The following is a 55,180-nucleotide window of genomic DNA, read 5'->3' as shown; positions in this document are numbered from 1 at the left end:
GCCCGTCGAAGCGGTAGGTCTTCTCGGCGTCGGCGGTGGTGACGGTGAGGGAGCGGAAGCGAAGGTGGATTGCCATTTCAGATCTCCGTCCGCCAGGGCCTGTCGACCGCGTCCGGCAGACGGTCGTAGATAAGGGTCTTCAGCGTCGTACCTGACTTGTTGAAGTGCTTCTTGAGGAGAGTGATGCGTTTCGCCACCACGGACCACTCGTCCGTTTCTGCCAGCATTGCCGCGGCGACCGCGCCGGACGCTGTGATGCGGAACTCGGCCCGGTCAGTCCCGCTGTAGGAGATCAGGTCGCGGGCAGCTAGGGACCCCAGGACGGTGTAGTAGCGGTGGTCCCAGGGCCCGTACTTGTAGCGGGTCATGCGGCTCTCGACGGATAGGCGTTCAGCGGAGGTGGGTTGGGCTCCATCGGGCCACGGAATTCCGTCCTCGGCCAGGAGGCGCTCCAGCATGGCCGGGTAGCGCAGCAGGAAGTCGAGCTTGGCAAGTTTGGTCAGCCCTTCCAGACCCTTCTTCACTCCGGTGAAACGGTCGATCAGCAGCAGCACGCGGGCCTCGTGATAATGAGCCTCATACTGCTCCTGTCGACGGGCCCGGTCCCTGAGGCGCGTGGTCGCCACCAGACGGTCGCCAGCGCTTGTCACGACGCCTCCTCCTCAGAGGGGTCGAACACGTCGGAGAAGTAGAAGTCGCAGTCGTCACAGAGCTGGTAGGCCAAGCCCCGCAGATGACGCCCGTTGACGGGAAACGGAAGCCTGGCACCAAGTAGGTCTGGTGTCAGGAGCCGCGTCATCAGCTGGTTCATGCGGCGCCCGTAGGGTGCGCCGTCGGACGCTTCCTCTTCGGCTTGCTCGCGGCAGGCGAAGACGGTGTCCAAGACCTCGTAGCTCGCGTTGGCCAGCTCCGTGGTGTCTCCCGCCAATCCCGACCGGTGCTGGGACCAAGCGACATACCAGGCTGATCGAAGGCGCTCGGCGTGGGCAGCCTCATCCGCCGGAACACGCCCGCGGGCCATCTTCTTGCGCAGGTTGCCCCCACCCGGAGCGACGATCGGCAGCTGGCCGCGGGCGAAGGTGGGCACTATGGAACGGCTGGAGACGAACGTGTCGAGGACCGTGGCCTTGGTCAGCCGGCGCCTCGCGATGCGCTGCTGGATCTGCACGCTGTGCAGGACCCTCGTCGGGTCGGCGATGTAGACAGCGAGCTGTCCGCGATCGCTCTCGTCGCGGTTCGACTGCTCGATTCGCTCGATCAGTGCCCGATAGGTGGCCTCGGCATCCACGTGTTCCCGCTGCAGGGTCGCGATCGCAGGAATGAGGAGACTCTGGAGATTGACGTCAGTGATGTGCCGGCGGGACGGCAGTTCATCGTCGATATGCAGCGCGGCGAAGAAGAGCTTCACCAAGTCGGTGAAACCGTCCGGGATCGCGATGTCGGCGAGCCGCGAAACCTGGGGGACTTTGGGGATGGTGGCGTAGGGCTGCTTCCATCGAACTTTCAAGAGGTACTGGGCGACGGCGCTGGCCATGTCGTCCACCCCAAAAGTGATACGCGGGTCAGGCCCGCACATCGCTTTCAGGGTGGTAGCGCCCCCCTTGCCTGTTGTGAGGCCGCCACCGACTCGACAGAATCCTGTGTCAACAGCGCAACGCAGATCCGGGCGGCGACCTCTGCCTGATACCGGTAGTTGCCCAGGGTGTCCGACCCGCTGTCCTCCGCAGGTGCCACGCGGAAGATCGGGTGCACGAACCCTTCATCAGACTCTGCGTCCTCTGCCGCCTCAGCCTCAACTGCCACTGTGCACCCCCCACCCCGCCGTTGGAGCTACGCGCCCAGGGCCGACGGCGGAAGATCACCACATTTACCACAGCATTCATGCACTCCGTAACCGGTCGATCACATTCGAGGCCGCGGAAGACGTGGGGCCCGCTTCGCCTCGGTCGACGCCGACGCACGGGACTTCCGACTCCCCTCCCACAGGCTCGCGAACGCACGTCGATCCTGCGTGGCCGACATCCGGGCGGCCCGCCCACCTGGCCCGTCCGGTCCCGATAGCCCCCAATCACACCCACTGCATCCGAGACCTGGCCTGGGTGGGCGCCGCCGCACCAAGATCCGGACCAGGCCCCGCCAAAGAGCCACGTCGACAGTCGTTTTCCCTGGTCAGCTGGGGTGCAGCTGCTGTACCAGCAAGAGACGAAAAGCGCGGCCCGCGCCAGCGTCGCCGTCACCTCGTGGAGCAATCTGCGCCTCAACTCGCGGGTCACCCAGCCGAGCATGGAACCGGGTGCCACCATCCGGTTCGACGCCGTCCTGGCCGAGTTCGGGCGACCGGTCGAGGGCCGTGCCGACGTGGAGGCGGAGGTACGGCGCCCCGACGGTGTCGTGGTGACGGTGCCCCTCGACGAGGAGGTGCCGGGCGCCTTCAGGGGTGATCTCACGGCGACCATGGCGGGCGTCTGGCAGGCCCGGATCACGGCCTACGGACATACCTTCGGCCGGACGCGGTTCGCGAGGCAGCAACGGCTCGGCGTCGCCGTACTGGTGGGTGGGGACCATCCGCCCGCCCCTGTGGTGGGGACCGACGTCGACGGCAACGACTGAAGACCCGGAGACGGTCGCAGACGGGCTGAACCGCGGCACCCGTGCCGCGGTTCAGCCATGCCAGATCGGTGAGCTCTCGATCCAGGTTCCGCCGCGCCGCCGCCTCCGAGCGCTCCGTCCCGTACGACGTGCGGAACAGCCTCGGTAGGCCAAGCAGTTGCCGCGCCACCGCTGCCCGCCCCTCACGGAAGGCGTCGTCGGGGAGGAAGCTGTACTCCTCTCGGACCGCCGCGCGCGTACCACCTGCAGGTACCGTCCTCCGTCGTCGCCAGGTCCGCGTCGCACAGCAGCTCGCCATTGGCGTCCACGGTGGCCGCGGGCTCCTTCACCGGGTCTTGAGCATGGCGCGCATCTGGGCGATTTCGACGCTCTGGGTCCTGATGATGTCGGCAGCGAGGTCCTTGGCGGGGCCGTACGAGCCTTGCCGAAGTTCCCTCTTGGCCATGTCGATGGCGCCTTCGTGGTGGTCGATCATCATCGTCAGGAACATGGTGTCGAAGGCCCGGCCCGAAGCGTGGTCCAGCATCACCATCTGCTGGTCGTCCATCATGCCGGGCATGGACGTGGCGTCATCGTTCGGAGTCCTGCCCCATCCCAGGCATGTCCTGCATGCCGCCCATGCCCTGGGGCACCTTCTCGCCCCACGCCTTCAGCCAGCCCGTCATCGTATCGATCTCCGTTTCCTGGGCCTTCTCGATCCTCGTTGCGAGGGCCTTTATCTCGCTGGAGGAGGAGTGGCTGCGGACCATCTGCGCCATGACGACGGCCTGTCGGTGGTGGGGGATCATCTGCTGGGCGAAGGTGACGTCAGCCTGGTTGTGCTCGTTCGCGACGGCCCGCACCGTTGCGGCGGTCGTGGCAGGCGTCGCGGCGGTAGCGGCGGTGATGCTGCCGGTGGCGGCCAGGACGAATGAGGCGGCTGCGGCCGCGCCGGTCAGGGCGGCGCGGCGGGCGGTGGGTCGGATGGTGTTCATGGTGTGTCTCCTGTGGGGGCGGGTTCGTCGAAGCCCGGCGTGAAGGCGGTTCGGTCAGGACTCGGCTGGCGACCGTGGCCGGGCAGGGCCTGGGCCCGGCCGGGCGGGAGCGGGCGGAGCATGAGGCTCCCGGCTGGAAGGCGGCGGGGAGAGCGTTCATGGCGTTCACGGATGCCTCTGGGCTGGGTGCGCTCGCCTGCGGGCGCTGGCGTCCTGCTAGGACCATGGACCGCCGGAGGTGGCGCGGGAGGCGGGGCCGGGGTGCGGCCAGGCGTAGACGGTCAACGGCCACAAGCCGTATGCGGCGTCTGCCATCACGTGCTCCTGACTGGTGACCGGCGGGGTGCGGTGCGGTACCCGCGGGCCAGCAGGCTCATCCGCTGCCGGTACGTGTCGGCGTCGATGCCGTCGTGCAGGCGAAGGCCCACACACCAGCGCTCGGCAGCCTCCAGGGCTGCCCGCCGTCCGCGCAGCCGGGCGAGCGGGGGAATCCGGCACTCGCCGGGGGTGATCAGGCGGGCGGTGTCGTAGACGACGCCCGCCAGGATCAGCGCGGCGGCGAGGACGGCTATCAGTGCGGTCATCGCGCTCACCTGCTTGGCTCGGCCAGCCTCGCCTCAGGTGCGGCCGGGCCCGGTCGGGTGGTCGTGCCCGCCCAGCTGATCCTTGTCCGCGGAGTCAGGGCCGGCGTGGCCGCCGGAGTCGCTCATGCCGCGCATCATGAAGAGCATCATCAGCGGGCAGGCGGCGACGAGCGCGAGCCAGGCCAGCGTCCCGAGCGGGACGCCGAATGCCAGGGCGCCCACGAACGCGATCGCGGCGGCTAGGGCGTACAGCCAGCAATTGCGGTGGGTGTTCACGGTGACCTCCCCCAAGCGCGACGGCTCCACCCGGGTGTGGGCGGGCCGGTCACGGGGCGTTCGGCGGGCTGGTGCGGAGGGCGGCCAGGCTGCGTCGGTACTCGTCTTCGTCCACCTCGCCGCGGGCCGGGCGCTGGCCAAAGGATCTACTCGGGTGTGGGCGCGGTGGGGCGTGGGTGTGCTCGTGGGGGCGGTTCAAGGCCTTGAAGAGAAGTACCGCCGCCGTGATGATCAGCGCCCAGAACAGGATCATGCTGGCCGTCATCGCAAACCAGCCCCACCCGCTGACATCGTGGTCGTACCAGAACATCATCACCACTCACCTGCCTGACCGGCCCGGGCACGGGGCCCGGACCACGGGGCTTGTCTGCCTACTGGCATCATGCGGCCGCCCGGGGAGTGAGGGCTGGGGCCGAATGTCCCTTGCTGGTGCCGGGTGGTCCCTGCGCACCGCCGCATGGGGTGGGCGCATGCTGGAAGGGACGATGCCGAGCAGGGAGGCGAGGGCCCATGGGCGCCGTCGATGTCACCGTCGTCGTGGCCGCCGTTGTGTTGATCGGCGGTCTGGGCTGGTACTTCTTCGGCCCGCGCCGCGCCGGGACCGCCCGGCTGGAGGGCGGGCTCCAGCGGGTGGACGTGACCGTCCGGGGCGGGTACAGCCCGAATCTGATCAAGGTCCGCCAGGGTACGCCGCTGGAGATTGTCTTCGACCGGCAGGAATCCGGGGAGTGCACCTCCCGGGTCGTCTTCCCGGATCTGAAGGTCAGCGCCGGGCTGCCCGCCCACACGCGTACTACCGTGCGCCTGACACCGGACCGGCCCGGGACGTTCGGCTTCGCCTGCGGCATGAACATGATCCACGGCACGCTGCTCGTCGAGCCGGACGGGCAGCCCGAATCCGCGTCGCTACCTTCGTCCGGCCACAGCACCGCCACCGCGCGCGACGGCGGCCCGCCGACCGCAGTGGAGCGGTCGGCGGCCGAGGCGGAGGCGGCGGATGTCGCCGAGCGCCGGGCGGAGATCAAGGATCTGACCCGCCGAGTCGCCGTCGGGGCGGTGCTGACCGCGCCGGTGCTGTTCGCCGTGATGGCTCACGAGCTGTTCGGGGCCGACTGGGTGCCGGGGTGGATGCTGAACCACTGGGTGCAGCTGGCACTGATCACCCCGGTGATGTTCTACACCGGCTGGCCGATCCACGTGACCGGCTGGCTGACCCTGCGCCACCGTGCCGCCGATATGAATTCCCTGATCACCCTCGGTACGAGTGCCGCCTACGGCTTCAGCCTCCTGGTCACCGCCGCGCCCGCCCTCCTGCCTGAGGACGTGCGCGAGGTCTACTTCGAAGCGGTCGGCGTGATCCTGACGCTGATCCTGCTCGGTCGGCTCCTGGAGGCCCGTGCGAAGGCCGGCACCGGTGAGGCCATCCGCGCCCTGCTGGGCCTGCAGGCCCGCACCGCCCGCGTCGTACGGGACGGCGAAGAGACCGAGATCCCGGTCGAGGAGGTAGCGGTCGGCGACGTGGTCGTCATCCGGCCCGGCGAGAAGATTCCCGTCGACGCCGAGGTCCTGTCCGGCTCCTCGGCTGTGGACGAGTCGATGGTGACCGGGGAGCCGATGCCGGTGACCAAACGGTCCGGGGACACCGTCATCGGCGCCACCGTCAACGGCACTGGATCCTTGCGCGTACGGGCGGCCAAGGTCGGTGCGGACACGATGCTCGCCCAGATCATCCGCCTCGTCCAGGCCGCGCAGGCGTCCAAGGCCCCCATCCAGCGCCTCGCCGATGCGGTCTCCGCCTATTTCGTGCCTGCCGTCATCGCCATCGCGATCGCCACGTTCGCCATCTGGTACACCGTCGGCCCGGCCCCGGCCCTCACCCTGGCCCTGGTCTCCGCGGTTGCCGTACTGATCATCGCCTGCCCCTGCGCCCTCGGGCTCGCCACCCCGCTGTCGGTGATGGTGGGCACCGGCAAGGGCGCCCAGGCGGGCATCCTCATCCGCTCCGCCGAAGCCCTGGAAACCGCCCACAAGCTCGACACGGTCGTACTCGACAAGACCGGCACCGTCACCGAAGGCCGACCGGTCCTCACCGACATCCACACCGCAAACGGCTTCAACGAGAGCGAGCTGCTGCGACTGGTGGCCGCTGCCGAGGAAGTGAGCGAACACCCCCTGGCCCAGGCCGTCGTCACCGGAGCCCGCGAGCGCGGGCTGACCTGGCCGGCCGCGACCGGCTTCGACTCCGTCACCGGCAAAGGCGTTCGGGCCGAAGTCGACGGCCGCACCGTCCTCATCGGAACTGGGCTGCTCTTGGCGGACGCCGGCATCGACACCACCACGCTCGCCCCGCACCTCACTCGGTTCTCCGCCGAAGGCAAGACACCGGTCCTCGCCGGGATCGACGGCCGCCCCGCCGGGGTCCTCGCTATCGCCGACACCGTGAAGGACGACTCCGCAGCCGCCATCGCCGCCCTGCAACACCTCGGCATCGACGTAGTCATGCTCACCGGCGACAACGCCCGCACGGCCGCCGCGATCGCCGCCCAGGTCGGCATCACCCGCGTGCTCGCCGAGGTGCTGCCCGAGCACAAGTCGGACGAGATCCGCCGCCTGCAGGACGAGGGCCGCACCGTCGGCATGGTCGGGGACGGCATCAACGACGCGCCTGCGCTGGCCGCCGCCGACGTCGGCCTCGCGATCGGGACGGGCACCGACGTCGCCATCGAAGCCGCCGACATCACCCTCATCTCCGGCTCACTCACCGGAGTCGTCACCGCGATCCGCCTGTCCCGCGCCACCATGCGCAACATCCGGCAGAACCTGTTCTTCGCCCTGATCTACAACGCCGTCGGCATCCCCCTCGCCGCTGGCCTCCTCTACCCCCTGTGGGGTATACGCCTCAGCCCGATCATCGCCGCCGCGGCCATGGCGCTGTCCTCCCTGTCCGTCGTCACCAACTCCTCCCGCCTGCGCCGCTGGCACACCACCCCGCTCCCGCACACCGCTCCGGCCCGCACCCAGCCCCGCGTCGAAACCCCGGCCGACCACCAGGTGGCCGACGGCCCTTCGGAATCCGCGCCCCGTCAGGCACCCGGCGGCGGGCAGCACCGGCATCCGGACTCGGGCCTGTCGGCCCACGAGGTCGTGGACCCCGTGTGCGGCATGCACCTGGATCCGGCCAACGCTGTGGAACACAGGACGACCAGCACGGGCACCTACTACTTCTGCTCCGCCCACTGCGCTGCCGCGCTCGACGCCGACCAGGTCCCACCGGATGCTTCAACGGCCAGCGGCGCCTCGACCCCGAAGCCCGGAGGATGACCACCCTCGGCTACATGATGAAGGCGTTGTGCCCCAGCCGCCCGCGCCAACGGCGGCCGGTGCATCGCACCCAGGAGGTGCGCAGCACATGAGTTCCAGCAGTTCGAGAGGCGAACCCGGGTCGCGTCAAGCGCGAGTCGAGGAGATGCGGCGTGCCGACCGGGCCCGCGGACGCCGAAAGAAGATCACCATTGCCGTCGTCTCGGTAGCGGTCGTCGCCGCTGCCGGCGTAGGCATCGGCTATGTCATCTCGGGCTCCAGCTCCTCCGAGCAGGAACAAGTACAGGCCGTCACCGGCGAGAAGACCTGGCAGGGATTGGGCCGGGAGCACGTCACCACGGACGTCTCCTACCCCATGACCCCACCGGCTGGTGGGGACCACCAACCGGTCTGGCAGAACTGCGAAGGCGACGTCTACGGCAGTCCGGTGCCCGACGAGAACGCGGTCCACTCGCTCGAGCACGGCGCCGTGTGGGTCACGTACACGGACAAGGCACGTGCCGCCGACGTAAAGACCTTGACCGAACGTGTCTCGAAGACGCCGTACACGCTCATGAGTCCCCACCCCGGCCAGACGGCACCGATCACGCTCACGGCCTGGGGCCACCAGCTGAACGTGAACGATGTCTCCGACTCACGCGTAGCGCAGTTCTTCGAGCAGTACGTCCAGGGGCCGCAGACTCCCGAGCCGGGAGCCCCCTGCGGCGGCGGGAAGTCGTCATAACGCTCGCCAGCGCAGTATTCCGAGTCGTGCTGACCCCGTCCGCAGTACAGCAGGGGGAGGAGCAGGCGCTCCACCCCCGGAACGATCCCCAACGCACTCAGCCTGTGCTCGACTTGAGCTCATGACCACTCCCCTGCCTCGCGTGATGCCCTGCCCGGATGACAAGCCCATACCGCCGCCGAGCATGGCATCCGTCTTCCGCGCCTTTGCACGGGACCTCGCCGCCGGCCGGCGTCCCTGGACCGCTGAGACGGCCCAGTTCATCAGTGGGCAGTTCGATGAACTCGCTGCGGACTGGGACACCCCCCGCGCGACAGGGCGGGACGATCCGCTACGTGACGCGCTGACACGGGGAGGCCCCTTCCCCTCTGGGCCCTGCCTGGAACTCGGCTCCGGAACCGGCCTGTTCACCGCACTGCTCGCCGAGGCCTTCCCGAGCGTGGTCAGCATGGACCTGTCCGAACAGATGCTGCGACGCGCCGAAGGCCGCTCTCCGTGCCGGGTACGGGCCGACGCGAGTCGGCTCCCGCTCGCGCGAGGATCCGTAGCGGCGGTCGCGGCTATCGACATGCTCCTGTTCCCCTCCGAGACGCTACGAGTCCTGGCTCCCGGCGGGGTGTTGCTGTGGATCAATCAACTCGGCGAGGACGGACCGCTATACCTGTCGCCCGAGGAGGTCACGACGGCACTGCCAGGCCGCTGGCACGCCACCTACGCCGACGCGGGCTGGGGAAGTTGGGCTGTGCTCAGACGCGCCCTGTGATCCCCGGTGCGGCCCACGGTGGGTCCTGATTCGCGTGGCATGGTGGTGCCGTGAATGCGGGCGGGGTCGGCGTAGTTGCCCTTCCGGAAGCGCTCCACCTCCCGGAGGAAGCCAGCCAGCGGACACCGCTCCTGAGCTGCCGGCGGTCCTCCGGCAGCCACGTGCCTGATACGTGGGGGAAAGCAATGGAGTGGTGGACGTGCCTGGCCGGCGTCGCGGCGGGGCTGTTGATAGCGGTGGTGACGGCGCCGGTGGGTGTGTCGGGAGCGGTGTTCCTGCTGCCGGTGCAGCTGAGCGTGTTCGGAGTGCCCAGCCCGGCGGTGACTCCGACGAATCTGCTGTACAACGTCGTGGCCGGCCCGGGCGCTCTGCTGCGCTACCGGCGCAGTGGGGCCTTGCGTACCCCGCTGGTTCGGCTGCTGGTGGTGGGCACGCTGCCCGGGGTGGTGGTCGGGGCAGTGATCCGCGTCTTCGCCGTGCCGGGCCCGACCGTCTTCCGGGTCCTCGTCGCGCTCTTCCTGCTGCCCCTCGGCCTGTGGCTGTGCTGGCGAACCCTCCGGCCCGTTCGAAGAGTGACCGCCGAGGCCGAGGCTGCGCCGCAGGTGCTGGTCGCGCTGGCACTGGGTGTGGGGATCGTCGGCGGCGTGTACGGGATCGGCGGCGGGTCACTGATCGGGCCAATCCTGGTCGGCCGTGGGGTGCCGGTCGCTCTGGTCGCACCTGCGGCGTTGGCCTCGACGTTCGTCACGTCCGTCGCCGGAGCTTGCACTTACGCGCTCCTGTCGCTCACGGGCATGGGCGCCATCGCTCCGTACTGGCTGCTGGGTCTGGCCTGTGGCCTCGGCGGGCTGGTCGGCGGCTACGTGGGAGCGCACCTGCAGCCACGGCTTCCCGAAACCGCGCTACGACTGCTGCTGGGCGGTCTCGCCGCGGGCGTGGGCGGCCTTTACGCAGTGCAGGCCCTCGCCTGAGCCGGGGCTCGGGCAAGGGCCCGCATACGGCCGATCGTGTCAGTGGTAGGCGTGGACTACGGCATGGCCCTTGCCGCGGCCGATCATCCACTTGTTGACCGGGGTGGTGATCAGGAAGGCGATCACGAAGCCGCCGAGGAGCGCGTACCAGAACAGGCCTTCGCTCAGGTGGGCGTCCATCGCGTCCGGGATGAGGGCGATGATTCCGTTGTCGACGGCTTCCATGACGGCAATGGAGACAGTGTCGGCGGCCAGGGCGACCTTGATCGCCGCCTTCCAGCCGAGGCCGGCCTTGCGGACGGCGTAGAGGGTGAAGGAGTAGCCGAAGAAGAAGGCGAGCGCGATCGCCAGGACCATGGTCGGGGCGTTGCCCCAGGCGAGGGCGGTGCCGATGACCATACCGAGGATCTCGCCGATGGCGCAGCCGGTCAGGCAGTGCAGGGTCGCCTTCACGGCCATCGACCAAGTGGTTCCTCCGTCGGCGTGCACGTGCCCCGCGTGGTGCGCATGTCCGGCGTCGTGGACGTGGCCCGCGTGGGTTGCGTGCTCGTGCGCGGACGCTTCCGTGTGGTGAGCGGAGTGGTCCATTTCTCTCGCCTCTTCCTCGCCTCGTCCCGTGTGGGCCCCCGTGGCCCCACACCTCAGACCATATACCCCCTGGGGGTATATGGCGAGAGGTCTTCTTCAGTTGACCGGGGTGGCTCGGTAGCCGACCCGCTCCACGGCTGCGATCAGCTCGCCCGTGTGCGCGGCACCCGGGTCATCGAGCTGGACCACCGTGCGGGCGGCCCGCAGGGATGTGCGGGCGGAGCGCACGCCGGGAAGCTCCTCGAGCTCTTCATCGATGAGGAGTACGCAGCTGGAGCAGTGCATGCCCTCGATACGGAGGAGGATCGTGCCGGGGTCGGCGGCCTCATGGTCGACCTGGGTGGTTTTGCGGCGGCGCAGCCAGCTCACGCCTGGCCTCCCTGGAAATCGATGGTGCCGCCTTGCATGCCCATGGCGCAGGAGAAGAGGAGCTTGCCGGGCTTGCGGGCTCCGAGGTTGATGCGGGTGTCGCCGTTCTTCTTGACGATCTCCTCGATGCCGAGTTCGGGGATGGTGAAGGCGCGGGCGCAGCCTCCGGCGTCGGCACCTCGGAGGACGAGGGTGGTGGGCACGTGCGCCTTCGCGGTGAAGGCGGTGGGGACGTAGAAGTCGGTGACGGTCAGGACGATGGTCTGCTTGCCGGCGTCGTCGAGGGTGACCGGTCCCTGTGGTGCGTCCGTCTCGGGAGCGGCCTGGGGGGAGGCGGGTACAGCGACCGGGGCGCTGCCGGTGGCGGTGGGGAGCCAGCCGCCTGCCTGCAGTCCCGAAGAGATGGTCCAGACGGCGATGGCCGCCACGACGATTCCGGTGACGCCGGCCAGATAACCGGAAATGTCCCGGCTGGCACGGCGGAAGACGTATCCGATGAGCGTGAACAGTGGGGCGGTACCGATGACGAACCCGGCCATGACGGCCGCGCCCGCCACCGCTGAGCCGGTCGTGACCGCGATCAGCTCGACGGACAGCGTCACCCCGCACGGGATGAGCACGGTGGCGAACCCGAGGGCCGCAGGAGCGAGCCGCGAGGACGACTTGGTACGGCCTCGTACGAGCCGCCCGAAGGATGCCGGCGGACGGGGCACCAGACGCGACACCGCCTTGAAGCCCAGGAGATCCAGGGCGAAGAACACCATCAGCACCCCTGCCGCGATCAGCAGGATCGCCCGAGTGCGGGGGCTGGGCTGGAGCGCGGATCCGAAGATTCCCAGCAGGAGGCCGAGGGCGGTGTGGGAGAGCAGCTTGCCGACGAGGAAGGCGCCCACTGGGGCGAGCGGTTCGGCGGCTTGCCGGGGTGCGGCGGGGTTGGTCGGGGTGCGGCGGGACACGGCTCCGGCGAGCAGGCCGCCTTGAACGGCGGCGCAGGAGGCGCCGCCGGCCAGCAGGCCCGTGCCGGCGCCGCTGAGCAGCAGGCTGAGAGTGGAGGACATGCGTGAACAACTCCATGGGAGGAGAGGCACGCGCGCATGACGGCGTGCCGGACTGAACGGGCGTCAGTGCTCCAACGGGCTGGGCCCGGTGGAGCGTGGCACGATCAGGTCCGGCTCACGCACAGGTGGTCGAGGTCAGGTCCCCCACGAGCAGCCGGAAGGGGAGGCGCACGTACCGCGCCGGATACGCCCAACGGCAAGGAGTCACACGGCGCCGGCTCCAGCCCTCCCGTCAGCGAGACGCCCGAGGCCGGCGGGCGGTCCTGGAGGGACGGCGTGCACTCCATCGCATCCATGGGGCACACGGGTGCGGCAACGGCTTGGAGATGGCCTCGGGCAGGTGCCTCCGGAGCCTGAGCTGCGGCCATGCCGGCCATCGCAGGCATGGCGGGCATGGAGTCGCCCTCGGTCATTGCGGGACGGGACAGGCCCGTCGTGCACCAGATGAGCGCGAGCAGCATGAGCAGCCCGGCCCAGGACCGGGCCGTAGGGTGCACGCTCTGCCCGGCCATGGAACCGGATGCTATCCGCCGCTCTCAGTCGGGGTTGCGCAGGCCCGCCAGGGTGAGCTGGACGAGTCGGTGGACGGCCGCTTCGGAGGGCAGGCTGCCGGCTGCGGAGAGGGCGTGCAGGCAGTAGGTGGCGAGCTCCCCCGGGTCGGTGTCGGCGCGCAGGTCCCTGCCGGCCGCCGCCTCGGCGATCAGGTCGCGGATCAGGCCGTGAAGATGCTCGTGGGCATGTGCGACGTGCGGGCCGCGGTGGAGGTAGGCCGCGATGTCGGCGTCGTGACCGGCGCGGGAGGCGGTCATGAACGCGTATGCCGTCAGTACGGCCTCCAGCCGCGCAGCCGGGTCCGCCGCTTCATCCCGCACCGCAGTGAGCTCGTGGAGGTGGTGACCGACCTGGCGTTCGTGCCAGGCGTCCAGGATCGCCTCGAGGTCGGAGAAGTACTTGTAGAGCGTCGCCCTCCCGATGCCTGCCCGCTCGGCGATCTGGGACATGGTCACCGCCCTCAGTCCATGTTCGGCGACGAGGGCGGCAGTGGCGTCGAGGATCGCTTCGCGCACCTCGCGACGATGCGTCTCGATCGTCTCGTTCCACAGCTTAGGCATCTGCCCAGTATACGAAGCGGCGCCCTCGATACACTCCGCTCATCACAGAGACACGATGTCTCGTAAAATAGGAATGCAGCCGTCCGCATCTGGGGCGGTGGAGCCAAGGAGGAAACGTCATGGGCGGGACAGCCGACAGCAGGGGAAGCGGCCCGGGCATGCCGCGCTGGGTGAAGATCTGCGGGATCGCCGGGATAGGAGTGGTGCTGCTGATCGTGGTGATGTTGCTGATCGGCGGCGAGCACAGCCCCAGTCGGCACATGCACGGCGCTGGTCCGGGCATGGTCGGTGTCACCGTCGTCGACGCCGGGTCCGGGCTTGCGGAGGTCGGGCGCTGATGGCCGGCTCGGCTCGGGTGCGGAAGGTGGCCCTGGTCGCGCACGTCGGGGCGAGCGTCGGCTGGCTGGGCGCGGTCCTCTGCTTCCTCGCCCTGGCCCTGGTGGGCGTCACGAGTTCCGATCCCGGTACGGTCCGCGGGGTGTATCTGGTGATGGAGCCGGTCGCCTGGTTCACGCTGGTTCCACTGGCGTTCGCATCGCTGGTCACGGGCTTGGCACAGTCGTGGGTGACGCCCTGGGGCCTGTTCCGGCACTACTGGGTGATGTTCAAACTCGGTATCACGGTGGTCTGTACCGGGGTGCTGCTGCTGTACATGCGCACATTCGAGGCGATGGCGCAGGTTGCGGCGTCCGACGCCCCGACCGAGGCGGTGCGCAATCCGTCACCTTTCATCCACGCCGCCCTGGCTCTGCTGGCCCTGGCTGCGGCCATGGTGTTGTCCGTGTTCAAACCCAAGGGCGTGACACGACGCGGGCAGCGTCGGCTCGTCAGGGCTGGAACCGTCACTCCAACGCCCTGAACAGTCCGTACGCGCCATCGGCTCGGGTACTCATGGTTTCCTACAGCCCTTGTACGCGTGCGCAGTTGGATCGCACTCTCTTCCGCAAGGGGCGCCCTGGCCCAGGTGGACGCTGGCTATGATCACAGCGTGATGACAGCTCGGTCGCGTTCCGGCGGCCAGTCGACCACCTCGCAGGTGGGCCGACTGGTCACTGCCGGGCTGGCCTTGCTGCTGCTCAGCCTGGTCGGTGTGTGCTGCTCTTTGCCGAAGCACGGCAGCGAAACGGCGGCCGTACAGGTGGCCTCCGCCTCCTTGACGAACGCGGAAGGCCAGATAGAGGCATCTGCCGAGGGCTGCCCCGAGGGCGAAAGCCACTCGGCGGTCGAGGGTGCGCGCCGCTCGAGTGCACCGTCAGGCACGGCGGACAAGCACGATCTCGCCGAGGCGCTGTACGAACATCGGACTTCTCCAAGCGTCTGGCGTGCGCGGCCCACCGAGCAGTTGAGGCAACCCGCTGCCCCTTCCTCTGACCACGTCAGATCACAGGTCGTCCTTCAGGTGTAGGCGTCGGAGCTTTCCGACGACACCCACGCGCGCGCTGCGGAATTCACAGATTTACCCACTACACGGCGTTATGTTCAATGCGCCTCGGCTTCTGGCCTCGAATTCCAGCCACCTGTGCGCGCACCCGCCCATGTCGCTTCCCACCCTCGCGGCCGAGGAAGTGACTGCTGCTCGGAGGATCTGTGCTCCGCCTGTCCCCGCCGCGCTCGACCCGCCGGGTTCCTTCGTGGCCGGCAGTTCTGCTCGCCTGCGCGCTGAGCGTGCTGCTCCTGGCCGCCGTGCACTGTTCGTCGTACCTGTCCAACGACGGCCACCGGCACCTCTCCCTGTCCGCACCGGCTGCGCCGGACGGGCACACGGAGCCCTCCGGCGAACAGGATTACCCGGACCGCCCGCAGCACGACCACGGCGCTGCGTGCGCCTCGCCTTGCCTGACCACGTGGGCCTCTGCGAACGAAGTCCAGCGTCCGGCCGATGGGTCGGCAGCCCCTTCGTCGTCGGAGCTAAGGGTGCTGCCTGTGGAGCAGGTGGCGGCCTCGGCGGCCTTCGGCTCCGGTAGATCATCCATAGCGCGTACCGGCCGTTCCGTGCTGGCCGGCGTTTGCCGGTGGCGGATTTAGGCCGCTCGTCCCGCAGCCGCACGCGGCTGCCGCATGCCGATCTCCGGGCCGGGGCCCTGTCCTGCTGATGCCCGGCTGGTCACGGCATGCCACGCGAACGAGTAGCCGACGCCATCACCGAACGAACGAAGGCACAGCCATGCATTCTTCGACCACCGACACGTCGTCCACCGGCCGCTTGGCCCTGTCGGAACTGGTGGGCAACACCCCGCTCCTGCGCATCTCCGAACCGCTCGCGCCGGCGGGCCGGGGCTTCTGGGCGAAGCTGGAGGGCTTCAACCCCGGCGGTATCAAGGACCGCCCGGGCCTGCACATGGTCGAACGGGCCCGCGCCCGCGGCGACCTGAAGCCGGGCGCGCGGATCATCGAGTCCACCAGCGGAACCCTGGGCCTCGGTCTCGCCCTGGCGGGCATGGTCTACGGCCACCCGGTCTCCCTGGTCACCGACCCGGGCCTGGAGCCGTCCATGACCCGGCTGCTGACGGCGTACGGCGCCCAGGTCGACATGGTCTCCGAGCCGCACCCCACGGGCGGCTGGCAGCAGGCCCGCCGCGACCGGGTGCAGCAGCTCATGGCGCAGCACACGGACTCCTGGTGCCCGGACCAGTACAACAACCCGGACAACACCGCCGCGTACACCCCACTCGCCCTTGAACTGGCCACCGAGCTCCGGCACATCGACGTGCTGGTGTGCAGCGTCGGCACCGGCGGCCATTCTGCGGGGATCTCGCGCGTACTCCGGCAGCTCTACCCCGAACTGACGCTGGTGGGGGTGGACACCATCGGCTCGACGATCTTCGGGCAGCAAGCCCGGCCACGGTTGATGCGCGGGCTGGGGTCGAGCATCTACCCCCGCAACGTCGCCTACGACCACTTCAGCGAAGTGCACTGGGTGTCCCCGGCCGAAGCCGTGTGGACCTGCCGTCAGCTGGCCGGCTCTCACTACGCCACCGGCGGTTGGAGCGTCGGAGCAGTCGCACTGGTGGCGGGCTGGCTGGCCCGCTCGCTCCCGAAGGACGCACGCATCGCGGCGGTCTTCCCCGACGGCCCCCAGAGGTACCTCGGCACCGTCTACGACGACGGGTACTGCGCGGCCCACGGCCTGCTCGACTCCCCGCCGGCGCCGGAACCGGACCTCATCGGCCGACTGGACGAGAAGGAGGTCACCCGCTGGACCCGGTGTACCGCCGTCGTCGACCCGCTCACCCTCGGCGGGGGCCGGGAGAACGAGGCCGACCGCGAGCCCGGTGTGGAGCGCGCGTTGGACCCGCAGGAGCAGGCCCGGTGAAGGACACGATCGCTCAATTCCGCTCGTACAACGGCAGCGTCCAGATGCTGATGGTCAACCAGTTCACCATCAACCTCGGCTTCTACATGCTGATGCCCTACCTGGCCACCCACCTGGCCGGGCCGCTCGGCCTGGCCGGCTGGCTGGTCGGCCTGATCCTCGGCGTACGCAACTTCAGCCAGCAGGGCATGTTCCTCATCGGCGGCACCCTGGCCGATCGCCTCGGCTACAAGCCCATGATCATCGCCGGGCTCGTGCTGCGCACCGCCGGTTTCGCGACGCTCGGGCTGGTGGAGTCCGTGCCCGCCCTGCTGGCCGCGTCCGCCGCGACCGGCCTGGCCGGCGCCCTCTTCAACCCCGCCTCCCGCGCCTACCTGGCCGCCGAGGCGGGCGAGCGCCGGGTGGAGGCCTTCGCCCTGTTCAATGTCTTCTACCAAGCGGGCATCCTGCTCGGCCCGCTGGTCGGCATGATCCTGACCGGCGTCGATTTCAGCGTCACCTGCCTGGTGGCCGCAGGGATCTTCGCGATCCTGAGCGTCATCCAGATCAGGGCCCTGCCGGCCCGGCGCCCCGAGCACACGGACACCTCGGACGGGGTCCGTGAGGGTGTCCTGCGGCAGTGGCGGGGGATCTTCGCCAACCGTCCGTTCCTGCTGTTCTCGCTCGCCATGGTCGGCTCGTACGTCATGTCCTTCCAGGTCTACCTGTCCCTGCCGCTGGAGGTCAGGCGCCTGGGTGGTGAAGGACAGTTCGGGACGGCCGCGGTGGCGGTCCTCTTCGCGGTCTCCGGACTGAGCACGATCGCCTTCCAGACCAAGGTGACCGCCTGGTGCAAGGCCCGGATGGAGCCGGGCCGGGCGCTCACCTGGGGGTTGTTGGTGATGGGGACGTCGTTCGTCCCGCTGCTCCTCGCCTCGGCCGTGCCGGTACCGGACGGCGGGTCGGGCCTGTGGGTCCTGGCCGGAATGCCGCCGGCGCTCTCGGCACTGCTGCTGGCGCTCGGCACGATGATCGCCTACCCCTTCGAGATGGATACCATCGTCCGCCTCGCGGGCAACCGTCTCGTGGCCACGCACTACGGCCTGTACAACACCATCTGCGGAATCGGCATCACGGTCGGCAACCTGCTCACCGGCATGGCGCTGGACGCCGCTCGCAACGCCGGAGTACCGGCACTGCCGTGGGTGGCGCTGGGGCTGCTCGGCCTGACCTGTGCAGCCGCGCTCTACGCACTGCACCGAACCGGCCGCCTATCACCTGCTCAGCCAGAAGGCGGACGTCACGTCGTGGTCGCCTGAACAGCGCCGGGCGGCACGGACAGGGTGCCGACTGTCAGAGTCGCCTCCTGCCGCGCCTCGCAGGTGGTGCGCCAGGTAGCTGAGGCATCCGAATAGCAGTGCGGCCGGCGGAACACCGCCGGCCGCACCGTCCTCCCCAGTCAGTTCTTGTCGAGCAGCCGACCGGCTCGCTCGGCGCCCTCCGTCCCCGCGGCAGACTCCACCGCCACCCCGGCGGCACCTGGCTTGCCCCACATCAACGTCAGGGCGGCCAGGGCGCCGGCGGCCGCGATGCCTGCGGCGGCAAGGAAGGCGGCACTGAACCCGTCGGTCAGGGCGGGCAGGTCACCCAGCGCTCCTGCACCCTGCGAGGTGGCGAGTGCGGTCAGGGCAGCGAGGCCGAGGGCGGACCCGACCTGGTAGGTGGTGTTGACGATGCCGGAGGCGAGGCCGGCCTGTTCCTGCGGGGCACCGGCCATGGCCGACATAAGGGTCGGGATGTAGGCCAGGGCCATGCCGAGCGCGGCCACGAGGGAGGCGGGCAGGACGTCGATGACGAAGGTGCCAGTCGGGCGGGCCGCCGACAGCCAGACGAGACCGGCGGCCAGGACCAGCAGGCCGCCCGCGATCAGCGGCTTGGGACCGAAGCGGCCGAGTAGGCGCGCGGTGACCGTGGTCATGAGGAGCATCAGCAGGCCCGTCATGGGCAGCAGCGCCGCCCCGGAGGCGAAGGCCCCGTAGCCGAGCACCTGCTGGAGATAGAGGTTGAGGAAGTACCACATCGGGATCCAGGCCGCCCCGAGCAGTGCCATCGCGAGGTTGGAGACGCCGAGGCCTGGAGTGCGCCAGATGCCGAGCGGCATGAGCGGCGACTTCACCGAGCGCTGGATCACGACGAACACCGTCAACAGGACCAGGCCGGCGATCAGCTCGACCAGCGCCTGAGGGGCGCCCCAGCCCGTCTCCGGCGCGCGGACCACAGCGAAGACGGTGAGCGCGAGGCCCGCGGTGACGGCCGCCGCTCCCAGAACGTCCACGCCACCGCCGCGGCGGGCCGCGACTGCCGGCAGCACGCCGGTGGCGAGCAGGGTGGCGATGCCAATGGGGACGTAGACGATGAAGACCCAGGGCCAGCTGGCCCACTCGGTGAACACCCCGCCGAGGAAGACGCCCGCCGTCCCGCCGGCCGGTGCGGCGGCGCCGTAGAGGGCGAGGGCCTTGCCGAGCTCCTTGGGGTTGTGCCCGAAGAGCATCATCAGCAGGGTCATGGACGCGGGTGCGATGAGCGCGCCGCCCACCCCCTGCACCGCACGGCCTGCGACCTCCACCCAGGCAGTCGTCGCGGCCGCGGCGACGACGGAGCCGGCGATCAGGACGCTCCAGCCGGCGACGAAGACCCGCCTCGCGCCGAGGAGGTCGGAGAGGCGGCCGCCCAGAAGGAGCAGTCCGCCGAATGCGATGACATAGGCGTTGAACACCCACTGCAGGTCCCCCTGGGAGAAGCCCAGGTCGCGCTGCATCTCAGGCAGCGCCACGCCAATGATCGACGTGTCCATGATCACCATGAACTGTGCGGCGGCGAGCACCCCGAGGGCCCACCAGCGACGCGGATTGACGGTAGACATGACCGCTCCCACGAGAGATTCTCATACCCCTAGGGGGTATCTGTGATGGCGTGAACTGTATACCCCCACCCGGTATTTCCTCAAGGGGCAGGAATCCCAGCCGCCTTCGCCCGCGCCAGCGGGTCCGCTTACGATGCGGGTATGGATCAGCAGGCGATGCGCGCGATGAAGCCCCTCGGGCTGCGCTCCCGCCTGCTGCTCGTCCTGGCTGTATTGGCCGGCCTCGTGGCCATGCACGGCCTGGGGCCGGGGGCCGTGCCCGCAGTCGCCGCGCACGGGTGTAGCCCCGCCCACGAAACCGCGATCGTGCATGGGGCACCTGTCGCCGACGGCCACGCCATGGCTCACGACGCCGCCGTACGCGCTGACGATCCGGTCGGCGGCGGAACCGGTGGACACGCCCAGCACGCGGACGCGACGTGCGCCGCCACGGGTACGGCAGGCCCCCCGGTCCTGCCCTTCCCGGCCGCCTCCCCGAGCGTCACCGCGGCCGTGCCGGTGCTCGGTTCCGGGATCGACTTCAACGATGCGATCGGCGGACGCGCGCCACCGTCCCTGAGCGAATTGCAACTCCTGCGCATATAGGGCCGCCCGAGTTCTCGGACCAGCCCTTACCCCCGGCACGCCCGTCTGCGCGCGTGCCTTCACCGCAGGAGTGCATCACCATGACCACCAAGCGTTCCCTGATCCGCCGCGCCACCGCAGTGGCCGCGGCCGCCACCGCCGCCCTCGTTCTCGCCGCCTGCGGCGGGAACGGCGACGACACCGGCGCGGCCCACAACGGCCACAACGCCGCCTCGTCGTCCGCATCCGCCCCTGCACAGCAGGGCGACCACAACGCGGCTGACATCGCGTTCGCTCAGGGGATGATCCCCCACCACCGTCAGGCCATCGAGATGGCCGATCTCGCCGAGACCCGCGCCGAGTCCGCCGAGGTGAAGAAGCTCGCCGGCGAGATCAAGAAGGCCCAGGACCCGGAGATCAAGACCCTCTCCGGCTGGCTGACCTCGTGGGGCGAGAAGGTCCCGGCCGAGGGCGGGGGCCATGGCGGGCACGACATGTCCGGGATGATGTCGGCCGAGGAGATGAAGCAGCTGGAATCCTCCTCCGGTAAGGCGTTCGACACCGCCTTCCTGACGATGATGGTCAAGCACCACGAGGGCGCGGTCGCCATGGCCAAGACCGAGCAGTCCGACGGGACGTACCAGCCCGCCAAGGACATGGCCGGAGCGATCATCACCTCCCAGAGCGCGGAGATCGCCCAGATGAACACCCTCCTCGGCAAGAGCTGACCTGCGTCAGCACACCCCGGTGCGGGCAGTCGGCAACGGCTGCCCGCACCCCCGCCGACCGGAGTCTGCTCAAGCGTGGTTGTCCTCACACATGACCTGCCTCATACCCATCCCAGCAATCGCTGGCGGCGCGGCGGCCGGCGCCCTGCTGCTGACCGCCTGCTCGACCACCGACCCCCAGCCCGCCGCGACCCAGGCCGGCGACCCGGACCCCGGAACGGGGCACCTCCACGGTCTCGGCGTGGACCCCGCCGACGGCAGCCTCTACGCGGCCGGGCACCTCGGCGTCTTCCGACTCGGCCCCACCGGCGCCGTACGGATCGCCGACCGCTACCAGGACACGATGGGCTTCACGGTCACCGGCCCGCGTACCTTCCTCGGCAGTGGCCACCCCTCACCCACCGACCCGACGGCGACCTCACCGCATCTGGGTCTGATCCGCAGCACCGATGCCGGACAGACCTGGACCACCGTTTCCGCCGGAGGCGAGGCCGACTTCCACTCGCTCCAGCAGGCCGGTGAAATCGTATACGGCCTCGACAGCCAGACCTCGCAGATCTGGGCCAGCAAGGACGCCGGCGCCACCTGGGAGCGGCGCGCGAAGATCCCGAGCGGCGATCTCGCCGCCCACCCGGGGGCGCCGCAGGAGGTGTGGGCGACCACCCGCGACGGGCTGCTGCACAGCACCGACGGCGGCGCGACCTTCGAGCCGGTCCCTGGCGCACCAGCCCTGGCCGCGGTGGAGCGGCCCGCCCCCGACCAGCTGATCGCCCTCGCCGCCGACGGCAAGGTCCTGGCCGGCGGCGACGGCACGTCCTGGACCGAACGCGGTCGCCTCCCCCAGGGCGCGCAGCCCGCCGTACTGACTGCGGCAAGCCCTACTCACCTGCTGGCCGCCGACACGAACGACGCTGTCTACGAGTCCAAGGACGGCGGCCGCACATGGACCGTCGTGCACCGGCCGGGCCACACGAGCACAGGGCACTGACATCTGCGGAGCCAGCTTCAAGATCACCTATCGGAGTGAACCCTGCAGGGCCCACCCTGCAGACCTATACGGGGCCGAGGCTAGGATCGCGGCGTGAACACGGCCCGGCCCCGTACCTCCGCGCTGCGGACCCGCATCCTCGCGGGCCCGCGATGCGTGCTGCTGGCGGCCCTGCTGGTGTTCGCCTTCCTCTACTCGCACGGAGTCAGCCTCGACGGCGTCCGCGGCCACACGGACACGGCCGCCAGCATCGTCACCCCCGGCGTCGGTCTGGCGGTCACCGAGAGCACCTCGGACGACCACCACGGCGAGGGACACGGCTCGACCCACTCCGCCGAGGAGTGCGCCACCAGCGGGCCGCCGCAGCAGCCGACGCTGGCCCCTCCCGCCGAGCACGCCCTGACGCAGGTCCTGCCCGCGGTGCCTGCTGCAGCCCCCAACGCGAACGCGGTCCCCGCTTCCGCCCTGGGCGGCTCACCTCCGCCGGGCACGACAGCGATCCTGCGCGTGTAGACCACTCCAAGCTCCCGGCGCCCGTACAGGCCGTCGGCGAGCTCGCGCTGCCCGCACACACGTAACCCTGCCCGCCCCCGTACCGGGGCCGGGCCCGGTGCAGCCTGCCCTGCGGCATTCGCTCCTGCCATGCCCCGCGACGTGACCGTCGCCGACTCGGCGTGCCTGCACCCGTACATCCGTCAAGGAGTTCCCCGTGACACCCACCCAGATCGCCGACCGCGCCACAGCCGCGCCCGCCACCGAAGCCACGCCGACAGGCCGTACGGCGATCCGCGAGGCCCGCTCCCGCCGCAAAGCCCTCTTGGCCCGGTACCTCGGATACGTCGGCTACTTCGTCGGCGCCGGACTGATCAGCGGCGCGGTCGTCCACCATCCCCTTGACCCCGCCCGCTATACCCGCATCGCCCTTTACGGCGTCCTGGTCTTCCTCGCAGCGACTGCCCTGAACGAGTTCCTGCTCACCCGCCGCAAGCCGACGTTCAAGCAGGTGGCTGGCATCATGAGCGCCTCCCTGCTGCTCTCCTTCGGCATCGGCATGCTCAGCGGCGGCCTCCAGCACTTCGAGGACTTCCCCGCTCGCGCCGCCACCCTCATCCCCGCTGGCATCCTGCTCTCCTTCATCGCCTACGTGATCAAGGACGAGCACGTCTCGTGGCGGCGCATCTTCGGCCTGGCCGGACTCGCCGTCCTCATCACAGCCCTCGCCGCCTTCGTCGGCCTCCGCTACGTCGCGTCCTCCATGGCTCCGGAATCGGGCGGCGGCCACAGCCACGGCACCGATTCGGGCGGGAGCGAGACCCACCAGGAGGAACCGACCGTCACCGATAGCACGCAGCCCGCACCGCAGACCCAGCCGTCAGGGCCGACACGTACCGCTCCCGCCACTCCCCCGGCTCAGCAGCCCCACAACGACAGCCACGGGCACTGACCCGGCGGATCACGCCACCGGCGGCTGCCCGGCACCACCGAGCAGAACGGCCAGCAGCCGCCCCGTGATCACCTTCGGATCGTCTCCGCGTCCGGGAACGCGTGTCATCAGCAGGTGGTGAATCGTGCCGACGAGCGCGAGCGCGATGGTGGCAGCGTCGGCGCCGGCGGGCAGTCGGCCGCCGCGCTGCTCCGCCTGCAGGTAAGCGGTGAAGGCGTGCTGGATCGCGTCGAAGGCGGGCGCGCCGGCCTGAAAACCCTCCCGGGTGTGCAGCGCGGCCGCCGGGCGGGTCATCGCGAGCCCCACCACCGCCGGAGGCAGGGCCTCCAGCAGGGTGAGAGCGATGTCCTGAAGATTGGCCGCCACCGTGGCCTGCCCCACCTTGGCCTCCAGCGCCCCGGCCCGGCGGGCGCTGTGCGCGAACCGGTCCAGGACCAGCTCGGCGACGAACTCGTCCAGGCCGGCGAAGTGCGTGTGCAGGACGCCTTTGCCGCAGTCCGCCTCCGCGGTGATCGCGCGGCTGGTCAGGGCTGCGGCGCCGTCGCGGGCCACCACGCGCTCCGCTGCCGCGAACAGCCGCTCGCGCAAGTCGGGAATCGCCACTCCACGAGGTGACACAACAGCCCCTTTCCTCAAGCCCATTGAAAGTATGGGCGATCGCCCATACTGTTTGGGCACTTGCCCATACTAGGGCCGGAGGGCCGTGGCGCGCTCCGGCGGGAGGGAGTTCACCCATGGGTCAATTCATCAACACCGCACAGGCCGAGGCGTGGAACGGCTACGAGGGTGAGCAGTGGGCCCGCAGCCAGGAACGCTGGGACGCCGTCAACGACGGCTTCAACCAGCCCCTCCTGGACGCCGCGGCCATCTCGGCAACCGATCACGTGCTGGACATCGGCTGCGGAGCCGGCCGCACGACGCGCCTGGCCGCCCAACGGGCGGGCGAGGGCCAGGCCCTGGGGCTGGACCTGTCGGGTCCGATGCTCGAGCGGGCCGGGGCGAGCTCGGAACGCGAGGGGGTGCGCAACGCCTCCTTCGTCCAAGGCGACGCACAGGCCCATCCGTTCGAGGCCGGGGCCTTCGATGCAGCCATCAGCCGCTACGGCGTCACGTTCTTCACAGACCCGGTCGCCGCCTTCGCCAACATCCGGCGCGCGCTGCGCCCGGGTGGACGACTGGCGTTCATCTGCGCGGCGGAGGCCGAGGCCAACGAATGGCTCCAGGCGCTGGCCTCACTGAACGGCATCCTGCCGCTCGGAGGCTTCGGCGCGCCCGGCGGGCCGGGCATGTTCTCGCTCACCGACCCCGACCACACGCTCGCCCTCCTGGCCTCCGCCGGCTTCGCGAACGCCCGTGCGGAGCGCGTGGAAGCCGCCGGGAACTGGGGAAAGGACGCCGACGACGCCGCGGCCTTCCTGCTCGACTCCGGCCCCGGCCGCCACCTGCTCAGCCAGGTATCACCCGACACCCAGGAGCAGGCCCGGCGGGCACTGATCGACGGACTGCTCCCCTACGAGAAGGCCGGAGCCGTGTGGCTGCGCAGCAGCTCATGGCTGGTCACCGCCATGTGCGAGGAGACCGCGGGCGACTGAGGCCGTCAGCTGCGGACCATCCGGGCAATGGCCTGGGAGGCTTCCTGGACCTTCTCGCGGGCTTCGTCGCCGCCTTCCGTAATGGCGGCGGCGACACAGGAGTTGAGATGGTCTTCCAGCATGGTGAGCCCGAACGACTGCAGGGCTTTGGTGGTGGCGCTGACCTGGGTGAGGACGTCGATGCAGTACGTGTCCTCCTCGACCAGGCGCTGCAAGCCACGCACCTGACCCTCGATGCGGCGCAGTCGCTTGAGGATGTCGTCCTTGTTGGCGGTGTAGCCGTGCACGGCGATCCCTTCCTTCCATCCACCTAATTACCCCGGGGGGGTATAGGTGTAACGAGGGGTGGTGCCGAAGTGTTCCGCTGTACGGGCCTACGGACGGAAGCGCCCCCGCTGCCGGCGGGGGCGCCTTCGGCGGCGCGGGGTCAGGCGGCGGCCCGGAAGGAACGCAGGCGCAGGGAGTTGCCGACGACGAAGACCGAGGAGAAGGCCATGGCGGCTCCGGCGATCATCGGATTGAGCAGGCCGGCCGCGGCCAGCGGGAGGGCTGCGACGTTGTAGCCGAAGGCCCAGAAGAGGTTGGACTTGATGGTGCCCAGCGTCTTGCGGGACAGGCGGATCGCGTCGGCCGCCGCCCGCAGGTCGCCGCGGACCAGGGTCAGGTCGCCGGCCTCGATGGCGGCGTCGGTGCCGGTTCCCATGGCCAGGCCCAGGTCGGCCTGGGCGAGTGCGGCGGCGTCGTTGACTCCGTCACCGACCATCGCGACCGAGCGGCCTTCGGCCTGGAGCCGCTTGACGACGTCGACCTTGTCCTCGGGCATGACCTCGGCGATGACCTGGTCGATGCCGACCTCGGCGGCCACCGCTTCGGCGACGGCCTTGTTGTCGCCGGTCAACAGGATCGGCGTGAGCCCGAGGGCCTTGAGCCGGGTGATGGCCTCGGCGCTGGTGTCCTTGACCGCGTCGGCGACTTCAAGGACCGCGCGGGCCTCGCCGTCCCAGGCCACCGCGATCACGGTCCGCCCGGCGGCCTCGGCCGCGGCCTTGGCCTCCTTGAGGGCGGCGGGCAGTTCGATCGCCCATTCGGCGAGCAGCTTCTCGCGGCCGACGAGGACGGCGTGGCCGTCGATGACGCCCTGGACGCCGAGGCCGGCGATGTTGGCGAAGTCCTCCGGAGTGGGCAGGGACCCCACCTTGGCGGTGGCACCGGCTGCTACGGCCTGGGCGATGGGGTGCTCGGAGGCGTGCTCCAGTGCGCCCGCCAGACGTAGCACGTCGGTCTCGTCCGTGCCGGCGGCGGTGTGGACGGCGAGGAGGGTCATCCTGCCGGTGGTGACGGTGCCGGTCTTGTCCAGGACGATGGTGTCGACCTTGCGTGTGGATTCCAGGACCTCAGGTCCCTTGATGAGGATGCCGAGCTGGGCTCCGCGGCCGGTGCCGACCATCAGCGCGGTAGGCGTGGCGAGGCCCAGGGCGCAGGGGCAGGCGATGATCAGTACGGCGACGGCGGCGGTGAACGCGGCGGTCCAGCCGGCGCCGTTGCCGAGCCAGAACCCGAGGGTGCCGAGCGCTAGTGCGATCACGACAGGGACGAACACGACGGAGATCTTGTCGGCGAGGCGCTGGGCGGCAGCCTTGCCGTTCTGCGCGTCCTCGACGAGCCTGGCCATCCGGGCGAGCTGGGTGTCGGCGCCGACCCGCGTTGCCTCGATGACCAGTCGGCCGCCGGCATTCAGGGTGGCGCCGGTGACACTGTCGCCCGCACCGACCTCCACGGGTACGGACTCACCGGTGAGCATCGAGGCGTCCACGGCGGAGGCCCCCTCGACCACCACCCCGTCAGTGGCGATCTTCTCACCCGGGCGGACCACGAACCGGTCGCCCACCTGCAGCTCGCCGGTCGGGATGCGCTCCTCACGACCGCCCCGCAGGACGGCCACGTCCTTCGCACCGAGCTCGAGCAGAGCCTTCAGCGCGGCGCCGGCCTTCCGCTTGGAGCGAGCCTCGAAGTAGCGGCCGGCCAGGATGAACGCCGTCACACCGGCGGCGGCCTCCAGATAGATGTTCCCCGCGCCGTCGCTGCGCGCAATGGTGAGTTCGAACGGGTGGGTCATGCCGGGCATGCCCGCCGTACCGAAGAACAGGGCCCACAGCGACCACAGGAACGCCGCCGAGGTGCCGACGGAAATCAGGGTGTCCATCGTGGCGGCGCCGTGCCGGGCATTGGTGAACGCGGCCTTGTGGAACGGCCAGGCAGCGTAGGTGACCACCGGGGCCGCCAGAGTCAGCGAGAGCCACTGCCAGTAGTCGAACTGCAGGGCCGGGACCATCGCCATCGCGATCACCGGCACCGACAGCACCAGCGCGGCGATCAGCCGCTGCCGAAGGGGCCTCAGCTCGTCCGCCACAGACGCCTCAACAGCCCCGCCGCCGCCGTCGGGAGTCGCGCTTCTGGGCGGTTCGGGTTCGCGGGCGCTGTAGCCGGTGGCCTCGACTGTGCCTATGAGGTCCGCGACGGTGACGTCACCTTCGTAGGTGACCTTCGCCTTCTCGGTGGCGTAGTTGACCGTGGCGGTCACGCCGTCCATCCGGTTGAGCTTCTTCTCAATCCGGGCCGCGCACGAGGCGCAGGTCATGCCGCCGATGGCGAGCTCGACCTCGGCGGCGCCGGTTGCGGTGGTGGTCATGCGTAACTCCTCGTACGGGCGGACGGCCGGGGCCCGGGAGGGCCCCGGCGGCAGACGGGCAGAGCGGGAGGAAGAGGTCAGGCCGCGTGGCCGGTCACCTCGTAGCCGGCGTCGTCGACGACGCCGGCGATCACCTGGTCGTCCAGGGCGTTCGCGCTAGTCACGGCGACCTGACCGGAGGCGAGGTCAACCTCGACGTTGCTGACGCCGTCGATCGCGCCGATCGCGTCGGTGAGGGTGGCCTTGCAGTGGCCGCAGGTCATCCCGGCGACCGTGTAGACGGTACGGAAGCCCTCCAGGGCGACGGTGCCCTCGGCGGAGCCGGAGGAGCAGGTGTTGTTCGGGGAGCAGCAGGACGAGGACATGGGGTTCTCCAGCAATCTCAGGGCGATGATACCCCTAGGGGGTATCGGCGACCTGGTCATGTATACCCCCACCCCGTATTCGATGCAACCACTTCCTGCGGTTGCATCGATACCCCCTGGGGGTATTGTTGGCACACTTCGGCAGCACGCCGTAAACCCGATTCATCGCGCGACAGGGAGAACACCATGAACACCGCAGGCAAGGTCGGACTCTTCGGCGCCGCCCTCGCGGCAACCTTCACCGGTGCCTACGCACTCGGGTCGGTCACCGAACCCCTGACGGACCGGACCGCCACAGCGCAACACGCCACCCACACAGAAACGGAAGCCACCCCAATTTCGACGGCCCTGCCCAGCGGACTGCAGGTCTCCCAGGACGGCTACACCCTCGACCTCCAGACCCCCCGCCTGGCGGCTGGGCAGGAGTCGCCCCTGCGCTTCGCCATCAAAGACAACGCGGGCAAGGCCGTCACCGACTTCACCACGGCCCACGACAAGGAACTGCACCTCATCGTCGCCTCACGGGACCTGAACACCTTCCGCCACCTGCACCCGGCCCGAGCCGGCGACGGCACCTGGAGCACCCCCGTCAACCTGCCCGCGGCCGGCGACTATCGCGTCTTCGCCGACTTCACCCCCTCCAAGAAGGGCGCCACCGCCCTGACCCTCGGCACCGATCTCGCCGTCTCCGGGAACTACCAGCCGCGCGAGCTGCCCGCCCAGCAGGCCACCGCCGAGATCGACGGCTACACCGTCACCCTCGACGGCTACCTCACCACCGGCAAAATGAGCGACCTGACCCTGAACGTCACCAAGGACGGCAAGCCCGTCACCGACCTCGAGCCCTACCTTGGCGCGTACGGCCACCTCGTCGCGCTGCGCGCCGGCGACCTCGCCTACCTCCACGTCCACCCCGAAGGCGAGCCCGGTGATGGCACCACCAAGCCCGGCCCCGCCGTCTCCTTCATGGCAACCGCCCCCACCGACGGCGCCTACCGCCTCTTCCTCGACTTCAAGCACCAGGGCACCGTCCGCACCGCCGCCTTCACCGTCCACGCCACCGCCGCTACGGCAGGCGCCGACAACCCCAGCGCCCACACCGACCACAGCGAGGGGCACTGACTTCCTTCGACAGCCGCACGAACCGTCGTTCAAGGCCGGTTAGGCACGACGTGGGCGGGGTCCTGAACAACTGCTTCGATTCCACGTCTCCTCGACAGCGCATCCCAGGTCGACCTGGCGCGGCCCACCAACGGCACCCGGTGGAACAACAAGCAGCTGCTGTGGCACATGCTCTTCGGCTACATGGTCACCGCGCGGCTGCTGTTCCTCGTGCGCGCGTTCGGGCGGTTTCCCGCCCGCGCGAGGAAGGGGGTTGCCGGCCGCGACGGCGTCAACGACGCGGCCGCACCGGCCCAGGCCGACCTCGGCCTGGCCATGGGCCCCGGAACCGACGCCGCGATCGCCGCCTCCGATCTCGCGCTGGTCCGGGGCGACCTACGGGCCGCCGGCGATGGGGTCCGGCTGGCCCGCCGCACCCTTCTCGCGATCAAGGCCAACCTGTTCTGGGCCTTTGCTTACAACGTCGCCGCCCTGCCGCCAGCCGCGCTCGGCTTGCTCAACCCTATGATCGCGGGGCCGCGATGGCGTCCTCGTCCGTCTTCGTCGTCTCCAACAGCCTGCGGCTGCGGCGCTCCCAGCCCCTGCACCGCTGACCGCGGCAGTCAACGGGGCTCGGCGGCGCTCTCGACACGCCTCCCAGGTTTTGGGCCTTCCCGTTCTGTGATCTGCTGGAGATGTCGTCACACCCGTCTCGGCCATGCGTGGGTGTACTACCGCCATCGGTGCGGGATGGGTGTCTGAGGCGGCAGGCAGCTCGCGTCCTTGGGAGGCGTTCCATGCCTCACCTCCGTCCGGCCCCGCCGGCACCCACGCGGCCCGGAGTCCTCCTGCCCGCACGTGACCTGGCGGTCGCCTGGTTCCTGATGGTGCTGCTGGCCTCGCTGGCGTGGGTGCTCACCATCGGCCAGTCCCGCCACATGGGGATGGAGCCCGGCACCATGGGACTGGCGCTCCCCCTCTTCCTGCTGCTGTGGGTGGTCATGATGGCGGCGATGATGCTGCCGTCCGTCGCACCTGTCGCCATCACCTGGGTACGCGGGATCAACCGCCGTTCGGCCGGCTCTGCCCGCGCCCTGCGGATCGCGGCATTCGTCAGCGGCTATCTCCTCGTCTGGACCGGCTTCGGGCTGCTCGCGTACGGCGCCCTGGCCGCGACCGGCCACCTCGTGGACCGCAACCCCGGCACAGGCCGCTGGATCGGAGCCGCCGCCTTCCTCCTCGCGGCAGCTCAGCAGTTCGGGCCGCTGAAGCGGGTCTGCCTGCGGCACTGCCGCAACCCGATGTTCCAGCTGCTCCAATACTCGCGTTACCGGCCCTGGGCGAAGGATCTGCGGGTCGGGGCGCACCACGGCCTCTACTGCGTCGGCTGCTGCTGGGGCCTGATGATCGTCCTGATCCCGCTCGGCCTCATGAACGTGGCCGCGATGGCCGCACTGGCGGCAGTGATCTTTCTGGAAAAACTCTGGCGGCTGGGGCCCTGGCTCACCTGGGCCGTCGGCCTCACGTTTCTCGTCCTGGCCGTACTCGCCCCCTTCCACGACTGGCTGCTCCCCGGCCTGGACACGTCCGCTCCAGCCATGGACCAGATGACCGGCTGAACAGGAGGAGCAGTCGCTGTGCACACCGCAGGAGGCGGCCTGTGCGGCGGTCACCTTCTCGCGCTCAAACGGAACCGGTGGTGGCGCGGTTGACTCAGCCCCGTCCGGTGGGCGCACCCTCGGGCTGTTCGCTGGAGAAGGCGTACTCGGACACCTCGCCGTACGCGCCTTCGAACGCCAGTCCGAAAGCGTTCGAATTACCGGTGGTGCGGCCCAACGTGAACTCCGGAGCGAACCCGAACATCGCGTTCTTCATCGTCGTGGGCCCGCCATCTGGCCCTCTGAGAGGCTCGAATTCGAGCTCGGTCTTCCCGCCGACGCTGAGTCGGGGCTTCTCTCCGTCGGACAGCGAAACGCTCGCCCGCTCCACGCCCAGATTCTCGCCGTAGAACTGCGAGAGTTCACCGAACGCACCGCCTTCGCTCCCGGAAACGATGCGTGCCACCGCGTCCGTCTGTTCGTCGGTGGCCCCTTCGTCGATGACCAGGCCGACCTTCCAGTTGCCGGAGGTCAGGTTGGAGGGGAAGTGGTTGTAGAGGACGAAATCCACCCCGGAGAGGTTCACATCGTCCAAGCGCCCTTCTTCCACATGGAAGGCGGCGCACCCGAGGCATTCCTCACGACCCTGCGGGTCGTGCGGCTTCGCGTCCACAGCACAGCCGCACACCACCGCACATGAGCAACCAGCCAGGTAGTTGCCCGACATGTTCCACGTCATGACTGCTCCCGCTCGCTTGAAGATTGTCGTCGTCCGACGGCACGGACGACGCCGGCGTCGAGAGCGGCCGGTGGGGAACGCGCGGCTGGCGAAGCAGACAGACCAGGGGGCGCAAAGGCACGTCTACCCCCAACATCGGCGGGACGAGACGCCCCGCTGTCCTTCCATGCGGTGCAAGTCTCCATGGTCGGCTCACTCCACGGGCAGACATCCAGCCCCCAGGAGTTCTTCTCCTTCAAGGCTAGGCCGAGCCAATACAACGTGTACAGATCACCGCACGCCGTCAGCGGTGCCCGGCCCGGTGGCTGCAGTCGCGGGCAGCCCGAGCTTTTGCCCACGCGGCAGCGGGAGGAGAATTGAAAATGACCCGTGCGCTGGGCCCCTGTGTGGCGCCCGGCGGGGCAGCCGACGGCGTGATGCCCTTCCGCACGGGCCACGAGGAGGCGACGAGATGTCCGAAACGACGGCGGTGGTTCCGAGATGGCACGCAGCCGGTGACTGGTTCGATACGTGCAGGTGCAATGTTCCCTGCCCCTGCTCGTTCGCCCAGCTGCCCACCTACGGCGAATGCGACGGTGTCCTCGCCTGGCACATACGCGAGGGTAACTACGGTGAGGTAAAGCTGGACGGCCTTAATGTGCTGATGCTCGGCTCCTTCGTCGGCAATGTGTGGGCCGAGCACACCGATTCGTACGCGGCGGTATTCCTCGACGAGCGCGCCGACGACGCGCAGCGCGGAGCCCTGCAGATGATCTTCGGCGGCCAGGCCGGCAGCTGGCCCGCCGAGATGGTGAGCATGATGGACGCCGAGATGCGGGGCATGGACTTCGCCCCCATCGAGATCGTGGTCGACGAAGACCTCGGCGGCTGGCGAGCCACGGTCCCCGGCCGAGTCGAGGCGAATGCCGTGGCTCTCACCGGACCGACCACACCGGAGGGTACGCGGGTCCAATCGACCAACCTGCCGGGCTGCGAAACCGGGCCGGGACAGGTCGCGACCTGGGGCCGTTCCACGGCAGACCGCGCCGACGCCTTCGGCTTCCACTGGAGCCGGGAAGGCCAGTCCAGCAAGCACATCACCTTCGACTGGTCGGGCCCCGAGTAACGCCGGCCATTCCGCAGAAGCCACGGGAAGCGTTTGGTCACCGCAGGTGCCCCGAGTCGCTCGTCAGACGGTGGTGCCGGCCGTGGACGACGCGCGATGCTGGGGGCATGGAGATCGAGATCCTCGTCGTACCCGACTGTCCGCACACCGAACCTGCGGCCGGGCTGCTGCGACGGGCGCTCAACGACGTCGGACTGCACGGCGCCACGGTCACCACGCGCGTGGTCACTGGCCAGGGCGCGGCCGAACAGCGCGGCTTCACCGGGTCCCCGACCTTCCTGATCAACGGACGCGACCCGTTCGCCGAGACCGGTCGCCCGGCGGGGCCGGCATGCCGGGTCTACCGGACACCGGACGGCCTTTCCGGTCTCCCCAGCCTCGACCAGCTGCGCCAGGCACTGACCGGCGCGCTCCACGACCAGGACCTGGCCGACGCGCAACGGCACCACTGGCAGAACACCTACACCGCCCACCCGGGCATGTACGGCGATCAGCCCTCCACCCCCGCAGTCCACGCCGCCGCCGTCTTCCACGCGGCCGGAGCCGAGGATGTGCTGGAGCTGGGGGCCGGGCACGGCCGCGACGCCCTGCACTTCGCCCGCGAGGGCTTCGCCGTGCAAGCCACCGACTTCAGCGCCACAGGCCTTCAGCAGCTACAGGAGGCCGCCCGCCTCCAGAACGTCGCAGATCGAGTCAGCACCGCCGTGCACGATGTCCGCGAGCCGCTGCCGCTGCCGGACGCCTCGGTGGACGCGGTCTTCGCGCACATGCTGTTGTGCATGGCTCTGTCCACTCCAGAAATCCACGCCCTGGTGCACGAGGTCCGCCGAGTGCTACGGCCGGGCGGGGTGTTCGTCTACACCGTCCGGCACACCGACGACAGCCACTACGGCACCGGCACCCCGCACGGCGACGACATCTACGAACACGGCGGCTTCGCCGTGCACTTCTTCTCGCGCGACCTGGTCTACGCGCTGTCTGAGGACTGGACCCTGAACGAAGTCCATGGTTTCGAGGAGGGCGAACTGCCGCGCCGCTTGTGGCGTGTCACCCAGACCCGGCCCCTGTGACCCAGTTCCTGGGGCAGTTCCCGCGTGCGCACAACACATTTCCAAGCTTGGTGCGCGGGTTCGATTCCCGTCATCCGCCCTCGATGGAGACCCAGTTCTGCGACCTATCGGTGAGATCAGGTGCAGCAGTCGCATCCGGGCCGGCGGTCGCACCCACCAGCCTCGCTCCTCGGCGCAGCAGCGGGGGCGGGGGCGCAACAGCCCTTGCCCTGCCATGCATCACGGCCTTCCTTCATAGCGACAGCTGCGATGACCAGCGCGGCGGCCGGGTCGGCCCATGACCAGCCGAGGGTGGCATTGAGGACCAGACCGACCAGGAGGACTGCGCAGAGATAGGTGCACAGCAGGGTCTGCTTGGAGTCGGCGACCGCGCTGGCCGAGCCGAGTTCGCGACCGGCCCGGCGCTGGGCGGCGGATAGGAATGGCATCACCGCGAGGGACCGGGCGGCGATCGCGATACCAGCGATAGAGCGGTCGGCCTCACCGGAACCGGCCAGCGCGCGGACCGAGTCGACGGCGACGTATGCGGCAAGCGCGAAGAAGGACACGGAGATGATCCGCAGCGTGGCCTTCCCCGCGCCTCGCGCACAGCGTGGTCACGGGCGGTGCCCTCCCGTGGTGGGGGCTCACGCACGGCAGTCTAGGCGCGAGGCGGGTCGATGCCGGGTGGCGCGACGGGCGGGCTCCGCCTCTGAGGACGGCATGCCCGGCGCGTCGCCGGTGGTCTGCCCGGCTGGAGCGGCGGGTGGCTGTGGTGGTCAGCCGCCGACGTGGATGCCGGGGCGGCGATCAGGGTCGGGTTCGTGTTTGCGGATGATCTCGCGGGTGACCGGAGCGGTGTCTCCGCGTCCCAGGAGGAAGTACCGGACCATGTGGACCAGCGGACTGCCTTCGGCCCATGCGAAGTAGCAGTGCGGCTGGACGCCGGTGGCGTCGCGCAAGGCCAGCAGGATGGCTGCGATGGCGTTGGGAGCGGCCGGTGCGGCTGCGCGCAGGATCCGGTAGCCGTCCACGTCGACGCCATGGATGGTGAGGGTGTCGCTGAAGTCGGACGGGTCGACGACGTCGATCTCGAGGAACAGCACGTCGGCCGGGCCCGGCACCGGGTTGACGCCGCGCTGCTCGCGTTCCTTGTCGCTGTACTCGGCGACGTCGCCGGCCTGGCGGCGGTTGGCGATGATGTTGATGGCCTGGTCGTGGGCGAGGGTGTCGCCAATGAACTGGCGGGCGGCAGGGTCGAAGACGATGCGGTCGGCGCGCAGTTCGGTGGTGCGTGAGACCCGGGAGATCAGCGACACGAGGATGATCCCGGCGATGAAGAACCCGGAGATGACGATGCCGTCGGGCTTGTCGACGATGTTGGCCACCAGGGCGTAGAGCAGGACGGCTGTGAGCAGCGCGAAGCCGACGGTGGTCGCGCGCCGGCGGTGGCGTGCGACGGAGACGGTGACGGCGAAGGCGCCGGAGACCATCATGGCGAGAATGCCGGTGGCGTACGCGCCGGCCTGCTCATCGACGTCGGCGTCGAAGGCGATCGTGATGGCGATGCACAGGACGGTGTAAACGATCACGACGGGGCGTACGGCGCGTCCCCATTCGGGGGCCATGCCGTAGTCGGGCAAGTAGCGGGGGACGATGTTGACCAGTCCTGCCATGGCGGAGGCGCCGGCGAACCACAGGATCAGGATGGTGCTGATGTCGTAGACAGTGCCGAACGCCTCTCCGACATGCTCGTGGGCCAGCCACGCCAGCGCACGGCCGTTGGCGGCGCCGCCCGGTTCGAACTCCTCGTGCGGGATGAGGAGGGTGGTGACGAAACTCGCGGACAGCAGGTACACGCTCATGATGAGCGCGGCGGTGGTCAGCAGCCTGCGGGTGTTGCGGATCCGCGAGCGCAGCCGCTGCTCCTCATCCGCCCCCTCGGCGGCGACGAGCGGCATCATGCTCACACCGGTCTCGAAGCCCGACAGGCCCAGCACCAGCAGGGGGAAGGCCAGCAGCGCCGGCCCCACCAGGTCACCGACGCCGCCTCCCGCCGCGAGGGCGTCGGTCCACGCCGACCAGGCCCCGGGGGTGGTGAACACATGGGTCAGGCCGATGCCGATGACGACCGCGTTCAGGGCGAGGAAGACGGCTACAAGGGGGATGGCGACACTGACCGCTTCGCTGAACCCGAGCAGGAACACTCCGCCGAGTACCAGCAGCAGCGCCACGGTGAGGGCGACCTCGTGGCCGTGGAGCACCGCAGGGAAGAACGGGTTCTCCACGACGTGCACGGACGCGTCGGCGGTGGACAGGGTGATGGTGATGATCCAGGACGTGGCAACGAACCCGAGCAGAATCAGCACGAACAGCTTGCCCCACCAGAACGGCAGCAGGTCTTCCAGCATCGCCACCGAACCGGCGCCGTGCGGGCTCTCCTTCGCCACCCGCCGGTACATCGGCAGCATCCCCAGCAAGGTCAGCGCCACGATCAGCAGCGTCGCAAGCGGTGAGACAGCCCCGGCCGCCAGCGCGGCGATCGCCGGTACGTAGGCAAGGCTGGAGAAGTAGTCGACCCCGGTCAGGCACATCACCTTCCACCAGGCGTGCGGCTCGGCATGCCCTTCACCGGCCGCCGGCCCCACCGGCTGCACCCGGTGACGCAGCAGCCATCCCGCCAGGCCCCCGGTGGGGTGAGCCCGCAGAGCCGGACTGTCCACCACTTCCGGCACAACCGGACCTTCCACGTCCTTCATGTCCCCCATCACTTTCTCTCACGACCTCAAGACACCCGTTGACAGCAGCGCACCGGCGCCACGGCACGATCATCGAGTATGCGACCGGCAGAAGCCGCCACCCTCCCCGCGCCGACGGGACATACCGTCCCGCCGCCCGTAGCCGTCTGTGCTTCCGCCCGGCGGGCCCGCTGGGCAGGCAGCCCCGTCGGGTGAGCGCGTAAGGGCGATTCCACACGGCTGCCCCCCTCGGCACCCACCTGTGAGTGGTGGCGGTTCTCTGACGAGACGGTCGCGACCTCCTGCCCAGCCGGTCACGGACGCTCCACGCATCGGGCACGGCCAACTTCACCCGGCACGTAAGCTCCATCCGGACCCCGGCCGGCGAACCGGGCCCCAGCGTGATCGCTTCGACGGAACATCCCGCCGTCGTCAGGGGTGTTCAGCCAGATCGTGGCCGGTGACAGCGCGGGCGTAGGCGCACAGGGCGGAGATGACCTCACTGCGGGTGCGGCGGCCGGCCAGGACCTCCATCTGGTAGCCGTCCTCCATGGCCACGAAACTGGCGGCCAGCAGGCGGGGCGGGTCCCGGAGGACGAAATGGCCCTGCGCCCGGCCCAGAACCAGGATGGCCGAGTACACGGCGATCTGGCGTTCCGTCAGCGCACTGTCGAGCGCTGCGGCCCGGGCGTCGCGCAGGCAGCGGGGCCAGTACTCGAAGAGCAGCCGGGTCAGTGCGTCGTCGGGCCCGCTGGCCACTCCCTTGTCGATGCACGCCCGGAGCTGGTCGCGGGCGTCGTCGAAACGCGTCGCGGCCTGCTCTCGTTCCTGGCTGTAGCGCTCGATGGCCTGCTGGTAGGTGCCGTGGACCAAGGCGTCCAGGTCGCCGTAATAGAGCACCGCGGCGGGCGTGACGCCCGCCTCCTCCGCGATGTCGCGCAGGCGCAGGCCCTCCAGCCCGCGCACCAGCAGGGCGCGCTCCACCGCCTTGCCCAGCTCGGCCCGCCGAGCCTCCTTGCCACTGCCTTTCCTGGCCGCCACGCGGGTCCTTCCACGGTTGGTTCTGTTGTACACGGATTTAACGATAGCTCCACAGCTATTGACGGGCCAGTGCGCCATGTCTTAAATCTGCGTTTAACAAATCTGCGGGCTCTACGGAGGCATCATGACCCATCCGACCGACGCCGAGGCCAGAACCGGGCCCGCGCCCGCCCAGGCCGGTAAAGGGCTGCGCGGTGGGTCCGTGGGCCTGCTCGCCGCCGTCACCCTCGGACTGTCCTCGGTCGCCCCCGCGTACAGCATCGCCGTGACCCTCGGGTTCGTGACGCTGATCGTCGGGGACCTCGCGCCGGCCGCCCTGCTGGTGGGGTTCGTGCCGATCCTGCTCACGGCCTTCGCCTTCCGGGAGCTCAACCGCGAGATGCCCGACTGCGGGACCACCTTCGTGTGGACCACCCGCGCCTTCGGGCCGCTGACCGGCTGGCTCACCGGCGGCTGGGTCGTCCAGAGCGCCACCCTCATCGCCATGACGGCCCTCGCCCAGGTCGGCGCCACCTACCTGCTGCACACGCTCGGCCTGCACGCCCTCGCCGGCAACAGCGCCGCCGTGACCCTCACCGCCGTGCTGCTGCTGGCCGCCGTCACCTCGATCGCCTACCGGGGCCTGCACCTGGCGGCCTCCGTCCAGTACGTGCTGCTGGGCCTTCAGCTGGTCGCCCTGGTCGGCTTCGGCGCCGCGGCCTTCGCCCGCGACGGCGCCGCCACCCCGTCGCTCGACTGGCTCAACCCCTTCGCCTTCACCGATCTCGGATCCTTCGCCGAAGCGGTACTGCTGTGCCTGTTCATCTACTGGGGCTGGGACGCGCTGATCACCGCGAACGAGGAGACCCGCGACGGCGAGCGCGTCGCCGGCCAGGCCGCCGTCGTCTCGACCCTCGTACTGCTGGGCACCTACCTCTTCATCGCGTTCGCGGCGATCAGCTTCGCCGGAACCGGTACCGATGGCATCGGGCTGGGCAATCCCGCCAACGCCGCCGACATCCTGACCACCCTCGCCCCGCCGGTACTGGGCGCCGCGCCGGCCAAGGTCATGGAGCTGGCCGTGTGCGTCTCGGCCGTCTCGGCCCTCCTCACCTGCCTCGTCGGCTCCTCCCGCAGCACCCTGTCCATGGCCACCCACGGCGCCCTGCCCCGCTCCTTCGCCCGCATCCACCCCCGCCACCGCACGCCTGGCTTCGGAACCCTCTTCTTCGGAGCGGCCGCGGCCTGCCTGCTCATCCTCCTCAGGGCTGTCTCCACCGATTTCCTCGGCGACGCCATCCTCTGCATCGGCCTGCTCATCGCCTGCTACTACGGCACCACTGCCCTGGCCTGCGTCTGGTACTTCCGCAAACGGCTCCTCGACTCCCCACGCGACCTGCTGCTGCGCGGCGTCCTGCCCCTGCTCGGCGGCCTGACCATGCTGGCCGCCTTCGCCCGCAGCGCCCACGACATGTACGACCCGGCCTACGGCAGCACTTCCCTCCACGGCATCGGCGGAGTCTTCCTGCTCGGCGCCGGCTCCATCGCCGCCGGAACCCTGGCCCTCCTCATCGCCCGCACACGCTTCCACCGCTTCTTCCGCGACGGCCGCACCACGGTCGCCGAACTCACCGTCACCGAGGACTGACACCCATGCGCACGCTCGCCATCGCCGCCATACAGACCACACCGGTACCCCACGACCTCGAAGCGAGCTGGCAGCGCTTCGCCGACCAGGTCCGCGCCACTCGCGACCTGTTCCCCCACGTCCAGCTCGTCGTCGTCCCCGAACTGCTGCTCGCCGCGGAAGGCGCCCTGCTCCAGCCGGCCCCGGACGACTGGATGGAACAGGCCGCCGTCACGATCCCGGGCCCCCTCACCGACCGCATCTGCGCTCTCGCCGTAGAGACCGGCCTGTGGCTGATCCCGGGGAGCCTCTACGAGCGAGCCGCGGACGGGCACATCTACAACACCGCGCTCGCCGTCTCACCCGAGGGCGAGATCGTCGCCCGCTACCGCAAGGTCTTCCCCTGGCAGCCGTACGAGAAGACCACCCCCGGTCACGAATTCACCGTCTTCGACATCCCCGGCGCCGGCCGGGTGGGCCTTGCCATCTGCTACGACGGCTCCTTCCCGGAAACCGCCCGCCAGCTCGCCTGGCTGGGAGCGGAGATCATCATCCAGCCCACCCTGACACCCACCCGCGATCGGGAGATGGAAATCGTCTGCGCCCGCGCCAACGCCTGGACCAACCAGGTCTACGTCGTCAACATCAACGCCTCCAACCCCGCCGGCGTCGGCACCAGCACCATCGTCGACCCCGAAGGCACGATCCGGCAGCAGGCCGGACCCGGCGAAGAGATCCTCATCGACGTCCTCGACCTCGACACCGTCACCCGAGTGCGCCGATACGGCACCGCAGGCATCAACCGACCCTGGACCCAACTCGCCCGATACGGAGAATCGATAGAACTCCCCATGTACGGCGGAAACGGATTCCGCACACCGCAATGGCTCACGGACGAGACCGCATAGCACCGGCGGCCCGAACAGGCATTGCCGCTTCCCGCCGAGCGCAGCGGAACCGCCACACTCGGCAGGTAAGTCCGGCCTCCACCGGCACCGCATGCGCCGCCCGGCGCATGGACCATTCGTCCCAGGCCCGCAATCACTCGCATACCGCAGTGTGTGGTGCCCTGTGATCCCGCTCGTCTCGCACCGGCATCGAGCGTCGGCTGTGCGGGATCTCGGCAGAGGTGCTGGGCGTTCCCGTACCGGCGGTGAGCCCGGACAGTTGCTTGTTCGCCGTAGACGAGCACGGCAGTTCCGCTCTCGTGGTGGTGGCACAGGCTCAGCGAGCCGGGCTGTCGATCACCGTGCGGGACGATTTCTGCCTCCGCACGGTGGCCGAGTCGATTCGCCTCTGCCGGGACGGCGTGACGGCGGCCGGTCATTCCTCGGACTTGATGTACGCCTCGTACTGCGCTGCGGTCTTCAGCCCGCGCAGGGCGTCCCCGTCGCGGACGCGGATCTCGATCATCCAACCGTCGTCGTACGGATCCTGGTTGATCAGGTCCGGCTCGTCGTTCAGCTTCTCGTTCACCGCGACCACCTCACCAGCCACCGGCATGTACACCTCGGTGGCCGCCTTGACCGACTCCACCGAGCCGAAAGGCTCCCCCGCATCGAAGGTGTCGCCAACCCTCGGCTGCTCGACATAAACCATCTCGCCGAGCTGCTTCTGGGAGAAGTCGGTGATACCGACGCGGGCAGAGTCACCGTTCACCCGGATCCACTCGTGATCACTGCTGTACCGCAGGTCGGTGGGGTAGTTCATCGTGTGTGCTCCTTCGGCCGTGAGGTGCCGAGCGATCGGGCTGGCGATCACGGAGTCTGCCCGAGTGCGCGACGCATGGGAAAGGACATCCACCCGTAAGGAGCAGCGGCTCTCAGCCTGGGACTTCGGGTCGTCCTTGATGCCGGATCCGCTGTGGTGCCCCTCTGTGTGGATCACCGCACGCCGTTCACGTGTACTTCACCCAGGCGTTGCGGACACGAGCCGTTCGGCCCATACCCTGCCGCACCTTCACCCGCGATCGCGGATGTCGGGAACTTCTCGGACAGGCGGTCCATCGCCGCGGCCTCCGCGGCGTCCGTGGCCTCCCGGGCAAGGCTGACGGCCAGATCCGCCAGGCCCGGGTTGTGGCCGACGAGCAGCAGGGTCCGTACCTCGTCCGGTACGTCGGAGATCACTTCCAGCTCGCGGAGGCCGGGGACACCCAGGACGTCACCACCCGGCTCACCCGGCTCCTCCGCCGGGGCACCCCGCCGACCGCCAGCGCCACGCCTACGCCCACGGCGGCATCCGCGCGGTCCTCGACCTCATCACGGCCACCGCCGAACGGCCGGATCACGGAACGTCAGCACGACTCCTTGGAGGCGCAGCAGCCACCGGGCCGGCGCACCGACGACGAGGTTGCTCGGCGCCATCGGTGCTGGCAGCCCGGGCCGCAGTGGCGTTGAGTGCGGTGTAGCCCTCGTCTATCCGGCAGGCACTGGTGCGTGGCGGATTCGGCGCAAGTCGAGCGTAGCGCAGTGGAACGAGCCTCCCAGTGCCTGGACATGGCGGAAGGGTAGGGGCAGCGGCGTGAGACCCAGTGAGACGAGGAGCGCCTGGAGCTTTTCGTCGCCTGCTTCGACGACGACGTGCTCGTGGTCAATGACCAGCAGGTTCATGTTCACCCAGGGGCTGGTCATGTAGAGCGGTGGGCTGTCGCGTGGTTCGGGCGTCGGTGCGGGTAGGAGTTCCCAGCCTTCCAGGGGAGTGCCGACGAGGTGGACGGGATCGATCCGCTCGGGGTTGTACAGGGCCAGGCCTTCGCGCAAAGGGCACAGGGTGGCGTCGATGTGCATGGCGTGCGGGTCATCGGGCTGTACTAGATGGACACGAGTGGAGGAACCGAGCTGATGGCGCAGGTGGTCAACACCTGAGCGGTTGGTGACGTGGCTGAGCTGACCAACGACAGTCCCAGGCCCCAAACGCAGGAAGTCGGCGGCGTCCCACGCGGGGCGACCCTCGCCAATCACCCGGCGTCCGGAGTACGAGGGCCCGCTGGCGAGGGGGTCGACGCTGAGATCCACGGCCGACGGCAGCCAGTGCCCACCCGACTGGCGGAAGCGCTGCAGGAGCGGCCAGTAGGCCAGCAGCTCGTGACGGCGGGTGCGCCATGCCATCGGGGCTTCGATCACCCGGTTGCCCATGACGAGCAGGACATCCCGAGGCATGGCCGCGCAGTAGCCGTCGAGTCCAGCCCACGGCACCCGACGGGGGCGGTGCACCACACAGCCCACGGCCTCCAGCAGTTCCGCGAGGCCTTGGAGTTCCCGCTCGGCAGCCTCGACGATCCAGGACGGGAAAGGGTGCCCTGGGCGGAACTCCCCCCAGTACTCCCGAGGCATCGTCGCCTCGATCATGCGCTGGTCCTCGGCCGGGAACATCGCCCCGTAGGCGGTGCCGACCACCACCTCTCGCAACGGACTCCACTCGTCGCAGGCATCCACCACGATCATCTGCATCGCTCTCCTGGCTGCCACGCCGCACCGTCGGGATGGCGGCGTCCGTTCTCGCTGGCCGCCCACGCCCGGCGAGCACCCCGACATCATCGACGAGTGGAGGTCAGCTGGGCGAGTGGCGCCACACCAGTCCACCCGAATCAGGGACTCCATTTTCGGCCAGCCACTCCCAGCCAGGCGTAAGGCAGCCCGCCCCCGGTGTCGGTTAGGCGTGCCCCCGTCCGTCATCGCTCGATCCTTAAGCTCGGATGCGTTCAGACCTGGCCCGGTCCGCCCCCTTCCTCCCGGACCGAGACCTCGTCAGATGCCGGAGGCGGGGAAGAGCGCCGGCCGCCGTTGCTCGCACGGTAAAGCGATCAGGCGACTCCATCACGGTGAAGAGGCTTGACCCGAATGGCTGAGCGGTGACATCACGACTACGGACGATCCTGCGTGCCGGTAGCCTGCCGGGATGAGCCAGCAGGTGCGGGCCGAGCGCCCGGTGGGATGGAGGATGGCCATGGCCCTTCGTTATGACTGTTCCACGGCGTCGGGCCGGGTCGACGGGTTGCGTGTGGCGGCTCTGGCAGTGCGCCGGGGTGAGTTGGTGGTGCTGCCGACGGACACCGTCTACGGCATCGGCGCGGACGCGTTCGATCGCGACGCGGTGCAGGGACTGCTGGAGGCCAAAGGCCGGGACCGGGCCATGCCCTCACCCGTGCTGGTCGCCTCCCCCGACTCACTGCACGATCTCGTCGCCGACTTCCCCAAGCAGGGCTGGGCACTGGTGGAAGCCTTCTGGCCCGGCGGGCTGACCCTCGTGGTGCGCCACAAGCCGTCGCTGAACTGGGATCTCGGCGAGACCCACGGCACGGTCGCGGTCCGGATGCCCTCCCATCCGGTGGCACTTGAGCTGCTCGCCGAGACCGGGCCGATGGCGGTCTCCAGCGCCAACCTGACCGGGCACCCGTCCCCGCAGGACTGCGATGCCGCGCAGGGCATGCTCGGCGACTCGGTCGCCGTCTACCTCGACGGCGGGCCCACCGAGGCTGCCGTCGCCTCTTCGATCGTCGACCTCACAGGCCTGGTACCGGTCCTCAAGCGCGCCGGAGCGATCAGCGCCGAGGACCTACGCAAGATCGTTCCCGACCTGCTGGAGCCGTGACCGCCAGGGTGCCCGGCCGCAGCCGGCGCACCCGTGCCCCTTTGGCGGACCCCGTGCTGTGGCGTGCCGTGCGGGGTCGTAGCCTGCGGCCATGACCGACGCACCGTCCCCCACGCCGTCCGAGGCCTTCGAACTGCTGCTGGCCGGCAACCAGCGGTTCATCACGGGCACGCCTGAGCATCCGAACCAGGACGCGGCGCGCCGCACCGAGACCGCGCCCGCTCAGCGCCCGTTCGCCGTGCTCTTCGGCTGCTCCGACTCCCGTCTCGCCGCCGAGATCATCTTCGACCGGGGCCTGGGCGACCTTTTCGTCGTCCGCACGGCAGGCCACGTGGCGGGGCCGGAGGTGCTGGGCAGCATCGAGTACGGGGTGAGTGTGCTGGACTGCCCGCTGGTCGTGGTGCTGGGCCACGACACGTGCGGGGCGGTCGCAGCGACCCGCGCCGCCCTCACCGAAGGTGTCGCCGCCACCGGGTACGTACGCGATGTCATCGAGCGTGTGACGCCCAGTGTCCTGGCCGCCCGTGCCGCCGGGCTCACTGAGGATGACGACATCATCGCCGAGCACATACGGCACACCGTCGACCTCCTCCTGGACCGCTCCCGTGTGCTTGCCGACCAGGTGACCACCGGACAGACAGCCGTGGTGGGACTGTCCTACCGGCTGGCCGACGGCAGCGCCCGAGTCGTCACCGCCCGAGGCCTGCCGAAGGAAGCCGCCGCCTGAACCGGCGCGGCCCCAGGCCCTGTCCTGCTACGGATCGTCCGATCAGGTGTAAACACACCACTCAGAGCACGTGGTGAGTGGTGTGATGGCCCGGGTGATGTCAGATGAAGGTGCCCGCCAGGGCATCGCGGCCCCCCTGAACGGCGGGCACCCGCCGGCTCCTCGCCCCTCGAAGCCACAGTCACGTCGCCAGGGGGGCGGGAGACGGTGTGCAACCACATGCCGAGCAACCGCGGACTGCCTCGGCACCCTTGGGCCGCCCGGGCGGTTAAACGACACGGACCACCTGGGCTGGTCGTTACACCAGCATGACCGACTTCATGGTGCAGATCCCCGCGGACTGGCTGGCCCGGGTCTTCCTATCGCTGCGCCGGGGCGCATCGGACGACGCGAAGACCCTGGCAGCAGAGCTGCGGCCGTTCACGGAAAAGCCAGGCCAGCGGGTGCCTGTCCCGAGAACGACCGTACTGCGAACGGAGTTGGCCTTGCGCGGAGAGATTGAGATCACCGACCAAGAAGGCCGGCGTGCGCGCCTGTCCGAGGAAGCCGAGTACTTGATCAAGGCCCGGCTGCCCCGCCGGTAGGACCGTAGATCTCCGTGCGGACGTGCGTCGTCGGGGTGCTTGCAGATCGACCCCCGGCGGACGGTCCGCAGGTGTGCTCGCGGTGCCCCGGAACTAACGCAGGCGGTCGTCGCCTACCGGGCGTCCGAGGCCGGCTGCCCCTGTTCACCTTCGTCATTGCCGGAGCGGGGTTGAGTTTGGCACGGGGGACGGAGAACTCGGCGGGTCGAGTGCGGCCTGGGTGAGTGCCTGCGGCGCTGGCGGCAGCGGGGGGGCAGTTCTGCGGTCATCCACGTGCTCTCTCCGCCGGCCCGCGCGCTGAAGCGGAGCAGGCGGCCGTCGTCGTCGATCCAGTAGCGGGTGTTGCCGAGTTTGGACTGATCGGCCCCGGCGGTCGGGGCGGCGGGTCCGGCGACGACGATGACCGGGGCCTTGGCAACGTGGTCCTGCCTGACCAGACGTGCGCTACTACGGGCGAGGAGCTGGGCGTTGTCGGGGCGGTCAGTGCCCAGGTTGAGCAACAGGAGAAGGGCTGCGTCGAGCGGGGAAACGTGCGCATCCACGTCGACGTCCAGCCCCCCACACCCCGCCTGCACTGGCCCCGCGTCGAAACACCCACCCACATCGCCACCACCGCGTGCGCCCGTCCGCTCGACGACGCGATGCGGACGGCGTTCGCCGAGATGATCCACTGGCTCCAGGCCGGCTACGGGCTCACCAGCAGCGAGGCACAGCTCCTCCTCGGCCCGACCGCAGAAGCCCGCTGCACTCAGATGGTCAACCCGCACTACACCTGCATCTGCAACGAAGGCCCGTGCCCGCGGCCTGGTAGCAGCCTTGGTGCGGGCTGCGCGGACCCGCACGTCAATGCCCCGGTGACCTCCTGCTGACTCCGGCTCCCCTGCGGCGACGCGCATATGCAGCCCGGGAATGGCCGTCTCACACCACTGCTGCTGGTCATCTGTCATGCCGCATCGCGGCCGCAGTCGGGGCGATGAACGCGGGGATGCTCCGGGCTCCGGGTGGGCGCCCGACAGGATCGGGCGCCCTCATGCCCCGGCCGGCGACGCCCGGTGCCGCTCGGGGCGCCACCGGTCGTGAAGCACCGGCTGCGGGGGCAGCATGGAAACGAAGCCCTCAACCGGTCCGTACCCCGGCCGGGCTCCGCTGAGGAGGGAGCCGTCAGGGATGGGTGCACACGAGCCGCTCCCGGATGAGGAGCGGGACCGACGGGAGGGGCCGTCGCCGCCGGGAGGGCTGCTCGATCTGCTCAGCGTGGCCGCGGTCGTGCTGGACACCCGCGGGCGGATCGTGTTCTGGAGCCCACAGGCCGACGAGGTGTTCGGTTACACCGCCGAGGAAGCTCTGGGCCGGCACGCAGCACACCTCTTGGTCCGCGAAGAACACCAGGAACTGGTGACAAAGCTGTTCGCCGAGGTGATGAGCACCGGGGCGAGCTGGGCAGGCGCGTTCCCCATCCGACACAAGGACGGCAGCACGCGCCTGGTGGAGTTCCGCAACATGCGCCTGCTGGACGACCTCGGCGACGTCTACGCCCTGGGCATCGCTGCCGACCAGAGCATGCTGCATCGGGTGGAGACCGACCTGGCCCTGTCCCAGCGCCTTGTGTCGCAGGCCCCCATCGGCATCGCCCTGCTGGATACCGACCTCCGCTACCTCCTGGTCAACCCGGCATTGGAACGTATCAACGGTGTCCCGGCCGCCGACCACATCGGCCGCCGAATCCAGGACATCGTTCCGTTCCTCGACGTCGACACCATCGAGTCCGCGCTGCGCCAGGTCCTGGTCACCGGCACGCCGCTGATCGACCAGTACTCCGTCGGCCGGACGCCGGGCGACCCGGACCACGATCACGCCTGGTCGGTGTCGTACTACCGGCTCGAAGGTCCCAGCGGCCGGGTGATCGGCGTGGCCAGTTCCGTCGTAGACGTCAGCGAACGCCATCGGGCCGCGACGGAGGCTGACCGCGCTCGGCGCCGCCTGGCTCTGATCGCCGACGCTTCCGCCTGCGTCGGTACCACGCTGGATGTGGAGAAGACCGCCCATGAACTGGCCCAGGTCGCCGTCCCCGGCTTGGCCGACTTGGCGGCCGTGGACGTCCTGGACGCCGTGCTGGCCTTCCGCCGAGCCTCGGGTCCCCACGACGGGCCGGAGGTGTTCCGCGCGCTCGCCGTGGCCGCCGCCTACCCGACCGAGGCCACCGACGCCGCGGACAAAGTCGGCGACCTGTCGTCGTACGGGGCGGACCGGCTGATCACCCAGTGCGTCCACACCGGACAGCCGGTACTCGTGGCCCGTGTCGGCGACGAAGACCTTCTCCGCATAGCCCGCGACTCCGATGCCGCGGCGTCATTCTCACGGGCGGGCGTGCACTCCTATCTCGCGGTGCCGTTGATCGCCCACAACGAGGTTCTCGGCGCCTTCGACCTGCTGCGCGCCCGCAACCCGCTCCCGTTCGACGAAGACGATGTGATCCTCGCTGGGGAACTGGCTGCCCGCGCTGCTGTCGCCATCGACAACGCCCGCTGGCACCAGAGCGTCCGCAACGCCGCCGAAACCCTCCAGCGCAGCCTCCTGCCCGGCCACCCGCCCCAAGCCCAAGGCCTGGACATCGCCTCCCTCTACCAGCCCGCCCAGGCATCCCACGAAGTCGGCGGCGACTGGTACGACGTCATCCCCCTGACTGATGACAAGACGGCCCTGGTCGTCGGTGATGTCATGGGCAACGGCATCGACGCCGCCGCAACCATGGGCCGGCTGCGCACCGCCACCTGCGCCTTCGCCGACCTTGACCTGGCCCCTGACCAGGTCCTCCAGCATCTCGACAAGATCACCCTCGGACTCGAGCACTACATCGCCACCTGCGTCTATGCCGTCTATGACCCCCACGACCACCGCTGCCACATCGCCAATGCAGGACACCTCCCGCCCGTCCTCGCCGCAGCGGGTCACCACCCCCGACTCCTCGACCTGCCCACCGGCGCACCCCTCGGCGTCGGCGGCGTCACTTTCCACACCACCGACTTCGACCTGAACCCCGGCGACCGGCTCCTCCTCTACACCGACGGGCTCGTCGAAACCCGCCACCACCCCATCGACGAGCGCCTGAACACCCTCGTGCACATCCTCGACGGACCCCGCCGGCCCCTGGCCGATACCTGTTCGTGGCTCCTGCAGACCCTGCGACACCCCGATGACCACGACGACGTCGCCATCCTCATCGCGCAAGCCACGGCCGAAGCGCACAACGGGGCGACACCGGCCGCGATCGCCCGGACAACTCCTAGCTAGCCAGCCAGCCAGCTGCTGACGGGGGTTGCGACTCAGCCTTGGTGAGGAAGGAGGTGAGGACCTCGCGGTAGTGGTCCGGTTCTTCGGCTGAAGGAAGGTGGGAGCTCTGCTCGAAGAGGACCCACTCGGCGCCAGGGATGCCGTCAGCCAGAGGTCGGACCACCGTGGGGGTCGTGAGGTCGTGGCGGCCGGAGGTGATGAGTACGGGGAGGTCCAGCTCGCCCAGGCGAGGGGTGACGTCCCAGTCCTTGAGGTTGCCGGTGACGTCCCATTCCTTGCCCCACATGATCCCGTACACGTCGTGGTTCATGTTCGCGAAAGAGCGGGTGAGGTGGTCGGGCCAGGGGTCCAGGCGGCAGAGCCACCGCTGGTAGAAGGCCATGGCGGCCCCCTCCTCGTCCCGGGCGATGGCGGCCCGCGTGTCAGGCGGAAGAGAGTGCTCCAGGCGGCGGGCCTCGGACTCGTACAGGGGCGCACTGGCCAGGGGGCCGGCCAGGGTGAGGCTGGCCAGGCCGACGGGGCGGGTGAGCACGTACTCCAGGGCCACCTGGGCACCGAAGGAGGGGCCCAAGAGGTGCAGCCGCTCCAGCCCGAGGGCCTCCCGGACGGCAGTGACCTCCTGGACGAAGGTATCCATGACCCACAACGCGGGGTCTTCCGGATGGTCCGAGCGCCCGCACCCGAGCTGGTCGTAGAAGATCACGGCACGGTCGAGTGCCTCCAGGTCGGTCATGTAGTCATGAGGGCAGCCGGGTCCTCCGTTGATCACGAGCAGCGGCAGCTCTTCGCCAGGCTCACCCACGATCTTGTACCAGGTGCGGAACCCATGGAACGGTACGAAACCCTCAGTGACCGCCATGACGCGCCTCCATCTGAGATGGGCACATCCCCATCATGGGCAGGCCGCAAGTCCGCCCGTCTCCCGCCTTGGTGACCTCGACGCCGCCGAAGAACACCTCCACCTCGCCCTCGACATCCACGGCCTCGACCGCCGCCGCACCCGCGCCCTCGTCCTCGCCGACCTAGCGGCGTCCGCCTGCGCCAAGGCGACGTGGACGGGGCCATGGCCACCTGGCGCAAGTTCCTCGACTGCGCCGACGGCATCCGCTCCATGAAGGTCCAGGCCGCCCTGCAGGAAATGCGAGTCCGCCTCCGGCGGTACAACGGGGTCCCAGAGGCCCAGGAGCTCCGCGAACGGGCGGCACGCATCGTCATCTGACTGGCATCCGCTGATCTGCGAAGCGAGTGGACGTCAGGGTCCGGTCAAAACTCTGGGCGGGGCCTCTGAGGTTGGTGGGCGCTCTCGTTGCATTCGGACAGGCCGGCGAACAGAGCACAAGGCCTCGCTGTCTCCGTGATCGCTTGCACAACGTCCAGATCGGCGTACGGGTTGACGGAGAAGCTCAGTTGCGGCTCGCGGCTCAACCTCGTCATGGTCATCGCCGCGAGTGCGACGAACTCGTCCGTTCGCTCCCACATGGGGCTGAACACATCGCCCCAACACCTGAGATCCGGCAAATCGGTGCCGCTGACATCCACGACTAGGACAGTCGGCATTAGCTTCGACTGCCTCACCTTCCGCTTCTCCCGCAGCACGTTGCGCGCCACTTCCTGTGCCGTCGCGATCATGTGAGGGCTGTTGTACGGCGCCGTCATCGTGCTGTGGCTCTCGTTTGGCGTGACCCGGATGGTCACCCACGCAGCAGGTATCCCGTCCTCAGGTCTGGCCGGCGCGGCCTCCACTCGCATGGATGTGACCCCCGGCCCTCCGCCGGACGGCAGGAACGCCTCGATGATCTCCCTGCGCACCTTGTCCCGAATTGCCACGGGAGGGATGGGGTCAGTGGATGTAGTCACCACCGCCGGCATGCCTCTCGCCTGAAGCCCCGCACGCAACTCGCGGGTCAAGCTGTCAAGGCTCTTCGGTCGACGCGAGCTGACCTCGATACCGAAACGCGTCGCACCGGCGTCAAGGAGTAGATCGGGCCCCTCGCCTCCGTTGAACCGGAACGGCACACCGCTCGCCGCAAGGTGCGACGCAACCGTAAGTTCGGCTCGGTGCGTAAGGAAGAGCTCCATACCTTCCGCGCTCTGGTCCCAGAACCCCCGGAAATCCTGGCGCTTTGCTGCGAGCCCGTCAGGCTGGACCCGCTCCAGAATGGCGAGGGTCTCCTCTATCACCGTCAGGATGGGGCTTCGCCACCACGCGTGGACGACGCCCCGGTAGCGGTTCGGACGCTCCGCCTCGAAGTACCAACGCAGTGGGTGGGTCGGAACTCCGTCCATCCACCGGCTGAGAACAGGTAGGCCATTTTCGCTCCGGTCACCCATAGATGGATCCTACGAGCCCGCAGGTCGCTCGTGCCATCAAGTTCTGGCGCTGGGTGTAGGCCGGCCTCAAGACAGCAGAACGCCGCCGTATGCCCCGACGACGGTAGGGCTCTGGCCCAGCCTCTGACGTCCCTCACCACCGCACCGCCTGATGGAACAGCGATTGCGCCTGCGAGGTCACCGCAAGCCCGACGCTGTCGGACCCCAGAACTACCGGTCCGATCGAGTTGGTCGAGCCCGCGCCTAGGCGTGTGGGGTGCACGTGCCCCAGCCGTGCCCTTCAGGGAGGCAAGCAGGGTCATCACGGGTGCAGACGAGGCCCCACGGAAGCCTCGGCAGAGGGGCGTAGCCCCGGGTCAGAGGCCATATCGGCGCCCCGAGCGGCCGGAGCGCCGCACGATCGAATCTGGCCGCAACCGTTCGCCGCGACCTTCCAGCTCGTCCACCCCGCCTGCTGGATGACCCACAAGCCCGGCCCGCTCCCTCCTCGACGGCGGCGCCATGAGCCGGCACAGCCCCCAGTGGAGCGCGTGACTCGTGGGACCGGTTCAGGCAAAGGTTCAGGCGGCGTCCGCCTCGACGGGGAGGTCGGCCAGGCGCCATTCCAGCATGCCGTCGGTGAGGCGTACGGCTTTGCGGCCGTGCTGGTGGAGCAGGCGTACGGCGTCATGGGCGAGGACGCAGTAGGCGCCGCGGCAGTACGCGACGACCTCGACGTCGTCCGGTAGTTCGGCGATGCGCTCGGCGAGTTCCCCGACCGGGATGGAGATCGCGCCGGGAATGTGGCCTGCGGCGTATTCCTCGGCTGGGCGGACGTCGAGGACGACGATTTCGCCCGCTTGCGCGCGGGCCTGCAGTTCGTCGCGGTCGACCTCTTCCGCCGCGTCCGTGCCGAGGTACGCCGTGCGTGCCGGTTCGACGGCGGTCTGGTGGGTCCGGGCGACCTGGCGCAGAAGGGCGTAGAGGGCGGCAACGTCATCGCCGGCGAGGCGGTAGTGGATCCGCACGCCCTCGCGGCGGGTGGCGACGAGTCCGGCCTGCTTGAGGGTCTGCAGGTGCGCAGAGGCGGTGGTCAGGTTCAGTCCGGCCGCCTTGGCGAGCGCGTCGACCGTGCGCTCGCCCTGCGCCAGCAGGTCGAGCAGTTCCAGGCGCTTCCCGCTGCTCAGTGCCTTGCCCGTGAGGGCGAAAGCGTCGTACAGGGCCGACTTGCGTACGGCGTCTCCCATGGCATCCTCCATAGATCCATGGAATATTGTATCTGTGGATGGGTGCTGGGACCACCGAGCCCCTACCGTGTCACCTGGAGGACCTAATGGGCTTCGCCGACGATCATTTGATACCCCTGGTGGACGAGGGACTGGGAAACAGCGCCTACCTCGTCGACCTCGGCGACGGACGCGCCCTCGCGGTGGACGCGAGCCGGGACCTGCGAGCCCTCCGGACCGCTGCCGGATGGCGGCGCCTGCGGGTGGCGTACGCGGCCGACACCCACCTGCACGCCGACTTCCTCTCCGGCGCCGTCCAGCTCGCTCACGACGACGACGCGACCGTGCTGGCCTCTGCCGCCGGCCACCGCGCCTTCCCGCACACGCCCCTCGGCGACGGCGACGAGACCGACCTCGGCGGGCTGACCCTGCGGGCCCTGGCCACCCCGGGCCACACCGACGAACACCTCTCCTTCCTCCTCCTGGACGGCACCCGCGAGCTGGGCGTCTTCACCGGTGGTTCGCTGATCGTCGGATCGGCCGCACGCACCGACCTCCTCGGCGCCGACCGCGCCGAAGAGCTGGCCCGCGCCCAGTACCACTCGCTGCGGCGCCTGGCCGAGCTGCCGGACAGCACGGCGGTCTGGCCCACCCACGGCGCGGGCTCGTTCTGCTCCGCCCCTCCCGGCTCCGAGCGCACCACCACCATCGGTGACCAGCGGCGGGCCAACCCGCTGCTCGCCGCACCGGACGAGGACGCCTTCGTACGGCAGCTGCTGGCCGGCCTCGGTTCCTACCCGGCGTACTTCGACCGGTTGGGTGAGGCGAACCGGCGTGGGCCGGCGGTCGTCGGCTCCGCGCCCACGCTCGCCCCGCTCGCGGTGGCCGATGTCCGCGGCCTCCTCGGCCAGGGCGCTCAGATCGTCGACGTCCGCTCCGTCGCCGACTTCGCCGCGGGCCACATACCCGGCGCGATCTCGATCCCGCTGCGTGGGCAGTTCGCCACCTGGCTGGGCTGGCTGCTGCCCGATGACAGCCTGCTCGTGTTCGTCACCTCCCCCGGCCAGGACCTCGCGGAGATCACCTGGCAGGCGCTGAAGATCGGATACGAGCGGCTGGCCGGTCACCTCGACGGCGGCATGGACTCCTGGACCAGCGCCGGAGGACAGCGCCAGAGCATCGAACTGCTCACCGCCGACCGCATGGAGGGCCGGCCCGTCCTGGACATCCGCCAGCGGGCGGAACACCTCGCGGGACACATCCCCGACGCGGTCCACATCGAACTCGGCGATCTCGCGGCCCGCTCCGGCGAGGCTCCGGCCGGTGCCGTGGTGGCCTGCGGTCACGGCGAGCGCGCCATGACAGCGGCCAGCCTCCTGCTGCGCGCCGGGCAGCGGGATCTCGCCGTCCTCGACGGCGGCCCGGGCGACTGGGTTAAGGCCACCGGCCGCCCCCTCCAGGAGGGGGCGTGAGCATCCACGCAGACGGCGATACGAGTTCCGGCATACGGCTCGGGCTGCGGGCCAACCTCCCCCAGTTCGCCCTGCTCGTCGCGGTCAACGCGCTCGTCGGCGGAATGCTCGGCCAGGAACGCACCGTCCTGCCGCTGCTCGCCGACGACGTCTTCCACCTGTCCGCCTACACCGCCGCACTCACCTACATCGTGGCGTTCGGCGCGACGAAGGCCGTCACCAACTTCTTCGCCGGCACCTGGTCGGACCGCTACGGCCGCAAGCCCGTCCTGATCGCCGGATGGCTGATCGCCCTGCCCGTACCCGTCATGCTCGCCTGGGGCCCCACCTGGGGCTGGATCATCGCCGCGAACATCCTCCTCGGCATCAACCAGGGCCTGACCTGGTCCACCACCGTCATCATGAAGATCGACCTCGCCGGCCCCGAACGCCGGGGACTCGCCATGGGCTTCAACGAAGCCGCCGGATACGGCGCCGTCGCCGCGACCGCCATGGCCACCGGCGCCATCGCCGAACACGCCGGACTCCGCCCCGCCCCGTTCCTCCTCGGCGCCGCCTACGCCGTCCTGGCCCTGGGCCTGTCCGTCTTCGCCGTACGCGAGACCCGCGACCACGCCCGCTACGAAGCCACCCGCCACCCTGGCCCCACAGGCGGCGGACACGAGGCGGAACTGACCACCGGCCAGATCACCCGCCTCACCAGCCTCCGAGACAAGGCCCTCTCGGCCGCCAGCCAGGCCGGCCTCGTCAACAACCTCAACGACGCCCTCGCCTGGGGCATTTTCCCCCTGCTCTTCGCCACCCACGGCCTGTCCATCGCCCAGATCGGCATCCTCGCCGCCCTCTACCCCGCCGTCTGGGGCGCCGGCCAGATGCTGACGGGCTGGTGGTCCGACCACATCGGACGCAAACACCTCATCACCGCAGGCATGCTGCTCCAAGCCGCCGCCATCGCGCTCGTCGCCGCCGGAACCACCTTCGCCGTCTGGGCCACCGCCCAGATCCTCCTCGGCATCGGCACCGCCCTCGTCTACCCCACCCTGCTCGCAGTCATCGGAGACGTAGCCCACCCCGCCTGGCGCGCCCGCGCCGTCGGCATCTACCGCCTCTGGCGGGACGGCGGCTTCGCCGTCGGCGCCCTCCTCGCCGGTATCCTCGCCGACGCCTACGGCCTGACCACCGCCATCTACGCCATCGCCGCCCTCACCGCAGCCTCCGGCCTACTCGTCGCAGTACGCATGTACGAAACCCACCCCCACACCTGACCCCCACACCGTCGAGGCCGCGGTGCCAGAAGTACGGCTGGACCCGGACCGCGCACGTACGGCACGTCCCTAAGCAGCAGTCACAGCCCGCCTGACCTCCGCATACACCCTCCGTCCATGCTCCGCCCAAGCGGACCAAGATCCGGACCAGTTGCGGACCAAGCTGCGATCACTCCGGTGCACTACATGCGTTTTGCCTGGTCAGTGGGTGTGCTGACCGTGTACTACCAGCAGACGAAGAACCTGCTGGTCAGCTACTCGCCGAAGAAGCTCGGCTTCTTCTAGGCGAGCGGCGGCGCTGCCCTACAGTGACCCGTGCGTGCGAGGGCTCGCGACGGAGAGTGGTGAGGCGGCGATGAGCGAACTGACGAAGCCCGAGGTCGAGGTTCCGGAGGGGGATGCTCCCAGCGAGCTGACCGTCCGGGACCTGGTCGTCGGGGACGGGCCCGAGGTGAAGCCGGGGATGGTGGTCAGGGTCCACTACGTCGGGGTGACCTTCGAGTCCGGGAAGGAGTTCGACGCTTCCTGGGACCGGGGCGAGCCGTACAAGTTCGCCCTGGGCAGCGGCAAGGTCATCAAGGGCTGGGACCGGGGTGTGCGGGGGATGAGGGTCGGCGGCCGGCGCGAGATCATCGTTCCCCCGCGTCTCGGCTACGGCAAGCAGTCGCCCTCGCCGTTGATCCCGGCCGGCTCGACCCTGGTCTTCGTGGTGGACCTGCTCGACTCGTACTCCGGCACGACCGGGTGGAGCAACTCCTAGGCCGGCCGCTCCTCCCCCGCGACGCGGACGGCGGGTCCGCGGG

Annotated in this window: 57 protein-coding genes and 2 pseudogenes (1 of these 59 cut by a window edge); 32 read left to right on the top strand and 27 right to left on the bottom strand. The window is 69.7% G+C overall.

From position 1 onward, the window contains the following. The 3 genes in view from ACWGDE_RS03040 to ACWGDE_RS03030 are tightly spaced (at most 1 nt apart) and all read right to left on the bottom strand, a layout consistent with a single transcriptional unit that may run on beyond the window. A protein-coding gene (locus tag ACWGDE_RS03040) for a hypothetical protein (RefSeq protein ID WP_453387208.1) crosses the window boundary here: on the bottom strand, positions 1-76 show its 5' portion. It extends 1,859 nt beyond the left edge of the window; the window shows 76 of its 1,935 coding nt (coding positions 1-76); the start codon lies at positions 74-76; its stop codon lies beyond the left edge, outside the window. Position 77: 1 nt separating this feature from the next. Further along, positions 78-650: a hypothetical protein gene (locus ACWGDE_RS03035; protein ID WP_453387207.1), complete on the bottom strand. Its 573-nt coding sequence runs from the start codon at positions 648-650 to the stop codon at positions 78-80. Beyond that, positions 647-1,543 carry a hypothetical protein gene (locus tag ACWGDE_RS03030; RefSeq protein WP_453387206.1) on the bottom strand — a complete coding sequence of 299 codons (897 nt, stop codon included), beginning with the start codon at positions 1,541-1,543 and terminating at the stop codon, positions 647-649. Before ACWGDE_RS03030 ends, ACWGDE_RS03035 begins: the two co-directional genes overlap by 4 nt. A gap of 635 nt (positions 1,544-2,178) precedes the next feature. Here ACWGDE_RS03030 and ACWGDE_RS03025 point away from each other — a divergent pair. Further along, positions 2,179-2,610: a hypothetical protein gene (locus ACWGDE_RS03025; protein WP_453387205.1), complete on the top strand. Its 432-nt coding sequence runs from the start codon at positions 2,179-2,181 to the stop codon at positions 2,608-2,610. Positions 2,611-2,935: 325 nt separating this feature from the next. Here ACWGDE_RS03025 and ACWGDE_RS03020 read toward each other — a convergent pair whose 3' ends face one another. The 5 genes from ACWGDE_RS03020 to ACWGDE_RS03000 form a co-directional block, all read right to left on the bottom strand. Beyond that, positions 2,936-3,169, bottom strand: a complete 234-nt coding sequence (locus ACWGDE_RS03020; protein WP_453387204.1) for a DUF305 domain-containing protein — start codon at positions 3,167-3,169, stop codon at positions 2,936-2,938. A gap of 10 nt (positions 3,170-3,179) precedes the next feature. Beyond that, entirely contained in the window at positions 3,180-3,584 is a 405-nt protein-coding gene (locus ACWGDE_RS03015) for a DUF305 domain-containing protein (protein ID WP_453387203.1), read from the bottom strand. Positions 3,585-3,898: 314 nt separating this feature from the next. Further along, complete coding sequence (locus tag ACWGDE_RS03010) at positions 3,899-4,168, bottom strand: hypothetical protein (RefSeq protein ID WP_453387202.1); 270 nt, start codon at positions 4,166-4,168, stop codon at positions 3,899-3,901. A gap of 33 nt (positions 4,169-4,201) precedes the next feature. Then, positions 4,202-4,444, bottom strand: coding sequence for a DUF2933 domain-containing protein (locus ACWGDE_RS03005; protein ID WP_453387201.1), 243 nt, complete (start codon positions 4,442-4,444; stop codon positions 4,202-4,204). A 49-nt stretch (positions 4,445-4,493) separates the two neighbouring features. Continuing rightward, entirely contained in the window at positions 4,494-4,757 is a 264-nt protein-coding gene (locus ACWGDE_RS03000) for an SHOCT domain-containing protein (RefSeq protein WP_453387200.1), read from the bottom strand. Between the two features lie 197 nt (positions 4,758-4,954). On the opposite strand from ACWGDE_RS03000, the gene ACWGDE_RS02995 reads away from it, so the two are divergent. From ACWGDE_RS02995 to ACWGDE_RS02980, 4 genes are all read left to right on the top strand, one after another. Next, positions 4,955-7,765 carry a heavy metal translocating P-type ATPase gene (locus tag ACWGDE_RS02995; RefSeq protein WP_453387199.1) on the top strand — a complete coding sequence of 937 codons (2,811 nt, stop codon included), beginning with the start codon at positions 4,955-4,957 and terminating at the stop codon, positions 7,763-7,765. A gap of 88 nt (positions 7,766-7,853) precedes the next feature. Continuing rightward, positions 7,854-8,489 (top strand): DUF3105 domain-containing protein, encoded by a 636-nt coding sequence (locus ACWGDE_RS02990; RefSeq protein WP_453387198.1) that lies wholly within the window; start codon positions 7,854-7,856, stop codon positions 8,487-8,489. 121 nt (positions 8,490-8,610) lie between these two features. Next, positions 8,611-9,252 carry a class I SAM-dependent methyltransferase gene (locus ACWGDE_RS02985; RefSeq protein WP_453387197.1) on the top strand — a complete coding sequence of 214 codons (642 nt, stop codon included), beginning with the start codon at positions 8,611-8,613 and terminating at the stop codon, positions 9,250-9,252. A 185-nt stretch (positions 9,253-9,437) separates the two neighbouring features. Beyond that, positions 9,438-10,223 (top strand): TSUP family transporter, encoded by a 786-nt coding sequence (locus tag ACWGDE_RS02980; protein WP_453387196.1) that lies wholly within the window; start codon positions 9,438-9,440, stop codon positions 10,221-10,223. A 39-nt stretch (positions 10,224-10,262) separates the two neighbouring features. Here ACWGDE_RS02980 and ACWGDE_RS02975 read toward each other — a convergent pair whose 3' ends face one another. From ACWGDE_RS02975 to ACWGDE_RS02960, 4 genes are all read right to left on the bottom strand, one after another. Then, positions 10,263-10,811 carry a DUF4396 domain-containing protein gene (locus ACWGDE_RS02975; RefSeq protein WP_453387195.1) on the bottom strand — a complete coding sequence of 183 codons (549 nt, stop codon included), beginning with the start codon at positions 10,809-10,811 and terminating at the stop codon, positions 10,263-10,265. Positions 10,812-10,907: 96 nt separating this feature from the next. After that, a complete protein-coding gene (locus tag ACWGDE_RS02970; protein WP_453387194.1) occupies positions 10,908-11,180 on the bottom strand; it encodes a cation transporter in 273 nt (90 codons plus the stop codon). Beyond that, complete coding sequence (locus ACWGDE_RS02965) at positions 11,177-12,238, bottom strand: urease accessory protein UreH domain-containing protein (protein ID WP_453387193.1); 1,062 nt, start codon at positions 12,236-12,238, stop codon at positions 11,177-11,179. The genes ACWGDE_RS02970 and ACWGDE_RS02965 overlap by 4 nt, the downstream gene beginning before the upstream one ends. Before the next feature lie 536 nt (positions 12,239-12,774). Then, positions 12,775-13,350 (bottom strand): TetR/AcrR family transcriptional regulator, encoded by a 576-nt coding sequence (locus ACWGDE_RS02960; protein WP_453387192.1) that lies wholly within the window; start codon positions 13,348-13,350, stop codon positions 12,775-12,777. Positions 13,351-13,469: 119 nt separating this feature from the next. Here ACWGDE_RS02960 and ACWGDE_RS02955 point away from each other — a divergent pair, with 119 nt between their 5' ends. The 5 genes from ACWGDE_RS02955 to ACWGDE_RS02935 all read left to right on the top strand — a co-directional run bounded on the left by ACWGDE_RS02955 (position 13,470) and on the right by ACWGDE_RS02935 (position 17,961). Beyond that, complete coding sequence (locus tag ACWGDE_RS02955) at positions 13,470-13,688, top strand: hypothetical protein (protein ID WP_453387191.1); 219 nt, start codon at positions 13,470-13,472, stop codon at positions 13,686-13,688. 26 nt (positions 13,689-13,714) lie between these two features. After that, entirely contained in the window at positions 13,715-14,209 is a 495-nt protein-coding gene (locus ACWGDE_RS02950) for a hypothetical protein (protein WP_453387190.1), read from the top strand. Between the two features lie 129 nt (positions 14,210-14,338). Next, positions 14,339-14,755 (top strand): hypothetical protein, encoded by a 417-nt coding sequence (locus ACWGDE_RS02945; protein WP_453387189.1) that lies wholly within the window; start codon positions 14,339-14,341, stop codon positions 14,753-14,755. A gap of 759 nt (positions 14,756-15,514) precedes the next feature. Continuing rightward, entirely contained in the window at positions 15,515-16,663 is a 1,149-nt protein-coding gene (locus tag ACWGDE_RS02940) for a PLP-dependent cysteine synthase family protein (protein ID WP_453387188.1), read from the top strand. Further along, the gene (locus ACWGDE_RS02935; protein ID WP_453387187.1) at positions 16,660-17,961 is read left to right on the top strand and encodes an MDR family MFS transporter; all 1,302 of its coding nucleotides are present in this window, start codon (positions 16,660-16,662) and stop codon (positions 17,959-17,961) included. The genes ACWGDE_RS02940 and ACWGDE_RS02935 overlap by 4 nt, the downstream gene beginning before the upstream one ends. Positions 17,962-18,101: 140 nt before the next feature. Here the strand turns inward: ACWGDE_RS02935 and ACWGDE_RS02930 are convergent, their stop codons facing one another. Then, on the bottom strand, positions 18,102-19,565 hold the full coding sequence (locus ACWGDE_RS02930; protein WP_453387186.1) for an MFS transporter: 1,464 nt from the start codon (positions 19,563-19,565) through the stop codon (positions 18,102-18,104). A gap of 141 nt (positions 19,566-19,706) precedes the next feature. Here ACWGDE_RS02930 and ACWGDE_RS02925 point away from each other — a divergent pair, with 141 nt between their 5' ends. The 5 genes from ACWGDE_RS02925 to ACWGDE_RS02905 all read left to right on the top strand — a co-directional run bounded on the left by ACWGDE_RS02925 (position 19,707) and on the right by ACWGDE_RS02905 (position 23,289). Continuing rightward, complete coding sequence (locus ACWGDE_RS02925) at positions 19,707-20,150, top strand: DUF6153 family protein (protein ID WP_453387185.1); 444 nt, start codon at positions 19,707-19,709, stop codon at positions 20,148-20,150. Positions 20,151-20,230: 80 nt separating this feature from the next. Beyond that, a complete protein-coding gene (locus ACWGDE_RS02920; protein ID WP_453387184.1) occupies positions 20,231-20,857 on the top strand; it encodes a DUF305 domain-containing protein in 627 nt (208 codons plus the stop codon). 91 nt (positions 20,858-20,948) lie between these two features. After that, positions 20,949-21,845 (top strand): F510_1955 family glycosylhydrolase, encoded by an 897-nt coding sequence (locus ACWGDE_RS02915; RefSeq protein ID WP_453387183.1) that lies wholly within the window; start codon positions 20,949-20,951, stop codon positions 21,843-21,845. A gap of 93 nt (positions 21,846-21,938) precedes the next feature. After that, positions 21,939-22,358: a hypothetical protein gene (locus tag ACWGDE_RS02910; RefSeq protein ID WP_453387182.1), complete on the top strand. Its 420-nt coding sequence runs from the start codon at positions 21,939-21,941 to the stop codon at positions 22,356-22,358. A 196-nt stretch (positions 22,359-22,554) separates the two neighbouring features. Continuing rightward, positions 22,555-23,289, top strand: a complete 735-nt coding sequence (locus ACWGDE_RS02905; RefSeq protein WP_371588997.1) for an ABC transporter permease — start codon at positions 22,555-22,557, stop codon at positions 23,287-23,289. A gap of 9 nt (positions 23,290-23,298) precedes the next feature. Here the strand turns inward: ACWGDE_RS02905 and ACWGDE_RS02900 are convergent, their stop codons facing one another. After that, positions 23,299-23,907: a TetR/AcrR family transcriptional regulator gene (locus ACWGDE_RS02900; RefSeq protein ID WP_453387181.1), complete on the bottom strand. Its 609-nt coding sequence runs from the start codon at positions 23,905-23,907 to the stop codon at positions 23,299-23,301. Between the two features lie 116 nt (positions 23,908-24,023). Between ACWGDE_RS02900 and ACWGDE_RS02895 the strand changes: the two genes are divergently transcribed. Continuing rightward, positions 24,024-24,881, top strand: coding sequence for a class I SAM-dependent methyltransferase (locus ACWGDE_RS02895; RefSeq protein ID WP_453387180.1), 858 nt, complete (start codon positions 24,024-24,026; stop codon positions 24,879-24,881). Positions 24,882-24,886: 5 nt separating this feature from the next. Here the strand turns inward: ACWGDE_RS02895 and ACWGDE_RS02890 are convergent, their stop codons facing one another. The 3 genes from ACWGDE_RS02890 to ACWGDE_RS02880 all read right to left on the bottom strand — a co-directional run bounded on the left by ACWGDE_RS02890 (position 24,887) and on the right by ACWGDE_RS02880 (position 27,935). Beyond that, complete coding sequence (locus tag ACWGDE_RS02890; RefSeq protein WP_453387179.1) at positions 24,887-25,168, bottom strand: metal-sensitive transcriptional regulator; 282 nt, start codon at positions 25,166-25,168, stop codon at positions 24,887-24,889. Positions 25,169-25,308: 140 nt separating this feature from the next. Further along, the gene (locus tag ACWGDE_RS02885; protein WP_453387178.1) at positions 25,309-27,570 is read right to left on the bottom strand and encodes a heavy metal translocating P-type ATPase; all 2,262 of its coding nucleotides are present in this window, start codon (positions 27,568-27,570) and stop codon (positions 25,309-25,311) included. A 77-nt stretch (positions 27,571-27,647) separates the two neighbouring features. After that, positions 27,648-27,935 (bottom strand): heavy-metal-associated domain-containing protein, encoded by a 288-nt coding sequence (locus tag ACWGDE_RS02880; RefSeq protein WP_453387177.1) that lies wholly within the window; start codon positions 27,933-27,935, stop codon positions 27,648-27,650. Positions 27,936-28,121: 186 nt separating this feature from the next. Here ACWGDE_RS02880 and ACWGDE_RS02875 point away from each other — a divergent pair, with 186 nt between their 5' ends. The 3 genes and pseudogenes from ACWGDE_RS02875 (at position 28,122) to ACWGDE_RS02865 (ending at position 30,655) form a co-directional block, all read left to right on the top strand. After that, entirely contained in the window at positions 28,122-29,057 is a 936-nt protein-coding gene (locus tag ACWGDE_RS02875) for a hypothetical protein (protein ID WP_453387176.1), read from the top strand. Between the two features lie 264 nt (positions 29,058-29,321). After that, positions 29,322-29,650 (top strand): annotated as a pseudogene (locus tag ACWGDE_RS02870) (heavy metal translocating P-type ATPase); the annotation flags it as partial. Between the two features lie 183 nt (positions 29,651-29,833). After that, positions 29,834-30,655, top strand: a complete 822-nt coding sequence (locus ACWGDE_RS02865; protein WP_453387175.1) for a DUF2182 domain-containing protein — start codon at positions 29,834-29,836, stop codon at positions 30,653-30,655. A 94-nt stretch (positions 30,656-30,749) separates the two neighbouring features. Here ACWGDE_RS02865 and ACWGDE_RS02860 read toward each other — a convergent pair whose 3' ends face one another. Continuing rightward, positions 30,750-31,373, bottom strand: coding sequence for a DUF1326 domain-containing protein (locus tag ACWGDE_RS02860; RefSeq protein ID WP_453387174.1), 624 nt, complete (start codon positions 31,371-31,373; stop codon positions 30,750-30,752). A 451-nt stretch (positions 31,374-31,824) separates the two neighbouring features. Here ACWGDE_RS02860 and ACWGDE_RS02855 point away from each other — a divergent pair, with 451 nt between their 5' ends. Continuing rightward, the gene (locus tag ACWGDE_RS02855) at positions 31,825-32,478 is read left to right on the top strand and encodes a DUF1326 domain-containing protein (protein WP_453387173.1); all 654 of its coding nucleotides are present in this window, start codon (positions 31,825-31,827) and stop codon (positions 32,476-32,478) included. Between the two features lie 107 nt (positions 32,479-32,585). Continuing rightward, positions 32,586-33,548 carry a class I SAM-dependent methyltransferase gene (locus ACWGDE_RS02850; protein ID WP_453387172.1) on the top strand — a complete coding sequence of 321 codons (963 nt, stop codon included), beginning with the start codon at positions 32,586-32,588 and terminating at the stop codon, positions 33,546-33,548. Positions 33,549-33,664: 116 nt separating this feature from the next. Here the strand turns inward: ACWGDE_RS02850 and ACWGDE_RS02845 are convergent. The 3 genes and pseudogenes from ACWGDE_RS02845 to ACWGDE_RS02835 form a co-directional block, all read right to left on the bottom strand. Next, positions 33,665-34,155, bottom strand: a pseudogene (locus tag ACWGDE_RS02845) (cation transporter); the annotation flags it as partial. 151 nt (positions 34,156-34,306) lie between these two features. Next, positions 34,307-36,286 carry an amino acid transporter gene (locus ACWGDE_RS02840; RefSeq protein ID WP_453387171.1) on the bottom strand — a complete coding sequence of 660 codons (1,980 nt, stop codon included), beginning with the start codon at positions 36,284-36,286 and terminating at the stop codon, positions 34,307-34,309. 411 nt (positions 36,287-36,697) lie between these two features. Next, entirely contained in the window at positions 36,698-37,306 is a 609-nt protein-coding gene (locus ACWGDE_RS02835) for a TetR/AcrR family transcriptional regulator (protein ID WP_453387170.1), read from the bottom strand. A gap of 124 nt (positions 37,307-37,430) precedes the next feature. Here ACWGDE_RS02835 and ACWGDE_RS02830 point away from each other — a divergent pair, with 124 nt between their 5' ends. Both ACWGDE_RS02830 and ACWGDE_RS02825 read left to right on the top strand, forming a co-directional pair. Beyond that, positions 37,431-38,933: an APC family permease gene (locus tag ACWGDE_RS02830; RefSeq protein ID WP_453387169.1), complete on the top strand. Its 1,503-nt coding sequence runs from the start codon at positions 37,431-37,433 to the stop codon at positions 38,931-38,933. Positions 38,934-38,938: 5 nt separating this feature from the next. Then, on the top strand, positions 38,939-39,820 hold the full coding sequence (locus ACWGDE_RS02825; protein ID WP_453387168.1) for a carbon-nitrogen hydrolase family protein: 882 nt from the start codon (positions 38,939-38,941) through the stop codon (positions 39,818-39,820). A gap of 415 nt (positions 39,821-40,235) precedes the next feature. Here ACWGDE_RS02825 and gcvH read toward each other — a convergent pair whose 3' ends face one another. The 3 genes from gcvH to ACWGDE_RS02810 all read right to left on the bottom strand — a co-directional run bounded on the left by gcvH (position 40,236) and on the right by ACWGDE_RS02810 (position 42,361). Continuing rightward, positions 40,236-40,622 carry a glycine cleavage system protein GcvH gene (gene gcvH / locus ACWGDE_RS02820; RefSeq protein ID WP_453387167.1) on the bottom strand — a complete coding sequence of 129 codons (387 nt, stop codon included), beginning with the start codon at positions 40,620-40,622 and terminating at the stop codon, positions 40,236-40,238. 173 nt (positions 40,623-40,795) lie between these two features. Next, positions 40,796-41,038, bottom strand: coding sequence for a hypothetical protein (locus tag ACWGDE_RS02815; RefSeq protein ID WP_453387166.1), 243 nt, complete (start codon positions 41,036-41,038; stop codon positions 40,796-40,798). Between the two features lie 288 nt (positions 41,039-41,326). Next, positions 41,327-42,361, bottom strand: a complete 1,035-nt coding sequence (locus ACWGDE_RS02810; RefSeq protein WP_453387165.1) for an amidinotransferase — start codon at positions 42,359-42,361, stop codon at positions 41,327-41,329. Positions 42,362-42,857: 496 nt separating this feature from the next. Here ACWGDE_RS02810 and ACWGDE_RS02805 point away from each other — a divergent pair, with 496 nt between their 5' ends. The 5 genes from ACWGDE_RS02805 to ACWGDE_RS02785 all read left to right on the top strand — a co-directional run bounded on the left by ACWGDE_RS02805 (position 42,858) and on the right by ACWGDE_RS02785 (position 48,104). After that, on the top strand, positions 42,858-43,502 hold the full coding sequence (locus ACWGDE_RS02805; protein ID WP_453387222.1) for an L-threonylcarbamoyladenylate synthase: 645 nt from the start codon (positions 42,858-42,860) through the stop codon (positions 43,500-43,502). A 91-nt stretch (positions 43,503-43,593) separates the two neighbouring features. After that, entirely contained in the window at positions 43,594-44,229 is a 636-nt protein-coding gene (locus ACWGDE_RS02800; protein ID WP_453387164.1) for a carbonic anhydrase, read from the top strand. A 308-nt stretch (positions 44,230-44,537) separates the two neighbouring features. Next, on the top strand, positions 44,538-44,813 hold the full coding sequence (locus ACWGDE_RS02795; RefSeq protein WP_453387163.1) for a hypothetical protein: 276 nt from the start codon (positions 44,538-44,540) through the stop codon (positions 44,811-44,813). Positions 44,814-45,343: 530 nt separating this feature from the next. Then, positions 45,344-45,682, top strand: a complete 339-nt coding sequence (locus ACWGDE_RS02790; protein WP_453387162.1) for a hypothetical protein — start codon at positions 45,344-45,346, stop codon at positions 45,680-45,682. A gap of 298 nt (positions 45,683-45,980) precedes the next feature. Continuing rightward, a complete protein-coding gene (locus ACWGDE_RS02785) occupies positions 45,981-48,104 on the top strand; it encodes a SpoIIE family protein phosphatase (protein ID WP_453387161.1) in 2,124 nt (707 codons plus the stop codon). Here ACWGDE_RS02785 and ACWGDE_RS02780 read toward each other — a convergent pair. After that, a complete protein-coding gene (locus tag ACWGDE_RS02780) occupies positions 48,097-48,963 on the bottom strand; it encodes a proline iminopeptidase-family hydrolase (RefSeq protein ID WP_453387160.1) in 867 nt (288 codons plus the stop codon). The genes ACWGDE_RS02785 and ACWGDE_RS02780 overlap by 8 nt on opposite strands. Positions 48,964-49,167: 204 nt before the next feature. On the opposite strand from ACWGDE_RS02780, the gene ACWGDE_RS02775 reads away from it, so the two are divergent. Continuing rightward, complete coding sequence (locus tag ACWGDE_RS02775) at positions 49,168-49,323, top strand: hypothetical protein (protein WP_453387159.1); 156 nt, start codon at positions 49,168-49,170, stop codon at positions 49,321-49,323. Positions 49,324-49,367: 44 nt separating this feature from the next. Here the strand turns inward: ACWGDE_RS02775 and ACWGDE_RS02770 are convergent, their stop codons facing one another. Continuing rightward, positions 49,368-50,435 (bottom strand): hypothetical protein, encoded by a 1,068-nt coding sequence (locus ACWGDE_RS02770; RefSeq protein ID WP_453387158.1) that lies wholly within the window; start codon positions 50,433-50,435, stop codon positions 49,368-49,370. Between the two features lie 560 nt (positions 50,436-50,995). Beyond that, complete coding sequence (locus tag ACWGDE_RS02765) at positions 50,996-51,661, bottom strand: ArsR/SmtB family transcription factor (RefSeq protein ID WP_453387157.1); 666 nt, start codon at positions 51,659-51,661, stop codon at positions 50,996-50,998. A gap of 119 nt (positions 51,662-51,780) precedes the next feature. Here ACWGDE_RS02765 and ACWGDE_RS02760 point away from each other — a divergent pair, with 119 nt between their 5' ends. The 3 genes from ACWGDE_RS02760 to ACWGDE_RS02750 all read left to right on the top strand — a co-directional run bounded on the left by ACWGDE_RS02760 (position 51,781) and on the right by ACWGDE_RS02750 (position 55,137). Beyond that, on the top strand, positions 51,781-53,112 hold the full coding sequence (locus ACWGDE_RS02760; protein WP_453387156.1) for an MBL fold metallo-hydrolase: 1,332 nt from the start codon (positions 51,781-51,783) through the stop codon (positions 53,110-53,112). Further along, entirely contained in the window at positions 53,109-54,377 is a 1,269-nt protein-coding gene (locus tag ACWGDE_RS02755; RefSeq protein ID WP_453387155.1) for an MFS transporter, read from the top strand. Before ACWGDE_RS02760 ends, ACWGDE_RS02755 begins: the two co-directional genes overlap by 4 nt. 355 nt (positions 54,378-54,732) lie before the next feature. Further along, positions 54,733-55,137, top strand: a complete 405-nt coding sequence (locus tag ACWGDE_RS02750) for an FKBP-type peptidyl-prolyl cis-trans isomerase (protein ID WP_453387154.1) — start codon at positions 54,733-54,735, stop codon at positions 55,135-55,137. Positions 55,138-55,180: the final 43 nt, after the last annotated feature.

This window comes from Streptomyces sp. NPDC054956 (assembly GCF_053609185.1).
Note: the sequence above shows the minus strand (reverse complement) of the source record. Positions and strands in the feature narration are given on the sequence as shown.

What these genes read in the sequence shown, in the direction of transcription:
- ACWGDE_RS02885 (WP_453387178.1), bottom strand. Translation starts at nt 27,570, where the DNA reads ATGACCACCACCGCAACCGGCGCCGCCGAGGTCGAGCTCGCCATCGGC.
- ACWGDE_RS02775 (WP_453387159.1), top strand. Translation starts at nt 49,168, where the DNA reads ATGGCCACCTGGCGCAAGTTCCTCGACTGCGCCGACGGCATCCGCTCC.
- ACWGDE_RS02995 (WP_453387199.1), top strand. Translation starts at nt 4,955, where the DNA reads ATGGGCGCCGTCGATGTCACCGTCGTCGTGGCCGCCGTTGTGTTGATC.
- ACWGDE_RS02965 (WP_453387193.1), bottom strand. Translation starts at nt 12,238, where the DNA reads ATGTCCTCCACTCTCAGCCTGCTGCTCAGCGGCGCCGGCACGGGCCTG.
- ACWGDE_RS02785 (WP_453387161.1), top strand. Translation starts at nt 45,981, where the DNA reads ATGGGTGCACACGAGCCGCTCCCGGATGAGGAGCGGGACCGACGGGAG.
- ACWGDE_RS02770 (WP_453387158.1), bottom strand. Translation starts at nt 50,435, where the DNA reads ATGGGTGACCGGAGCGAAAATGGCCTACCTGTTCTCAGCCGGTGGATG.
- ACWGDE_RS02940 (WP_453387188.1), top strand. Translation starts at nt 15,515, where the DNA reads ATGCATTCTTCGACCACCGACACGTCGTCCACCGGCCGCTTGGCCCTG.
- ACWGDE_RS02975 (WP_453387195.1), bottom strand. Translation starts at nt 10,811, where the DNA reads ATGGACCACTCCGCTCACCACACGGAAGCGTCCGCGCACGAGCACGCA.
- ACWGDE_RS02855 (WP_453387173.1), top strand. Translation starts at nt 31,825, where the DNA reads ATGTCCGAAACGACGGCGGTGGTTCCGAGATGGCACGCAGCCGGTGAC.
- ACWGDE_RS02795 (WP_453387163.1), top strand. Translation starts at nt 44,538, where the DNA reads ATGACCGACTTCATGGTGCAGATCCCCGCGGACTGGCTGGCCCGGGTC.
- ACWGDE_RS02780 (WP_453387160.1), bottom strand. Translation starts at nt 48,963, where the DNA reads ATGGCGGTCACTGAGGGTTTCGTACCGTTCCATGGGTTCCGCACCTGG.
- ACWGDE_RS02920 (WP_453387184.1), top strand. Translation starts at nt 20,231, where the DNA reads ATGACCACCAAGCGTTCCCTGATCCGCCGCGCCACCGCAGTGGCCGCG.
- ACWGDE_RS02915 (WP_453387183.1), top strand. Translation starts at nt 20,949, where the DNA reads ATGACCTGCCTCATACCCATCCCAGCAATCGCTGGCGGCGCGGCGGCC.
- ACWGDE_RS02925 (WP_453387185.1), top strand. Translation starts at nt 19,707, where the DNA reads ATGGATCAGCAGGCGATGCGCGCGATGAAGCCCCTCGGGCTGCGCTCC.
- ACWGDE_RS03020 (WP_453387204.1), bottom strand. Translation starts at nt 3,169, where the DNA reads ATGCCCGGCATGATGGACGACCAGCAGATGGTGATGCTGGACCACGCT.
- ACWGDE_RS02830 (WP_453387169.1), top strand. Translation starts at nt 37,431, where the DNA reads ATGACCCATCCGACCGACGCCGAGGCCAGAACCGGGCCCGCGCCCGCC.
- ACWGDE_RS02895 (WP_453387180.1), top strand. Translation starts at nt 24,024, where the DNA reads ATGGGTCAATTCATCAACACCGCACAGGCCGAGGCGTGGAACGGCTAC.
- ACWGDE_RS02865 (WP_453387175.1), top strand. Translation starts at nt 29,834, where the DNA reads ATGCCTCACCTCCGTCCGGCCCCGCCGGCACCCACGCGGCCCGGAGTC.
- ACWGDE_RS03015 (WP_453387203.1), bottom strand. Translation starts at nt 3,584, where the DNA reads ATGAACACCATCCGACCCACCGCCCGCCGCGCCGCCCTGACCGGCGCG.
- ACWGDE_RS02850 (WP_453387172.1), top strand. Translation starts at nt 32,586, where the DNA reads ATGGAGATCGAGATCCTCGTCGTACCCGACTGTCCGCACACCGAACCT.
- gcvH (WP_453387167.1), bottom strand. Translation starts at nt 40,622, where the DNA reads ATGAACTACCCCACCGACCTGCGGTACAGCAGTGATCACGAGTGGATC.
- ACWGDE_RS02840 (WP_453387171.1), bottom strand. Translation starts at nt 36,286, where the DNA reads ATGAAGGACGTGGAAGGTCCGGTTGTGCCGGAAGTGGTGGACAGTCCG.
- ACWGDE_RS02930 (WP_453387186.1), bottom strand. Translation starts at nt 19,565, where the DNA reads ATGTCTACCGTCAATCCGCGTCGCTGGTGGGCCCTCGGGGTGCTCGCC.
- ACWGDE_RS03000 (WP_453387200.1), bottom strand. Translation starts at nt 4,757, where the DNA reads ATGATGTTCTGGTACGACCACGATGTCAGCGGGTGGGGCTGGTTTGCG.
- ACWGDE_RS02765 (WP_453387157.1), bottom strand. Translation starts at nt 51,661, where the DNA reads ATGGGAGACGCCGTACGCAAGTCGGCCCTGTACGACGCTTTCGCCCTC.
- ACWGDE_RS02805 (WP_453387222.1), top strand. Translation starts at nt 42,858, where the DNA reads ATGGCCCTTCGTTATGACTGTTCCACGGCGTCGGGCCGGGTCGACGGG.
- ACWGDE_RS03010 (WP_453387202.1), bottom strand. Translation starts at nt 4,168, where the DNA reads ATGACCGCACTGATAGCCGTCCTCGCCGCCGCGCTGATCCTGGCGGGC.
- ACWGDE_RS02875 (WP_453387176.1), top strand. Translation starts at nt 28,122, where the DNA reads ATGAACACCGCAGGCAAGGTCGGACTCTTCGGCGCCGCCCTCGCGGCA.
- ACWGDE_RS02955 (WP_453387191.1), top strand. Translation starts at nt 13,470, where the DNA reads ATGGGCGGGACAGCCGACAGCAGGGGAAGCGGCCCGGGCATGCCGCGC.
- ACWGDE_RS02800 (WP_453387164.1), top strand. Translation starts at nt 43,594, where the DNA reads ATGACCGACGCACCGTCCCCCACGCCGTCCGAGGCCTTCGAACTGCTG.
- ACWGDE_RS02750 (WP_453387154.1), top strand. Translation starts at nt 54,733, where the DNA reads ATGAGCGAACTGACGAAGCCCGAGGTCGAGGTTCCGGAGGGGGATGCT.
- ACWGDE_RS02860 (WP_453387174.1), bottom strand. Translation starts at nt 31,373, where the DNA reads ATGACGTGGAACATGTCGGGCAACTACCTGGCTGGTTGCTCATGTGCG.
- ACWGDE_RS02985 (WP_453387197.1), top strand. Translation starts at nt 8,611, where the DNA reads ATGACCACTCCCCTGCCTCGCGTGATGCCCTGCCCGGATGACAAGCCC.
- ACWGDE_RS02825 (WP_453387168.1), top strand. Translation starts at nt 38,939, where the DNA reads ATGCGCACGCTCGCCATCGCCGCCATACAGACCACACCGGTACCCCAC.
- ACWGDE_RS02990 (WP_453387198.1), top strand. Translation starts at nt 7,854, where the DNA reads ATGAGTTCCAGCAGTTCGAGAGGCGAACCCGGGTCGCGTCAAGCGCGA.
- ACWGDE_RS02880 (WP_453387177.1), bottom strand. Translation starts at nt 27,935, where the DNA reads ATGTCCTCGTCCTGCTGCTCCCCGAACAACACCTGCTCCTCCGGCTCC.
- ACWGDE_RS02810 (WP_453387165.1), bottom strand. Translation starts at nt 42,361, where the DNA reads ATGCAGATGATCGTGGTGGATGCCTGCGACGAGTGGAGTCCGTTGCGA.
- ACWGDE_RS02980 (WP_453387196.1), top strand. Translation starts at nt 9,438, where the DNA reads ATGGAGTGGTGGACGTGCCTGGCCGGCGTCGCGGCGGGGCTGTTGATA.
- ACWGDE_RS02960 (WP_453387192.1), bottom strand. Translation starts at nt 13,350, where the DNA reads ATGCCTAAGCTGTGGAACGAGACGATCGAGACGCATCGTCGCGAGGTG.